This window comes from Maribacter aquivivus (genome assembly GCF_900142175.1).
Classification (GTDB): Bacteria; Bacteroidota; Bacteroidia; order Flavobacteriales; family Flavobacteriaceae; genus Maribacter; species Maribacter aquivivus.
In genome coordinates, this window is sequence record NZ_FQZX01000003.1 from 464,142 (window position 1) to 521,812 (window position 57,671).

The 57,671-nt window shown below is 34.5% G+C and carries 46 protein-coding genes (2 of these 46 cut by a window edge); 14 read left to right on the top strand and 32 right to left on the bottom strand.

The genetic code is table 11. The features are described 5' to 3' along the window. The 3 genes from ilvC to BUC31_RS17680 all read left to right on the top strand — a co-directional run. Positions 1-915 carry the 3' portion of a ketol-acid reductoisomerase gene (gene ilvC / locus BUC31_RS17670; protein ID WP_073246729.1) on the top strand. 561 nt of this gene lie to the left of the window's left edge, so the window shows 915 of its 1,476 coding nt (coding positions 562-1,476); its start codon lies beyond the left edge, outside the window; it ends in the stop codon at positions 913-915. Between the two features lie 156 nt (positions 916-1,071). Continuing rightward, positions 1,072-2,337: a threonine ammonia-lyase gene (gene ilvA / locus BUC31_RS17675; RefSeq protein WP_073246730.1), complete on the top strand. Its 1,266-nt coding sequence runs from the start codon at positions 1,072-1,074 to the stop codon at positions 2,335-2,337. A 91-nt stretch (positions 2,338-2,428) separates the two neighbouring features. Further along, positions 2,429-4,015 carry an NADP-dependent glyceraldehyde-3-phosphate dehydrogenase gene (locus BUC31_RS17680; RefSeq protein ID WP_073246732.1) on the top strand — a complete coding sequence of 529 codons (1,587 nt, stop codon included), beginning with the start codon at positions 2,429-2,431 and terminating at the stop codon, positions 4,013-4,015. 35 nt (positions 4,016-4,050) lie between these two features. Here the strand turns inward: BUC31_RS17680 and BUC31_RS17685 are convergent, their stop codons facing one another. Beyond that, complete coding sequence (locus tag BUC31_RS17685) at positions 4,051-4,689, bottom strand: hypothetical protein (RefSeq protein WP_073246734.1); 639 nt, start codon at positions 4,687-4,689, stop codon at positions 4,051-4,053. Between the two features lie 110 nt (positions 4,690-4,799). Beyond that, a complete protein-coding gene (locus tag BUC31_RS17690) occupies positions 4,800-6,953 on the bottom strand; it encodes a TonB-dependent receptor (RefSeq protein ID WP_073246735.1) in 2,154 nt (717 codons plus the stop codon). Between the two features lie 253 nt (positions 6,954-7,206). Between BUC31_RS17690 and BUC31_RS17695 the strand changes: the two genes are divergently transcribed. After that, on the top strand, positions 7,207-8,406 hold the full coding sequence (locus tag BUC31_RS17695) for an MFS transporter (protein ID WP_073246737.1): 1,200 nt from the start codon (positions 7,207-7,209) through the stop codon (positions 8,404-8,406). A gap of 206 nt (positions 8,407-8,612) precedes the next feature. Beyond that, entirely contained in the window at positions 8,613-9,881 is a 1,269-nt protein-coding gene (locus BUC31_RS17700) for a serine hydrolase domain-containing protein (protein ID WP_244534074.1), read from the top strand. Between the two features lie 75 nt (positions 9,882-9,956). On the opposite strand, the gene leuB is transcribed toward BUC31_RS17700, so the two are convergent. The 5 genes from leuB to leuC all read right to left on the bottom strand — a co-directional run bounded on the left by leuB (position 9,957) and on the right by leuC (position 15,190). After that, positions 9,957-11,012: a 3-isopropylmalate dehydrogenase gene (gene leuB, locus BUC31_RS17705; RefSeq protein ID WP_073246739.1), complete on the bottom strand. Its 1,056-nt coding sequence runs from the start codon at positions 11,010-11,012 to the stop codon at positions 9,957-9,959. A 69-nt stretch (positions 11,013-11,081) separates the two neighbouring features. Continuing rightward, entirely contained in the window at positions 11,082-11,429 is a 348-nt protein-coding gene (locus BUC31_RS17710) for a four helix bundle protein (RefSeq protein WP_073246741.1), read from the bottom strand. A gap of 58 nt (positions 11,430-11,487) precedes the next feature. Continuing rightward, complete coding sequence (locus BUC31_RS17715; protein WP_073246743.1) at positions 11,488-13,005, bottom strand: alpha-isopropylmalate synthase regulatory domain-containing protein; 1,518 nt, start codon at positions 13,003-13,005, stop codon at positions 11,488-11,490. 76 nt (positions 13,006-13,081) lie between these two features. Next, the gene (leuD, locus tag BUC31_RS17720) at positions 13,082-13,678 is read right to left on the bottom strand and encodes a 3-isopropylmalate dehydratase small subunit (protein ID WP_073246746.1); all 597 of its coding nucleotides are present in this window, start codon (positions 13,676-13,678) and stop codon (positions 13,082-13,084) included. Between the two features lie 99 nt (positions 13,679-13,777). Beyond that, the gene (gene leuC / locus BUC31_RS17725) at positions 13,778-15,190 is read right to left on the bottom strand and encodes a 3-isopropylmalate dehydratase large subunit (RefSeq protein ID WP_073246748.1); all 1,413 of its coding nucleotides are present in this window, start codon (positions 15,188-15,190) and stop codon (positions 13,778-13,780) included. Positions 15,191-15,391: 201 nt separating this feature from the next. Between leuC and BUC31_RS17730 the strand changes: the two genes are divergently transcribed. Beyond that, positions 15,392-16,579, top strand: coding sequence for a hypothetical protein (locus BUC31_RS17730; RefSeq protein ID WP_073246750.1), 1,188 nt, complete (start codon positions 15,392-15,394; stop codon positions 16,577-16,579). Position 16,580: 1 nt separating this feature from the next. Next, positions 16,581-17,777: a hypothetical protein gene (locus tag BUC31_RS17735; protein WP_073246752.1), complete on the top strand. Its 1,197-nt coding sequence runs from the start codon at positions 16,581-16,583 to the stop codon at positions 17,775-17,777. Here the strand turns inward: BUC31_RS17735 and recG are convergent. Beyond that, positions 17,770-19,875 (bottom strand): ATP-dependent DNA helicase RecG, encoded by a 2,106-nt coding sequence (gene recG / locus BUC31_RS17740; protein ID WP_073246754.1) that lies wholly within the window; start codon positions 19,873-19,875, stop codon positions 17,770-17,772. The genes BUC31_RS17735 and recG overlap by 8 nt on opposite strands. Before the next feature lie 78 nt (positions 19,876-19,953). On the opposite strand from recG, the gene BUC31_RS17745 reads away from it, so the two are divergent. Both BUC31_RS17745 and BUC31_RS17750 read left to right on the top strand, forming a co-directional pair. Further along, a complete protein-coding gene (locus BUC31_RS17745) occupies positions 19,954-22,023 on the top strand; it encodes a M1 family metallopeptidase (RefSeq protein WP_073246756.1) in 2,070 nt (689 codons plus the stop codon). A gap of 2 nt (positions 22,024-22,025) precedes the next feature. Then, positions 22,026-22,940 (top strand): patatin-like phospholipase family protein, encoded by a 915-nt coding sequence (locus BUC31_RS17750; RefSeq protein ID WP_073246758.1) that lies wholly within the window; start codon positions 22,026-22,028, stop codon positions 22,938-22,940. Positions 22,941-23,035: 95 nt separating this feature from the next. Here the strand turns inward: BUC31_RS17750 and BUC31_RS17755 are convergent, their stop codons facing one another. From BUC31_RS17755 to BUC31_RS17770, 4 genes are all read right to left on the bottom strand, one after another. Beyond that, entirely contained in the window at positions 23,036-23,554 is a 519-nt protein-coding gene (locus BUC31_RS17755; RefSeq protein WP_073246760.1) for a DUF7935 family protein, read from the bottom strand. Positions 23,555-23,637: 83 nt separating this feature from the next. After that, the gene (locus BUC31_RS17760; protein WP_139252008.1) at positions 23,638-24,408 is read right to left on the bottom strand and encodes a hypothetical protein; all 771 of its coding nucleotides are present in this window, start codon (positions 24,406-24,408) and stop codon (positions 23,638-23,640) included. Between the two features lie 25 nt (positions 24,409-24,433). Then, positions 24,434-25,993, bottom strand: coding sequence for an FMN-binding glutamate synthase family protein (locus BUC31_RS17765; RefSeq protein ID WP_073246764.1), 1,560 nt, complete (start codon positions 25,991-25,993; stop codon positions 24,434-24,436). A 5-nt stretch (positions 25,994-25,998) separates the two neighbouring features. Continuing rightward, complete coding sequence (locus tag BUC31_RS17770) at positions 25,999-27,309, bottom strand: amidohydrolase (RefSeq protein WP_073246766.1); 1,311 nt, start codon at positions 27,307-27,309, stop codon at positions 25,999-26,001. A 208-nt stretch (positions 27,310-27,517) separates the two neighbouring features. Here BUC31_RS17770 and BUC31_RS17775 point away from each other — a divergent pair, with 208 nt between their 5' ends. The 3 genes from BUC31_RS17775 to BUC31_RS17785 are packed head-to-tail and all read left to right on the top strand — an operon-like array spanning position 27,518 to position 31,413. Further along, entirely contained in the window at positions 27,518-29,845 is a 2,328-nt protein-coding gene (locus tag BUC31_RS17775) for an ATP-dependent helicase (RefSeq protein WP_073246768.1), read from the top strand. A 44-nt stretch (positions 29,846-29,889) separates the two neighbouring features. Continuing rightward, the gene (locus tag BUC31_RS17780; protein WP_073246770.1) at positions 29,890-30,780 is read left to right on the top strand and encodes a glycoside hydrolase family 16 protein; all 891 of its coding nucleotides are present in this window, start codon (positions 29,890-29,892) and stop codon (positions 30,778-30,780) included. Between the two features lie 9 nt (positions 30,781-30,789). After that, positions 30,790-31,413 (top strand): L-threonylcarbamoyladenylate synthase, encoded by a 624-nt coding sequence (locus BUC31_RS17785; RefSeq protein ID WP_073246772.1) that lies wholly within the window; start codon positions 30,790-30,792, stop codon positions 31,411-31,413. Positions 31,414-31,489: 76 nt separating this feature from the next. Here the strand turns inward: BUC31_RS17785 and BUC31_RS17790 are convergent, their stop codons facing one another. The 3 genes from BUC31_RS17790 to BUC31_RS17800 form a co-directional block, all read right to left on the bottom strand. Further along, on the bottom strand, positions 31,490-32,344 hold the full coding sequence (locus BUC31_RS17790; protein ID WP_073246774.1) for an OmpA family protein: 855 nt from the start codon (positions 32,342-32,344) through the stop codon (positions 31,490-31,492). Positions 32,345-32,444: 100 nt separating this feature from the next. Beyond that, positions 32,445-33,446 carry a glycosyltransferase family 2 protein gene (locus tag BUC31_RS17795; RefSeq protein ID WP_073246777.1) on the bottom strand — a complete coding sequence of 334 codons (1,002 nt, stop codon included), beginning with the start codon at positions 33,444-33,446 and terminating at the stop codon, positions 32,445-32,447. Between the two features lie 12 nt (positions 33,447-33,458). Beyond that, positions 33,459-33,905 (bottom strand): type I restriction enzyme HsdR N-terminal domain-containing protein, encoded by a 447-nt coding sequence (locus BUC31_RS17800; protein ID WP_073246779.1) that lies wholly within the window; start codon positions 33,903-33,905, stop codon positions 33,459-33,461. Between the two features lie 26 nt (positions 33,906-33,931). Between BUC31_RS17800 and holA the strand changes: the two genes are divergently transcribed. Further along, positions 33,932-34,933: a DNA polymerase III subunit delta gene (holA, locus tag BUC31_RS17805; RefSeq protein ID WP_073246781.1), complete on the top strand. Its 1,002-nt coding sequence runs from the start codon at positions 33,932-33,934 to the stop codon at positions 34,931-34,933. Positions 34,934-34,936: 3 nt separating this feature from the next. On the opposite strand, the gene BUC31_RS17810 is transcribed toward holA, so the two are convergent. The 8 genes from BUC31_RS17810 to BUC31_RS17845 all read right to left on the bottom strand — a co-directional run bounded on the left by BUC31_RS17810 (position 34,937) and on the right by BUC31_RS17845 (position 48,181). Continuing rightward, entirely contained in the window at positions 34,937-35,314 is a 378-nt protein-coding gene (locus tag BUC31_RS17810; protein ID WP_073246783.1) for a DoxX family protein, read from the bottom strand. Positions 35,315-35,552: 238 nt separating this feature from the next. Then, positions 35,553-37,964: an alpha-ketoacid dehydrogenase subunit alpha/beta gene (locus BUC31_RS17815; protein WP_073246785.1), complete on the bottom strand. Its 2,412-nt coding sequence runs from the start codon at positions 37,962-37,964 to the stop codon at positions 35,553-35,555. 157 nt (positions 37,965-38,121) lie between these two features. Continuing rightward, a complete protein-coding gene (locus BUC31_RS17820; RefSeq protein ID WP_317614965.1) occupies positions 38,122-40,971 on the bottom strand; it encodes a metalloprotease in 2,850 nt (949 codons plus the stop codon). Between the two features lie 8 nt (positions 40,972-40,979). Then, positions 40,980-41,666: an LOG family protein gene (locus tag BUC31_RS17825; protein ID WP_068482968.1), complete on the bottom strand. Its 687-nt coding sequence runs from the start codon at positions 41,664-41,666 to the stop codon at positions 40,980-40,982. A 42-nt stretch (positions 41,667-41,708) separates the two neighbouring features. After that, a complete protein-coding gene (gene uvrA / locus BUC31_RS17830) occupies positions 41,709-44,540 on the bottom strand; it encodes an excinuclease ABC subunit UvrA (RefSeq protein WP_073246787.1) in 2,832 nt (943 codons plus the stop codon). A 168-nt stretch (positions 44,541-44,708) separates the two neighbouring features. Beyond that, on the bottom strand, positions 44,709-45,545 hold the full coding sequence (locus tag BUC31_RS17835) for a universal stress protein (protein ID WP_073246790.1): 837 nt from the start codon (positions 45,543-45,545) through the stop codon (positions 44,709-44,711). Positions 45,546-45,613: 68 nt separating this feature from the next. Beyond that, positions 45,614-46,666 carry a response regulator gene (locus tag BUC31_RS17840; protein ID WP_073246792.1) on the bottom strand — a complete coding sequence of 351 codons (1,053 nt, stop codon included), beginning with the start codon at positions 46,664-46,666 and terminating at the stop codon, positions 45,614-45,616. 3 nt (positions 46,667-46,669) lie between these two features. Then, positions 46,670-48,181 carry a sensor histidine kinase gene (locus BUC31_RS17845; RefSeq protein ID WP_073246794.1) on the bottom strand — a complete coding sequence of 504 codons (1,512 nt, stop codon included), beginning with the start codon at positions 48,179-48,181 and terminating at the stop codon, positions 46,670-46,672. A gap of 92 nt (positions 48,182-48,273) precedes the next feature. On the opposite strand from BUC31_RS17845, the gene BUC31_RS17850 reads away from it, so the two are divergent. Beyond that, a complete protein-coding gene (locus tag BUC31_RS17850; protein WP_073246900.1) occupies positions 48,274-48,675 on the top strand; it encodes a hypothetical protein in 402 nt (133 codons plus the stop codon). Here BUC31_RS17850 and BUC31_RS17855 read toward each other — a convergent pair. The 9 genes from BUC31_RS17855 to BUC31_RS17895 all read right to left on the bottom strand — a co-directional run. Continuing rightward, on the bottom strand, positions 48,672-50,153 hold the full coding sequence (locus tag BUC31_RS17855; RefSeq protein WP_073246795.1) for a mannitol dehydrogenase family protein: 1,482 nt from the start codon (positions 50,151-50,153) through the stop codon (positions 48,672-48,674). The two genes, BUC31_RS17850 and BUC31_RS17855, sit on opposite strands and share 4 nt — an antisense overlap. Continuing rightward, complete coding sequence (locus tag BUC31_RS17860) at positions 50,146-51,873, bottom strand: purine-cytosine permease family protein (RefSeq protein WP_073246797.1); 1,728 nt, start codon at positions 51,871-51,873, stop codon at positions 50,146-50,148. The genes BUC31_RS17855 and BUC31_RS17860 overlap by 8 nt, the downstream gene beginning before the upstream one ends. A gap of 292 nt (positions 51,874-52,165) precedes the next feature. Beyond that, positions 52,166-52,990: a DUF6503 family protein gene (locus BUC31_RS17865; RefSeq protein WP_073246799.1), complete on the bottom strand. Its 825-nt coding sequence runs from the start codon at positions 52,988-52,990 to the stop codon at positions 52,166-52,168. 26 nt (positions 52,991-53,016) lie between these two features. Continuing rightward, positions 53,017-53,751: a glucose 1-dehydrogenase gene (locus BUC31_RS17870; RefSeq protein ID WP_073246801.1), complete on the bottom strand. Its 735-nt coding sequence runs from the start codon at positions 53,749-53,751 to the stop codon at positions 53,017-53,019. Between the two features lie 34 nt (positions 53,752-53,785). Further along, positions 53,786-54,571: a haloacid dehalogenase type II gene (locus tag BUC31_RS17875; RefSeq protein WP_073246902.1), complete on the bottom strand. Its 786-nt coding sequence runs from the start codon at positions 54,569-54,571 to the stop codon at positions 53,786-53,788. Positions 54,572-54,624: 53 nt separating this feature from the next. Beyond that, a complete protein-coding gene (locus BUC31_RS17880; protein WP_073246803.1) occupies positions 54,625-55,227 on the bottom strand; it encodes a TetR/AcrR family transcriptional regulator in 603 nt (200 codons plus the stop codon). Between the two features lie 160 nt (positions 55,228-55,387). Continuing rightward, positions 55,388-56,302 carry a helix-turn-helix domain-containing protein gene (locus tag BUC31_RS17885; protein ID WP_073246804.1) on the bottom strand — a complete coding sequence of 305 codons (915 nt, stop codon included), beginning with the start codon at positions 56,300-56,302 and terminating at the stop codon, positions 55,388-55,390. Positions 56,303-56,312: 10 nt separating this feature from the next. Further along, positions 56,313-57,419: an MBL fold metallo-hydrolase gene (locus BUC31_RS17890; protein ID WP_073246903.1), complete on the bottom strand. Its 1,107-nt coding sequence runs from the start codon at positions 57,417-57,419 to the stop codon at positions 56,313-56,315. A 28-nt stretch (positions 57,420-57,447) separates the two neighbouring features. Next, positions 57,448-57,671, bottom strand: partial view of an oxidoreductase gene (locus BUC31_RS17895; RefSeq protein WP_073246806.1) — the 3' portion only. The gene runs 595 nt beyond the window's last position; the window shows 224 of its 819 coding nt (coding positions 596-819); its start codon lies beyond the right edge, outside the window — the gene reads right to left on this strand; its stop codon occupies positions 57,448-57,450.

Sequence of the window (57,671 nt, forward strand, 5' to 3'; positions counted from 1 at the left end):
TTAGAGCAGGCTAAAGCATATGCTGTTGGTACTGGTGGCGATAGAGCAGGTGTGTTGATGTCTTCTTTTGTTGCTGAAGTAAAATCAGATTTAATGGGCGAGCAAACTATTCTTTGTGGTTTGTTACAAACAGGATCTATTCTTTGTTTTGACAAAATGATTGAGAAAGGAATTGACGCTGGTTATGCTTCTAAACTAATTCAATACGGATGGGAAACTATTACTGAAGGAATGAAGTACGGTGGTATTACACATATGATGGACCGTCTTACGAATCCTGCAAAAGTGAAGGCTTTTGAGCTATCCGAAGAATTAAAGGATATTATGCGTCCGTTGTTTCAAAAACACATGGATGATATTATGACTGGTCATTTCTCAAAAACTATGATGGAAGATTGGGCAAATGATGATAAGAACTTATTAACGTGGAGAGCTGCAACAGGTGAAACTGCTTTTGAGAAAACTTTTGCAGGTAGTCAAGAAATTACGGAACAAGAATTTTATGACAACGGTGTGTTAATGGTAGCTATGGTTAGAGCTGGTGTTGAATTAGCTTTTGAGGCAATGACTGAGTCTGGTATTATAGCCGAGTCTGCTTACTATGAGTCATTACACGAAACTCCATTAATAGCAAATACAATTGCACGTAAGAAATTGTTTGAAATGAACCGTGTTATTTCTGATACAGCTGAATATGGTTGTTACCTTTTTGATCATGCATGTAAGCCTTTATTGACTGACTTCATGAAAGGTATTGATACTGATGTTATTGGAACAAACTTCTCTGGAGATATTGATAATGACGTTGATAATGCACAATTAATTGCTATTAATAAAGCGTTACGTACGCATCCGGTAGAAATTGTTGGTACACGTTTACGTGAGTCTATGACTGCTATGAAGCCTATCGTATAGATTTATAATTTTTATAGTTATACCGATTGTCCGGTTAGGTGCATTCTAGAAGTTGCTAATCATTATTGATTGGTAATACTTTACAGAACTGTTCTTAAGCGGACAATTTAGGTTTTATAGCAACTAAAAAATTCCCAAGAGCATTAAATAAATAATATGAGAGGTACAAAACCAGCATATTTTCCAGAATTAGATGATGTTATAGAAGCGGCTCAGGTTATTTCTGAAATATCAGATGTAACTCCGTTAACGGAAAGCATTCGATTGTCAAAGCAATTTAATTGTGAGGTTCGATTAAAGCGAGAAGATTTACAACGTGTTAGATCTTATAAAATTAGAGGTGCTTTTAATAAAATAAGCTCTTTAACCGAAGAAGAACGTGCGAAAGGTGTTATTTGTGCTAGCGCAGGTAATCATGCTCAAGGAGTGGCTTTTGCTTGCTTTCATTTAAAAATTAAAGGAACTATTTATATGCCTTCGGTTACGCCTAAGCAAAAAGTAGAACAGACTAAGTTGTTTGGTGGCGAATGGGTTGAAATAGTTTTAGAGGGCGATACTTTTGATGATGCCTCACAAGCTGCTAGTGCTTTTGGTGCTAAAACTGGTAGTATTTTCGTTCATCCTTTTGATGATCCTAAAATAATTGAAGGTCAGGCTACTGTTGGTCTAGAATTAATATCACAATCTAAAACACCAATAGATTATCTTTTTGTTTGTATTGGTGGCGGTGGTCTAGCATCTGGACTTATTAGTGTTTTTAGTCAACTTTCACCGAATACTAAGATAATAGGAGTGGAACCCAAAGGTGCTCCATCTATGAAAACTTCCATTGACGCAGGTAAAGTAGTGGCACTTGATCATATAGATAAATTTATTGATGGTGCAGCGGTCAAAAAAGTAGGTAGTTTGACCTACGACATCTGTAATTATTATTTAGATAATATGATTACGGTTGATGAGGGCAAAGCGTGCCAAACTATTTTAGATCTCTACAATAGAGATGCTATTGTGGTAGAACCTGCTGGTGCTTTATCTATTGCGGCTTTAGATGATTATAAAGAAGAAATTGCCGGCAAAAATGTAGTATGTATTATTGGTGGTAGTAATAATGACATTACTAGAACTGCCGAAATTAAAGAGCGTGCACTGCTTTATGGTAAACTTAAGCATTACTTTATTATTCGTTTTCCGCAGCGACCTGGTGCTCTAAAAGAGTTTGTAGTAGATATTTTAGGTCCAACGGACGATATTACCCATTTTGAGTATTCAAAGAAATCTAGTAGGGAAAATGCGCCGGCTGTGGTAGGTATAGAATTAAAGAATCCAGAGGACTTGAAACCCTTGATAGAGCGTATGAAATCTAACAATTTCTATGGAGAATATATAAATGATAAACCAGACTTGTTTGAGTATTTGGTTTAAACTACTTTTAATACATCAGATTCAATTTCTAGTCTTTTTTAAGATTAAGTCCTTATAAAATTATCAATCATAGTACAAATAAAAATAAGAAATGAGCGATATTAAAATTCCTGAAGAATTTAAAATAACATCAACAATAGACCAAAAACATTATTTGGTCAACGGAGAATTAAAAGAATGGAAAGGAGATACTACAGAGGTGTATTCTACAATTTCATCAACAAAAGAATACAAGCCTACATTGTTAGGTAGTATACCAGATTTACAAGAAGCAGCCGCTTTAGATGCATTAAATGGTGCTTTAAAGGCATATGATAAAGGAAAAGGGGTTTGGCCAACCATGCACGTTAAGGACCGTATTGAGTGTATGGAGGTTTTCGTTAAAAAGATGAAAACTAAGCGTGACGAGGTTGTAAAATTATTGATGTGGGAAATAGGTAAATCATTACCAGATTCACAAAAAGAATTTGACCGTACGGTTGAGTATATTGAAGATACTATTGAAGATTATAAACAATTGGATCGTGATGCAGCTAAATTTACAAAGAACGATGGTGTTTATGCGCATATTAAAAGAGGACCATTAGGTGTTGTTTTATGTTTAGGCCCTTATAACTATCCGTTGAATGAAACTTTTGCATTGTTGATTCCTGCAATTATCATGGGTAACACAACCATATTTAAACCTGCAAAACATGGTGTTTTATTAATTACTCCGCTTTTAGAAGCTTTTCAGTCAAGTTTTCCTAAAGGGGTAGTAAATGTACTTTTTGGTCGTGGTAGAACTGTTGCCGCACCAATTATGCAAACAGGTAAAGTAGATGTACTTGCTTTAATTGGTAACAGCAAATCTGCAAATGCCTTACAAGAGCAACACCCTAAAAGTAATAGATTACGTTTGGTATTAGGTTTAGAAGCCAAAAACCCTGCAATTATTTTACCAGATGCTGATTTAGATTTAACTATAAATGAATGTTTGGCTGGTACCTTGTCTTTTAATGGCCAACGTTGTACAGCATTGAAAGTGGTTTATGTTCATGAAGAAATTAGGTCCAAATTCAATGAAAGCTTCGCTAAGAAAGTCGATGAATTAAAATTTGGGAATCCGTGGGAAGATGGGGTGAAATTAACTCCATTACCTGAACCTGCTAAGCCAGATTATATTCAAGAATTAATTGATGATGCGGTTTCAAAAGGAGCTAAAATATTGAATAAAAAAGGAGGAAAGCGTTACGATAACTATATATGGCCAGCTGTTCTTTACCCTGTTACTAAAGACATGCGTGTGTACCAAGAAGAACAATTTGGACCCATTATACCCATCGTACCTTTCACGGATATCGAAGAGCCATTAGATGATATGGCAGAAAGCAATTATGGTCAACAAGTAAGTTTGTTCGGTAAAGATGTATATGCACTTTCTCCGTTAATAGATACTTTGGTGAATTTGGTATGTCGTGTGAATTTAAATAGTTCATGCCAAAGGGGTCCAGATGTCTATCCGTTTACTGGTAGAAAAGATTCTGCACAAGCAACTTTAAGTGTTCATGATGCGTTACGTTCATTCTCTATTAGAACTTTTGTAGCGTTCAAAGACAATGAATTGAATACTGAAATCATTGAGAATTTATTAGAAGCCAAACTTTCTAATTTTGTGAGTACAGATTATATATTATAAAGGTCCATAGTTAAGACTATAAAAAACCTCTCCTATTAATTAGGGGAGGTTTCTTTTTTACAATTGATACTGATTTCATTAGCTCTTTCTAAACCTGAGTATGGATAGTAAGGTATTGTTTGTTCTTCTGCTTTAAACAATACAATTGCATGCTCAATATCTTCGCAATACGGTGCTGTAGATTTTCCAAAGAATTTTGCTGTTCCCATATCCCATTCGGTTTTACTAAGTAGTACTCTTGGGTTGTTAGGTGCTATAGCTTGTGCTTTTTGATAGATGGCTATATTCTCACCAGACAATGTCATACCGTATTTTGCACCGTCAAAAGCCATGTATGCAGTGTTTAGTAGGGCATAGGCAATCATTATTTCTGGGTTGTTTTCAGATACTGAGGAAGAGGTGTCTAAAAAGCCTTTTGCTCTAGTTAGCTTTGATGTCAATAAAGCTTCGTCTTTTAAACCAAAACTACTTACAATTTCTATTAGTCCGGCATAATAAGACGGTAACCAATTATCGGTTTCTGCAGATGCTATTCTTTCAAACAGTTGTACGGCTTCTATATTCTTTTGTTGCTCCCATAATGCAAATGCTTCATTCATCCCTTTTTCATAAGATGTTTGGGCACTTAAGCTATATGTGAAAATTAGTGTGGCAATTAATAGTACTGATTTCATGATGTATAGTTTTTTAATGTTATTTATTGTTGTTCAAATATCTTTCTATTGTTATTTTTTCAATAAAATAGATGACTGAGTTGTTGGTTCTTTGTAGTGAATTGTAATTTCTAAAGGTTATCAAGTTGATTGTCATCTTTGTTGTCGCTTATCGTCCAAAAGAAACCAATGAAAAAGAAGCGGTCTGCTGCAGGCGTAATTGTTCTTCTATCGAACACTCCATCTGTATTGGTTTGGTTTGCGTATTGATATCCGTTCACATTTTTGGTTCCTAATACGTTACTTACAGATAGATATAATATTTTCTGCGGACTTATTAAATAAGCATAGTTGGCATTTAATGAATTGAAACTTTTTGCTTGTTCCGTTAAGAATCCTCCTTTGTTTGGGTCGGTATAGTTGCGCCCAGATGCATAATTATAACTTAAACCTACTTGACTTTTCCAATCTTCAATCCATCGCTTTACAACTAAAGATGCATTGTGTTTTGATGCAAAATCCGGAGTCGCAGATGTTGGATAATTTTGATAGTCCCTTTCAGTATCCAAGTAAGAGTAAGACATCCAATACTCCGTATTTTTTATTGATTTATTATCTCTCCAGAATATATCCAATCCTTTAGCAAATCCACTTCCATTACTAGAGTAGGTAGATGTTGGCAGCGCAAACGGAGTATCATACTTTACTAAGTCTCCATAATTTTTGTAATATGCTTCGGCCCTGAATATCTGTTTGTTTTTTACATATTGATAGTTCATAATATAATGGGTTGTGTTTTCGGCTGTAAAATCAGAATTATACTTTAAGTAATCGTTCTTCGGATTTTGAAAAAACTCCCCGTATGCCAATGAGAATTGGGAGTTTGCACCAGCCTTGTAGGCTAATGAAAGTCTTGGTGATAGATTAAATTCCTGTAGTAGCTCAGAATATTCACCTCTTATACCAATCTTGGTAGCTAGTTTTTTAGAGAAGAAAATATCAGTCTCAACAAAACTGCTGAAGAGATTATTGTCAAACTCATAGTCGTTTTCAAAGCTAGTATCTTGATAGTTTTCTGTAAAGTTTGTTACGAAATATTCTGCTCCAAAGTTGAGTTTGTAGCGACTAGAAAAGAATTTTTTAAATGCAATTTTTAGATGTGCCGAGTTTTCAATATCTGTAATGTCAGCATCGCTATACTTTATTTCAGAACGGTCATTGGCAAAACTAACACCTGTAGCTATGCTCCAGTCTTTTTCTAAGAAATCTTGGTAAGATGAGTTGATGTAAAGATTTCTATTCTTTAACCCGAAACGTATACCATCTGCCACATTGATATCTTCTTGTGTTAAATCGAAATTTACGGAACTATATGCACCATAGACTTTTAGTAAACCGTCGTTATTGAATTTATACCTATAGACGGCTTCACCACCTACAGATTCTATAGGCTTATGCCATTCATTATTATCAGGATACAGTTTTTGATATGGTGCTAAATTAATGTAAGATGTATTTAAACTAAGCGAGCTTTTTTTCCATTTTTGAGTATTACCTAACCCAAGCCCAACGGTCATTATAGAAATTTCAGTTTTCTCTTCTTGTGGTTCACTTATACTATTTAAAAGTAGAACACTTGATAATGCTTGCCCGTATTCAGCTGAGTAACCTCCGGTTGAAAAAGTTATCCCTTTAAATAAGAAAGGAGACAATCTACCTCTTGACGGAATATTGTTGGCAGAAGGGGAGTAGGGTGTAAATACACGCATGCCATCTACGAAAATTTGTGTTTCTTCTGCATCACCACCTCTAACGAATAATCTGCCATCTTCAGCAACGTTAGAAGTGCCTGGTAAGGTTTGCAGTGCGCCTACAAAATCACCAAGAGCACCTGCTGTTGTTACAATGTCCAAAGGTTTAAGAGCGGTAACTTTTGCATTGTCACCTGCATTGAAAGTTCCTGCGTTTACGGTTACGGCATCCAAGGTATTTACATCATCTTTTAATTTGATGGTGACATTCTTGAAATTGGTAATATCGGATGATTTTGAATACGTTTCAAAGGAAATAGAAGACACTATTAATGTCTGTTGACCTTGTTCTTTGGTTTCAAATGAGAATAGTCCATCCTCACTGGTTGCCGTACCGTCATAAGTGCCTTCTAAATATACACTTGCACCCATAATTGGTAAACCTTTAGAGTCGGTTACTTTACCAGATACTGTTGATTGCGAGAATAAATTAATAGAGAAAAATGTAATTAATAAGAATAATAGCGTCTTCATTGTTGATTTTATTTTTGATTGATATCACAAATATGAATCGTAAATGAAAGTTTAAATAAATTGGTTTTCCCAATTGTTGAATTGTTATCCTGAATTGCGAAAATTAGCGATTAGGAGATATTTTAGAAGGTTAATTATTAACATAAATATGGTAATTAATGCGTGTTTTAACCGGTATTATGGTTTTAACTTTGCCTTTTTAAAATTGATTGAGAACCTATAGTGTATATGTTGAACTTAAAATTTATAAGTTATGGATACTATAAAATCAAATAAGAAAGCACTATTTGCCTTGGCAATTGGTGGTTTTGGAATAGGACTTACCGAGTTTGTTATCATGGGAATTTTGACCGAAGTTTCTGGGTCATTGGGTATAACCATTCCTCAGGCAGGTCACTTTATTGCAGCATATGCGTTGGGTGTAGTAGTGGGGGCTCCATTACTAACAGGATTAGGCTCTAAGCTTACACCTAAAAAAATGTTATTCCTTTTAATGATATGGTTTACGGTATTTAATACTTTATCTGGACTAGCAACGGGCTATACGAGCTTGTTGTTCATGAGATTTTTATCTGGGATACCTCACGGTGCCTTTTTTGGTATTGGTGCTGTTGTTGCTACAAAATTGGCTAAAAAAGGAAAAGGGGCTCAAGCGATTTCAATAATGTTTTCAGGTCTAACGGTAGCCAATGTTATTGGAGTACCTATTGGCACCTATTTAGGTCAACAGTTTAGCTGGAGTGTTTCTTTTTACTTGGTAGGTTTTGTGGGTTTATTAGCTTTAGGAAGCATTTACCTTTGGATGCCAAAAATTGAAGTTGATGAGACCGAAGAGAAAGTAAGTGTTTCTCAAGGATTGAAAAATACAGAGCTTTGGGCTTTAATTGCTTTGACCACAATCGGTACTGGTGGATTTTTTGCGTGGTACAGTTATGTAGCTCCGTTAATTACAGATGTTGCCGGGTTGCCAAACCATTTTGTTGGCTATGCTATGATGTTGGCTGGTTTAGGTATGGTAGTAGGTAACTTTTTAGGTGCGAAGATGGCAGAATTGTTTTCTCCTTTGAAAGCGGTAATCATTAGTTTATCTGTTATGTGCGGTATTCTATTACTTAATATGGTGATAGCATCCAATCCGTATTTATTAATGTTATTGACCTTTGTGATAGGAGCTATATCCTTTACCGTTGCAACCCCCATTCAAATGGCCATAATCAATACATCTAAAGGTTCCGAAATGTTGGGTTCTTCTATGAATCAAAGTGCCTTTAATATGGGTAATGCTTCTGGCGCTTATTTGGCCGGATTGCCAATTGCATTTGGCTACGGTATTATTTACTCTAGTTTAATAGGAGCAATGCTTGCTTTTTCTGGTGTTGCCATAGCAGTATCTATTTTAATTGTTAGAAAGAGAAAAGAAATAAAATATAGAAAAATGGCGATGAGCTGTTAGTCTGTAATTTTTCAATAAATCAGAAAGGAACTTATATTATAAGTTCCTTTTTTTTATGCTCAATAAAAAATGTTTACTGATAGTTTTTATTTTTTCTTATTTCTTTAGAATCAAGTGGTTTCGATGTTAAAATTTATAATTTATGCAGTTCATCGGTAATTTTATCCATTTTGTCACGTTGTAATAGAACCAAAACTTACAATGCTGTGTTACGTACCAAACTATTTCTTGGAGCCATAATAATGGTTCTACTACTATTTGTTCTTACGGCTTCTTCATTTAAGCCAGAACATTCTAAAGCAATCATTGCAAATCCTAATCCTGTTAAAACTCTTGCAGAGAAAAGGCAGATTAAACTCTATAACATTCGTCAAAAAGCATTGAACGATGCCTTGACCGATTATTTTAATAAAGCTATAGCCTCTGGTGATATTGTTGGAGCTGGAGTAAGTATTGTTAGTGGAGATTCTGTTATTCTTTCTGATGGATATGGTAAAAGAAGTTTCAATGGTAAAGAAACTGTTGACGCTGAAACCTTATTTAGATTAGGTTCTATCTCAAAAGGATTCACGGGAATATTAGCTGCCAACTTAGAGAGCGAAGGTAAATTACACTTTAATGATAAAGTGGCTGATTATTTACCAAACTTTCATTTTGGAAATCAACAGAATACACAAAAAATAGAAGTTGCCCATTTACTTTCTCATACTACAGGTACTCCGTATCACAGTTATACGGATTTAGTAGAGGCTGGTTACACCATGTCATCTATTAGTGGAAAATTCGATAAAATAAATCCAATTGCAGAACCTGGTTCTCAATATAGTTATCAAAACGCTATGTTTTCTGTAGCACAAGAAGTGATGCTAAAAGCCACAGGAAAGGATATTCAGACCTTATTGACAGATAAATTCTTTGCTCCGTTAGGTATGAATTCCGTTTCAATGGATCATAAAACATTGATGAACAATGAGAATATAGCTTTGCCTCATATTAGAAGAGGGCATAGTTTTAGAACTGTTTTGCCTAGAGATAATTATTATAATGCAATTGCGGCTGGTGGTATTAATGCTAATTCTATAGATATGGCAAAGTGGATGCGTTTCTTATTAGGGCATAATCCTGATGTGATGTCTAAAGATGCCATGGCGCAAGTATTCAAACCTTTTGTAGAATTAAAGGGACATCTCAAATATTATCAAAAATGGCCGGGACATGTGAAATCTGGTTACGGATTCGGTTGGAGGATACACACCATAAAAGAGAATGAAAAGGCAGCGGAAGAAACAATCTGGCATCATGGTGGTAGTGTAAACAACTACAGAAATGAGATAGCACTTTTTCCAGATTCTGATTTAGGTATTTGCGTATTGATCAACGGACCGTCAAAATTGGTTAAAACCGTAATTCCAGATTTACGTGCAATCGTTAAAAGTATTTATGAACAAGAAATTGCAATAGCTACAAGCATTTAAGTGAACTGTAACTATCAGATATAAAAAATCCCTTTAATCATCGATTAAAGGGATTTTCTTTTTTAAGTATATTTCTTAAATGTTGCTGGCTAACCAATCACCAACTTCACTTGTTTTATAACTTTTACCTCCATCGGCAAGATCTTCGGTAACGTAACCTTCAGCTAAAGATTTGTTTACAACACGTCTAATTTCTTCAGCTTCTTCTGTCATATTCATGTCTTCAAAAAGCATAGCTGCAGAAAGTACGGTAGCTAATGGGTTTGCGATGTCTTTACCTGCTGCTTGTGGGTAAGAACCGTGTATTGGCTCATATAAAGAAACTTTACTACCTACTGAAGAAGAAGGCATTAGTCCCATAGAACCTGCAATTACAGAAGCCTCGTCGGTTAAAATATCTCCGAACAAGTTAGCTGTAATAATTACATCATATCCTTTAGGCCATTGAATTAGACGCATTGCAACGGCATCTATAAACTCATATGAAACCTCTACTTCTGGATAATCTTTTTCCATTGCTTGTACGGTCTCTCTCCAAAGTCTAGATGATTCTAAAACGTTGGCTTTATCAACACAACATAATTTTTTAGAACGCTTCATAGCGAAATCAAAACCTTTTTTAGCTAATCTTTCGATTTCAAAACGTTGGTAGGTCATAGTGTCAAAAGCAGTGTTGCCATCATCTTTTCTTCCACGCTCACCAAAATAGATACCACCAGTTAATTCTCTTAAGATAATTAAATCGGTACCTTCAATACGTTCTCTTTTTAAAGGAGATTTATCGATAAGTGAAGGGAATGTAAATGTTGGTCTTACGTTGGCAAACAAACCTAATTTTTGTCTCATTTTCAATAATCCCTGCTCTGGACGAACTTTTGCAGATGGATCATTATCAAAACGCGGATGACCTATAGCACCGAAAAGAACTGCATCGGCATTTGCACAAATTTCATGTGTTTCATCTGGGTAAGGCTCACCAACAGCATCAATTGCAGCGGCACCAGTTAAAGCTGGTTTCCAAGTAATATGATGTTCGTACTTTTTAGCAATTGCATCACATACTTTTACTGCTTGATCAATTACTTCTGGACCGATACCATCACCGGCTAATAAGGCAATATTTAATTTCATGGGTTAATCGCTTTACGCTCTGCGCTATTCGCAACACGCAATACGTTAATTGTATTACGTTTAAGCTGTTTATATTTTATTTATTAAATTATTTAAACTTCTTCTTACTTTGTTGACTTTATCATGAATTATTAAAAACTCTTCTTTTTGAATATACTTTAGATCTTTTGCTAAAATCGTAAAATATTCTAATTCACTTGCTGATCCTTGAGAAATGATTAAAAAACGTTTAAATTCTGCGTCAGATTCCCTTCCGCATCCTTCAGCTATATTCGCTGATATAGATGATGAAGCTCTTCTCATTTGACTCGTTAAACCAAAATTTTCATTATTTGGAAAGCTTCTAGTCAATTTATAAATCTCTAATGTAACTTCATGTCCTAATTCCCAAACATTATATTTTTTATAATCTCTCATTTATTGCGTTTTGAGCAAAGCGTCGAGCGCAATGCACTTAGCGTTAAGCGTTCCGCGTCTAAATAATATTCAACATTTTCTCAGTCGCTTTAATGGCACTTACCGTTTGGTCAGAATCTAGACCTCTTGATGTAAATTCTTTTCCTTCCAGTTCCCAAGTAATGACTGTTTCGCATAATGCATCAGATGTACTACCTGGTGGTATTCTTACTGCGTAATCGGTCAATTTTGGTAATGGAATATTCTTTGCCATGTACACTTTTTTAAGAGCGTTCATAAAAGCATCATACTGCCCGTCTCCTTGCGAATGTGCCTCAATAACTTTTCCATCTATTTCTACAGATAGGGTAGTGGAAGGCATTAATCCCATTGCATGAGTAAGTACGTACGATTTTATAAATACTTTTTGCTTATAATCTGCAGTATCTAAAACATCAGAAATAATAAAAGGAAGGTCATCTTTTGTAACGCGTTCTTTTTTATCTCCTAGTTCAATAATACGTGCAGTAACTTTTTTTAGCTCTTCATTGTTTAATGTTAAGCCCAGCTCTTGCAAGTTTTTTTGAATATTTGCTTTACCTGACATTTTACCCAATGCATACTTACGTTTTCTTCCAAAACGTTCAGGCATTAGGTCACTGAAGTATAAGTTGTTTTTACTGTCTCCATCGGCATGTATACCGGCAGTTTGTGTAAATACATTATCACCAACAATTGGTTTGTTTGCTGGTATGGTAAAACCTGTAAAGGCAGATACCAACTTACTTACTTTATATAAAGAGGTTTCGTTTACATTAATCTCTACTTCTGGTAGAAAATCGTTGATAACAGCTACGGCACTTGCCATTGGTGCGTTACCAGCTCTTTCGCCCATTCCGTTTACGGTAAGGTGTAAACCATGGCAGCCAGCTTTTACAGCTTCCATAATATTGGCTACGCCTAGGTCGTAATCATTATGTCCGTGAAAATCGAAATGTAAATTTGGATATTTTTGTACTATTTCAGACAAATACGCATATGTTTCGGTGTGCGTTAAAATGCCTAATGTATCTGGTAATAATATTCTTTTTACATTCTGAGTGGATAGAAAATCTAGAAAGTCAAAAACATATTCTTTTGAATTTCGCATTCCATTACTCCAATCCTCTAAATAAATATTATTGATAATACCTTTTTCAGTGGCTTGTTTAAAAATCTCGGAAATTTCAGAAAAATGTTGCTCGGGAGTTTTCTTTAACTGATACTTTAAATGGTTCATTGAACCTTTGGTCAGCAAATTTTGAGAAATGGCTCCAGATTTTTGCATCCAATCTAATGAAATACCACCATCTACAAAAGTTAGTACTTCTACACGTTCTAAATAACCCTTTTCACCAGCCCATTCGGTAATCTTCTGAACAGCTTCTAGCTCTCCATCAGAAACGCGAGCAGATGCAATTTCAATTCGGTCTACTTTCAGTTCTTCTAAAAGTAATTTTGCCAAGGTCAGTTTTTCCGATGCAGAAAAGGATACGCCCGAAGTTTGTTCACCATCCCTTAGGGTGGTATCCATTATTTCTAACTTTCTTTTTTTCATGTGTTCTAAATGCCATTTTTCAAATCGAAAAATGGCATTGGGTTAGTTAACGTAAATGCTTTGTACTGTCCTGATATTATAAAGGAGTATTCTCTGCGAACGTCTCAATATCTTTTTTGATGTTCAATAAATAATCGATATCATCAAATCCGTTAAGCATGTTGTTCTTCTTATAGTCATTAATATCAAAAGACTCACTTTCGCCTGTTGATAGTAAAGTAATTTTTTGTTCAGGTAGACTAATTTCTAATTCTGTAGAAGGGTCAGCTTCGGTAGCATCAAAAATTTTCTGTAAAAACTCTGCACTTACTTGTACTGGTAATACACCAATGTTAAGACAGTTACCTCTAAAGATGTCTGCAAAGAAACTTGAAACTACACATCTAAATCCGTAATCATAAACTGCCCAGGCAGCATGTTCACGAGATGATCCCGAACCAAAATTCTTACCACCTACTAAAATTTTTCCGCTGAATTTATCTTGGTTCAAAACAAAATCTTCTTTTAAAGTATTGTCTTGGTTGTAACGCCAATCCCTGAAAAGATTGTCACCAAAACCAACACGCTCAGTTGCCTTTAAAAATCGTGCAGGTATAATTTGATCTGTATCTACGTTTTCTATAGGTAAAGGAACCGCAGTTGAAGTTAATATGTCGAATTTATCGTATGCCATTTTTTATAGCTTTTTGCTTATGGATGTTAACCATTAGCTTGTATTATTATAATTGTTGTTTTGCTAAAAGTCAAAGGCTAATAGCGAAAGGTAAACTTGTTACACAAGTTCTACCATTAATTCTCTTGGATCGGTTACTTTACCAGTTACAGCAGCTGCAGCAGCAACTAACGGACTAGCTAATAACGTTCTTGAACCAGGACCTTGTCTTCCTTCAAAATTTCTGTTTGATGTACTTACGGCTAATTTACCGGCAGGAACTTTATCATCATTCATTGCTAAACAAGCAGAACAACCAGGCTCACGAAGTTCAAAACCAGATTCGGTTAAAATATCAAGTATACCTTCTTCTTTTATTGCCGCTTCAACTTTATGTGATCCAGGAACCAACCATGCAGTAACATTAGCAGCTTTCTTTCTGCCTTTTACGATAGAGGCAAAGGCTCTAAAATCTTCTATACGACCATTCGTGCAGCTACCAAGAAAAACAAAATCAATTGGCTTGCCCATCATACTATCACCTTCATTGAAATCCATATACTTCAATGATTTTTGATAGGTAGTAGCCCCACCTTGAACGTCATTTGCCATTGGAATATCATTTGAAATTCCCATACCCATACCTGGGTTAGTACCATATGTAATCATTGGTTCAATAAGTGAACCATCAAAAGTTAATTCTTTATCGAAAATGGCATCTTCATCAGTGTATAAAGTTTCCCAATATGCCATTGCTTTGTCCCAATCTGCACCTTTAGGCGTGAACTCACGATCTTTTACATATTCAAATGTTTTCTCGTCAGGAGCTATCATACCACCACGGGCACCCATTTCTATACTTAGATTACAAACGGTCATACGACCTTCCATACTCATGTCTCTGAAAATCTCACCGGCATATTCTACAAAATATCCAGTTGCACCAGAAGTAGTTAATTGAGAAATGATAAATAAAGCAACATCTTTAGGTGTAACCCCTCTGCTCATTTTACCATTGATATTAATACGCATTCTCTTAGGCTTAGGCTGCATAATACATTGTGTAGCCAAAACCATTTCAACTTCAGAAGTACCAATACCAAAAGCAATTGCTCCAAAAGCACCGTGTGTAGAAGTATGTGAATCTCCACATACAATAGTAGCACCTGGTTGGGTAATACCATATTCAGGACCTACAACGTGTACAATACCGTTTTTTGCATGACCTAATCCCCAATAAGAAATACCATATTCATTAGCATTCTCTTCTAACATTCTCAATTGGTTTGCAGAAAGTGGGTCAGCAACTGGTAGATGTTGGTTTATAGTTGGTGTATTATGGTCAGCTGTTGCAAATGTTTTCTCTGGGTGCATTACAGGAATATTTCTATTCTTAATACCTAGAAAAGCAACAGGACTTGTTACTTCGTGTACCATGTGTCTGTCAATAAACAGTACATCTGGACCATCTTGTATTTTATGTACTACGTGGGAATCCCACACTTTGTCAAATAATGTTTTAGTTGCGCTCATATTCTTTCTAATGTAAGTACAACAAATCTATTAAAAACAAGGGTCTCGTGGAAATTAACACACTTACAAATTACGATGTTCAACGGTAAAGTTGTGATATTTTGACGGACTCATAATACCGTTTAGAATGTTAAGTTATCTTTTTATCTAAAGTTTTTTTGATGTGTTTCATAAATCTTTTTTTAGTGCTAAATTTCTGACATGAAAAAACTGACCGTACTAGCATTAGCTATTTTGTTTATTTCTTGTGATAAGGATAGCGCTGAAGATTTTGAAAATAATTCTTCTAGTTCTGATTCAGGTTATAGAATTATTGGAAGATATTATGATTTAAATATAAACGGAGGAACAGAAAGCCAAGAATTATATGAATATGAGAATTATGATAATGACTATGACCCAGATAGCTACTCTAATTTAATTTCTGAAACTGGCATAGATATTTTAGACTATAGAGATTATTTTGCTAATGAGTATGGTATAACCTTAAGAGAGAATAATTTTAATGTTGATAACTCTTTTTACTATAAAGATTTTAAAACCAATCAAATTTTAAAAATTAATATGCCTCATTTACTAACTAATGAATGGTCTTATTGGCATTATGAACGTTCATTTTATTTTCTATATAGAGATGATTCTACCTATGATAGCAACGATGATTCTCTAGAATATAAATTGAAAATTATAAACTTTGAAACTAATCAGGAATCTGAACTCAATGTTGGTAGATTTTTATCAGCTGAGTATGGAAAATTTCAGGTTGAATTAATTGGGAACATTGTTTACTTTTTAAGACTTCCAGATTTTTTTATCAATGAAGGTGAAGTTTCATTAGTGTCAATTAATCTTGATAGTTTAGAAATTATTGAAAACAGTTCCTACTTTAAATCTGACAGGTACAATTTAATAACAGATAGCTCTAAAGATTGTTATCTTTTTGGGCAGGATTTTAATTATAAATATAATTTGAATTCTAACTCTTTTGAAGAATTAAGTATACCTGGAGAATCAAATTATTTAGATCCTGGATTTACCAATCAAAGGTATGATCAGATAGTTGTTAACAATAAAGTAATCTCATATTTTGCTCCTCCTGCTCCAAGTGCAGAGCTGGCGCTCCCAGTCGTTTTAGATTTAGAAACTGGTCAAGTTACCATTATTCAGTTTAGTGAGGAACCAACTCAATTTGAAGATGATGAAATTGGACCTTGGAGACCATTTATAAAGTGCTTTAGTGTTGATGCTAAAACTGAAACAATTATTGTAGGAGTAGAGAATCAATTGGGTGCAGAATTCCAATCTCAAGGTGTGTTTACAGTTGATTTTGCAGGTAACATTTTAAATAAACAAAAGATTCCTATTTTGCCCATTCAAATAATTAAATAGTATGAAAATAAAACTGACCTTAATAATATCAGCCATTTTGTATATTTCTTGTAGTGATGATTCTGTTGACCCCATAACACCAAATGTTGTTGTTGAGGAAGAAATTATTGAAGATGAAGAAGTGGTTGAGGAAGTTTCATTTCCTACCTTAGTTGCAATCAGCAAGAACGTTGGATATTATTATGGGATGAAGATAAATTCTCTTTCTGATAATGTTGAAATAACAAATTTGTCCGAAACATTGGATTTAGGAAATTTTGGATCTTCAAATGTCAGTTTTTATGATGGTATTTTTACACATGGTTCATTAGATTATAATATGGATACAGGATATCAAGCTAAAATTTCACAAATTAATTTTATTGAATCTAATACTTTTGTGTTAGATGGTTTTTGCGACCCTTTAAATCTTCCTGCTTCTAGTCAGGCTGGTATAAGCGGCTCAGAAAATTATTTTGTACATACCTACTTAAATTCTTTATATAGTGTTGATGTACCTCTTTATTTGAATTCTTGGAATAATACGGATGAAAGTTGTAATGAATTTTTATTAGGGAACGGGCCACTTTATAATTCTAAATTATTTGGCAATTACTTTCTTGGTTTCAAGTTTAGAGAGGTGCAAGACGAGAATTTTACTTTAAACAAAGAATTATGGTTAGTTGATTTAGATAGAAATCAAGAACCATTAATGTTCGAAATGGACTCAAGTTTCAATTTTGCAACCATAAACTCAGACACGCTTTACTTAACATATATCAATGGTGATTATAAAGTATATGATATTAAGACCAACACATTGATTAATGAGGGAAATAACAATGTGTTTTCAGAGTATAATGGAAATTATATATTTAAAACTTCTTTTTCCGACAATCAAATGGTTTTTTATAAACCTAGTTTAGAGTTCACTACTTTGTCTGCATTTACACCTATATTATTCAATTTTAGCGAAAATATAATTGTTGATTTGAATGTTAAATTTGAAGAAATTTATACTCATTTAGTTGAGAAATACAATGAATCATATTCGGTAATTAATTGTTCTTTAGATTTTGAGAATGAAGTAGTAATAATAGGGTGCAATAATTCTAGACCTGATGATATAGGTTTATTGCTCTATTGTGATTTTTATGGTAATATTTTAAGAGAAGTAGAATTGCCTTATTCACCGGATTTTGTCAATATAATTAACTAATATATGTCCAGATATTCTTATGCTTCACCAACTGGGCATACATGTGTCTAATAATTAGATTCTCTGGTTTACTTAATGATGGGTCTTCTTTAAGCAATTGTAATGCGTAATAGCGAGCCGATTTTAAGATGTCGTTATCCTTAACAATATCGGCTATTTTTAGATTTAATAGTCCGCTTTGTTGTGTGCCCATAATATCTCCTGGTCCGCGAAGTTTTAAATCTACTTCTGCAATTTCAAATCCGTCATTGGTAGCTACCATAGTTTCTAATCTAGTTTTAGCTTCTGCAGATAACTTATGGCTCGTCATTAGAATACAAAAACTCTGGTCAGCACCACGACCAACACGGCCACGCAATTGATGTAATTGCGAAAGACCAAATCTTTCTGCACTTTCAATGATCATTACAGATGCATTAGGCACATTTACCCCAACTTCAATAACGGTGGTAGCAACCATTATTTGTGTTTCGCCACGAACGAATCTGTTCATTTCATACTCTTTGTCTGCCGGTTTCATTTGTCCGTGAACAATAGAAATCTGATATTTTGGCTGTGGAAAGTCACGAGCAATACTCTCATATCCATCCATTAGATCTTTATAATCCATTGCCTCAGATTCTTGAATTAATGGGTACACCACATATATCTGTCTGCCTTTTTCAATCTCATCTCTTATAAAACGAAAAACCTTTAATCTATTGGCATCATAACGGTGTACGGTTTTTATGGGTTTACGCCCAGGTGGCAATTCATCTATAACAGAGATGTCTAAATCACCATACAAACTCATTGCCAATGTTCTAGGTATTGGTGTTGCCGTCATTACCAATATGTGTGGCGGAAACTCATTTTTATGCCAAAGTTTAGAGCGCTGGGCTACACCAAATCTATGCTGCTCATCAATAATGGCGATACCTAAATTCTTGTATTTTACTTTATCCTCTAAAAGGGCGTGAGTGCCTATTAGAATATTCAACTCTCCGTTTTCTAATTGTTCATGAATTGGTTTACGAGCCGATTTTTTGACGGAGCCTGTTAATAATGCACAAGTGATTTCAGTTCCTTCTAGTAGTTCAGAAATACCTTGATAATGCTGATTGGCAAGAATTTCTGTGGGCGCCATAAGGCAAGCTTGAAATCCATTATCAATTGCCAAAAGCATTGTCATTACAGCTACTATTGTTTTCCCTGAACCTACATCGCCCTGTAATAACCTGTTCATTTGGGCATTGCTACCAAGGTCTGCGCGAATTTCTTTAATTACTCGTTTCTGAGCACCAGTAAGTTCAAAAGGTAATTTATTGGAGTAAAAATCTTTAAAATAGTCGCCTACTTCATTGAAAGGGAAGCCCTTAATCTTTTTCTTTCGAGATACATTTTTACCTATCAGCTGCAGTTGAATATAGAATAGCTCTTCAAACTTTAAGCGAAATTGCGCCTTCGCTAACAACTCTTGACTTTTAGGAAAATGTATATTGAATAATGCTGCCGGTTTTGGTAGTAATTTTAATTCGTGCAATAATTTATCCGATAGGCTTTCAGAAAATTTGCCGTTCATCTCTATAAAAAGTTGTTGCAACATCTTACTGATTACCTTATTTGTTACGCCTTTATTGCTTAATTTTTCGGTAGATGGATATACGGGTTGCATATACACTTTAGTACCTTGTTCATGTGCAGACAATGGTTCCATTTCTGGGTGTGGCATTGAAAATGTGCCATTGTACCAATTGCATTTTCCGAATATTACATAAGGTATGTTCAGTTTAAGGTTTTCTCGCAACCATTTTTGCCCCCTAAACCAAACCAATTCTATTTCGCCGGTATCATCTTTAAAACGGGCTACTAAACGCGAGCCCTTCTTTTGTTCAACTGTTTTTAAGTGTACTACCTTACCAATTATTTGAACATCGGCACTGCTTCGTTGTAGCTGACTTATTTTATAATATTGGGTTTTATCGATATATCGATTTGGGAAAAGATTGAGCAAATCTTGACAGGTTTCAATCCCTAATTCAGACTTTAAGGTTTCAGCCCGATTTGGACCAACACCTTTAAGGTATACAACAGGAGTTTGCAAGTAATTTGCGTTCATGGCACTAAAATAGGCTATAGGTAGATTTGCGACAAACTAAAGTATTAAATTTGATTTTCTACTAGCTTATTAATTTGCATGAAAAAAATAGTTTTAGCCTTTATTCTTTGTTTTTGTTTCAGTTCTTATGGTCAACATCAAGATAAAGTAGATTTTATAAAAGCGAAGGTTTACTTAGGTCCATTACCTAAAGAGAAAAAGATTCAAGGCGGAGTGATCTATCGTTTTAATGTGTTACAAAATGTTGATTCCGTATTTTTTGATGCAAAGAATATGGATTTTTCAAAAGTAGAACTTGATGGGAAAAAGATAGATTTTACTGCCACAGAAAAGACAATTTCTATTTCACATAAATTCAAAAAAGGAGATTCTCATAAGCTGATTATTGAATATATAGCCAAGCCAAAACAAACTGTTTATTTTATTGGTTGGGATGATGAGCTAGAAGGTAATGAGCAAATTTGGACTCAAGGGCAAGGGAAATATACTAGCCATTGGCTTCCTAGTTTTGATGACATGGAAGAAAAGGTAGAATTTGATTTTACAATTGAAGCCGATAAAAAATATCAAGTAATTGCGAATGGTAACCTACTTCTAAAAACTGATAATGATGAGGAAGATGCTATTTGGTTATTTGATATGAAAAAACCAATGAGTAGTTATTTGTTGGCGTTCGCCATAGGCAATTACAATAAGCAAGTTTTGAAATCTGAAAGCGGAGTGACGATTGAAAACTACTATTACCCAGGTGATAGTCTAAAAGTGGAACCTACTTATAGATATACAAAAAGGATATTTGATTTTTTAGAAAATGAAATTGGCGTGGGGTATCCTTGGCAGAATTATAAGCAAGTGCCAGTGCATGATTTTTTATATGCCGGTATGGAAAATACAAGCGCTACTTTTTTCTCTGATGCTTATGTTATTGATTCTACATCTTTTATTGATAGAAATTATGTGAACATTAATGCTCATGAATTAGCGCATCAATGGTTTGGTAATTTGGTTACCGAAATGAATAGCGAGCACCATTGGTTACATGAGGGTTTTGCTACTTACTATGCATATTTAGCTGAGAAAGAAATTTTTGGTGATGATCATTTTTTCTGGAAGTTATTTGAAACGGCTAAAACTCTTAATAATATTTCAGAAAAAGGAGAGGGGGAGAGCTTATTAAACCCAAAAGCTAGCAGCCTTACTTTCTATGAAAAAGGAGCATGGGCTTTAGCTGTCTTAAAAGATAAAATAGGAGAAGAGGATTTTAAAACCGCAATTCAGAATTACTTAAAAAAATACCAGTTCCAAAACGTGACTGTTCCAGAATTTATTACTGAAATGGAGGGATCTGGTAATCATGATTTAAGTGATTTTAAAACTATTTGGTTAGAAGGAGACGTATTTCCAATGGATGATGCCAAGGATTATTTAATGAAAAATAGTGCATCAATAAGAATGTATTATGTTTTAAAACATGATGTTGAGAAAAATTTTAATTCTCCTGAAATTTTAAAGGATTCAGAATTATCCACGGAATTGAAGCTAGAATTGCTTCAACAAAAAGGTGATTTTCCTAAATTGGAACTTTGGTCTTTAATTGCTAGTGATGATATAAAAATAAGACAATTTGCTGCCCGGAAAATGGGTGAAATTCCTGAGGGTTTAAAAGAGCTTGCAGAGCCGTTGTTATTAGATGATAGTTATATTACCAATGAATTAATGCTTTATAATCTATGGTCTAGTTTTGATTATGATAGAAGTGTTTTCTTAGATAAGACGAGAGATATTATTGGATTGCCTAATAAGAATGTGCGACTGTTATGGTTAACATTGGCATTGTTTACGCCAGATTATAACCCTACAGAAAGTGTTTATTATCATCGAGAGCTTGTTGGTTACACAAGCGCTATTTATAATCCAGAAGTTCGGCAAACAGCGTTTCAGTATTTATCTGAAATTAAAGCTTTGAATGATGATGCCTACATAAATTTGATAAAAGCAACGAATCATCATTCTTGGCAGTTCAGAAACTATGCGAGACAGTTATTTGATACCTTATGGATTGATGAAGAACAGAAAAAAGAAATTGAAAAGGTAGCAATTCAACTAAATTCATCAGATTTGCGTTATCTTAAAACGAAATTAAAGTAATAATGAAAGCATTGGTTATTTCTGGTGGTGGTAGTAAAGGAGCCTTTGCAGGTGGCGTTGCCCAATACCTTATTCAAGAACAAGGAAAAAAGTATGATATTTTTGTAGGCACTTCTACGGGGAGCTTACTTATTTCTCATTTAGCTTTGGGTAAGCTGGATAAGATTAAAGAAATTTATTCTAATGTTAATCAAAAAAGCATATTTAATAATTGTCCTTTTTTGGTAAAGAATATTCGAGGAAACGAAGAGATTTCTATAAATCACTGGAATGTTCTTAGAAACTTCATGAGCGGTAAAAAAACCTTTGGTGAAAGTGAAAATTTGCGAAAGCTTATTGAGAACAGTCTAACTATTGAGGAGTTTGAAACTTTAAAAAACGGAGATTCTGATGTTGTCATAACCGTTTCTAATTTATCATTGAATCAAGTGGAGTACAAATCTATTAAAGATTGTACATATGAAGATTATTGCGATTGGATCTGGATTTCAGCTAATTACACACCGTTTATGAGTTTGGTTCGTAAAAATTATTGCGAGTATGCCGATGGTGGTTTAGGTAGTATTGTACCTATCGAAGAGGCGATTAAAAGAGGTGCAACTGAGGTAGATGTTGTTGTTTTACATACCGAAGTCAATTATATGAATAGGGTGGCATCTCGTAATCCGTTCGAGTTGATTACGAATATGTTGAGTTTTATTTTAGATAGAATTGAAAACCAAAATATTAGAATAGGTAAATTAGTTGCCAATCAAAAGAATGCGATTATCAACTTATTTTATACACCTACTATATTAACGACTAATTCTTTAATATTCGATAAGGCAAAAATGACCTTGTGGTGGAAGAGGGGGTACTTGTACGCTAAAAATAAGAATGAAGAAACAAACCCAATTGAACCTAATGAGCATGAATAATGTTCTTTGATAAATAGGCTTTAATTTATAGCTACAAACAAAAAATGCTTTCCAAGATTGGAAAGCATTTTTTTATTTCAGTATAATTTTAACTTCTACCATAAATCGCCAATTTCCCTTTTTACAAAAGTTAGGGCAGTAGCCGATGGAGAAGTTTTATCCATAGTTTCATTTAAAATATCTTCTCTCAATTTATCAGCAGTTTCTGTGTTACTCATAGCTGCTTTTCTAATCATTTGAATCGTTGCACTTTTTGCTGCTTTAATAATATTCCAGCATTCATCGGTCATATAAATTTGCTGTGAAAGATTATGATCAAACTCGGTTTCTATACTTTTAACCAATAAATTCTCATATGCATTTTTATCATCACTTTGTGGTGCTACACGCACAACCAAGCTAGGTATTGCAATACGTTCTAAAAATAACGCCATTCTTTCGTAAGCTTGTAAGCGAACTGGTAGCGTATCTTTTTGAGAATCTTTATGTAAGAGAAAACGTCTTCTGCCTTCTTCATTATTAGTGTGCATTCTAAAGAAATAGAAAGCTATTGCACCAGTAACAACTGAAGGTATTAAATAAGCGAAAAGTTGAAAAATTTGGTCGGAGTTCATTTTTTAATTAGTTATTAATTACGAAATAAGAACGTCCAAATTTCTCAATTAGTATAGTGTTTCATCGATGAAATGCAAGTAATTTAATTTTTAGCGTCTCCCTTCGCCATATCATAAAATGCTTTATAATCTGGTTGAAACTTTATTTGTAACGATTCTCGTAAGCCGCCATCTTGTGCAACTGCAACAATTCGCTCACCATTTACCCCAAAATCTTTTATTAAAATACTGGCAATAGCCGTGGCTTGTTGTAGTGCAATGTTCATTTCACCAGTGATATTTAAACTAGCAATGGTAATTACACTTTCAGGATTTGCATTCGCAACCTTCGCCACATTTTCTATCCACCCAATAGATTCGGTAGACGGATTAACGCCAACACCGTCAGTAAAGAAATAATCTAGTTTTTCAGAAATAATTACTGATCCATCGGCAACTCCAATTTTTGCATTTTCTCCTAAAACTTGCTTAGCGTTAGTCAATATAACAACAGCAGTAGAATCATTGCTTGCAACAGCATCTGTAACACCTTTTAGTTGCTTTTCTTTTCGTTCTAAAGCAGCCATGGTTTTATTAATGTTCTCTGAATTTTGACTAGATAACGCCGCAAAACTATTTAAGTTCTTCATTAATGTTGCGTTGGCATCTTGCAACTCGGTCACTTGAGATTGATACTCATTTGAACGTTGGTCTGCTAACTTCTCATTTCTTTGAGATGTACTCACCATTCGTGATATAGAATCTAGTTTATATTTTAATTCTTGATTCTGTTCGATCAATTCACTTTTTTTCTGAGCTTGAATAGTATTTAAGCCTAAAAGGAATATAATTGAATAAATAAAAAAACGTTTCATATGAATATGCATTAAATAGGTTAATCTAAATTTTGCCGCCAAGATACGAACAGTCTTTTAATTGTTGAACTCCTGCAAAAGGTACTTTTGCTTTATTATAGCCGTAAGTAGAGGCTAAACTTTTATTTAGGTCGTTGTCATCTACGTTAACTTGTACATCATCCATTGTAAATTGACTAGGGTGTTCATAGCCTGCAGCATGCGTAATTTCCAAAAATTCTTTTCTGAACGTATTAAAATATTGCGCTAGTCTGTCTGATTTTAAGGGTACATTAATACCTTTTTGTAACCATTTGCTTTGAGTAGCTATACCTGTTGGGCAGGTATTGGTATGGCAAACTTGTGCTTGAATACAACCAATACTCATCATTGCTTCGCGAGCAACATTAATACAATCTACACCCATTGCAAATGCCATGGCGGCTTTTGCTGGGAAACCTAATTTACCTGATCCAATAAATACAATGCGGTCAGTAAGATTCCTATTTAAGAAAACTCTATACAAACTAGAGAATCCGTAAACCCATGGTAATGATACGTGATCGGCAAATGATGGGGGAGCAGCACCTGTACCACCTTCACCACCATCTACAGTAATGAAATCTGGACCTTTACCTGTGGCTACCATTAAATCTGCCAATTCTTCCCACTGATCTAATTTTCCTATAGCACCTTTAATACCAACTGGTAAACCTGTTTCGTTAGCGATATTTTCTATAAGAGCCATTAACTCCGTTACATTAGAAAATGCTTTGTGTGTCGCTGGGGATAATACATCTTTACCAACTTCAACACCTCTAATTTCCGCAAGCTCTGGAGTAATTTTTGCTCCTGGTAAAACTCCACCTTTTCCTGGTTTGGCGCCTTGAGATAATTTTATTTCAATTGCTTTGATACACGGATTGTCCTCAACCAATTTTTTCATTTTCTCCATGGAGAAGTTACCATCTTCCGTTCTTACACCAAAATAACCGGTACCAAAGTGAAAAACGATATCGCCGCCATGTTTATGGTAAGGTGAGAGTCCGCCTTCACCTGTATTATGATAAGCTCCTGCTTTTTTCACTCCTTTGTTCATGGCTTCTACAGCTGCGGCTGATAATGAACCAAAACTCATGGCAGATACATTTACAACACTGCCTGGTCTAAATGGTTTTCTACGGTTGTTGTACTGCCCCATTACTTTTGCACAAGGTATGAAGTTAGGCTCCGCAGCATTTGGGTGTCCAGCAGGTACTTCGTAACCCATCATTCTGTTTTTGACGAATATATGCTGGTGTGCATATAAATCTCGGTCAGAACCAAACCCTTCGTAATTGTTCTCTTTCTTCGCAGACGCATAGATCCAACCTCTTTCAATTCTGTTAAAAGGAAGCTCTTCTCTGTTATTAGCAACAAAATATTGACGCATTTCTGGACCAATACTTTCTAACCAATAACGCAAGTGCCCTACAACAGGAAAGTTATGTTTTATCGTGTGCCTTTTCTGAATAAAAATATCCCAGATGGCAACTATGAAAAGAAACAAAAAAATATTCCAAGTCCACCATGGTGGACTTGGAATATTATTTAAGAAATCATTCATCAAAATTATCCTTTTGGTTTAATATCTAAAAGTGGTGTTTGGTCACTATTTAGGTAATCTAAACTCATTTCTGTTAATGTGCGAACTCCTAAAAGTAATCCGCTATCATCAATCAAAAAATCTGGTGTATGGTGCGGAAATGATTCTGTTGTTCCAGGGGTCATTCCTCCTAAGAAAAAGAAGAATCCTGGTGCTTCTCTTTGAAAATATGAAAAATCTTCGGCACCGGTTACTGCTTTTTGAAATTGAACATTTTCATCACCAGCCACTCTTTTAATAGTAGGAAGCATTTGTTCAACTAATTCAGGATTGTTATACGTAATATCTGTAGCATCAGTAATTACACATGTAGCTTCACCACCGTAGGCTTTGGCAATATCACTAACCATCTCTACCATACGTGCGTTAAGCTTGTCTTTCATTTCATAGTCTAAGGTTCTAATAGTACCGATCATCTCAGCAGATTCCGGTATTATATTGAAACGCACACCACTTTTAATTTTACCAACAGTAATTACTGCGGCTTCATTTGTTAGGTCAGTTTCTCTACTGATAATTGTTTGTAGACCGTCAATAATTTTAGCACTAATTAAAATTGGATCAACACCTGACCATGGTTGAGAACCGTGCGATTGTTTTCCTTTTACATTTATAACAAATTGTTGAGCAGCGGCCATTGTACCACCAGATTTGTAACGAATGACCCCAACTGGAGTTTGAGAATTAATGTGTAATCCGAAAATTGCATCTACTTTCGGACTGCTCATAACGCCCTCTTTTACCATTAAAAGAGCTCCACCTTCTTCTCCTGGTGGCGGTCCTTCTTCTGCTGGTTGAAATATAAACTTTACAGTTCCTTTTATCTTATCCTTGTTTTTAGACATTACCTCTGCAACGCCCATTAAAATTGCAGTATGCGTATCATGCCCACAAGCATGCATAACACCTACTTTTTCACCCATAAATTCAGAAGTTACGTTAGACTTATATGGTAAATCGTTACGTTCTGTAACAGGTAAGGCATCTATATCTGCTCTTAATGCTACTACTTTACCAGGTAAATCTCCCTTTAGAAGACCAACTACACCGGTATGCGCAACACCAGTTTGAACTTCAATTCCCAAAGATTTTAAATGCTTGGCAATTTTTTCTGCTGTTTTGAATTCACGATTCCCTAATTCCGGATTCTGATGAATTTCTCTTCTCCAATCAACTACCTTGCTTTCTATAGCTTTGTAGTCTTTTTCAAGATTTGGTCCCTGTGCCTGAACGGAAAATCCGAAAAGAACGAGGGCTAATAAACCTAGTTTTCTCATAATCAGTATTTAATATTAAATTGTTCTCTATGTTTCAGTGGACCATTTAAGACTCAAACGCATCAACTGGTAATCTCTTTTTGTGGAATTAAAGTTTAAATATATTCAAAATGAAAAGAAATACCATCTATTGTTTACAAATCTAAAACACTTCACTTTTACTATCCCTCAATTATGGCTAAATTTACATCACTAAAAGAAAGAAAATTTGAGCTCATTTATTGATGAATTGAACGATGCCCAAAAGGCTCCTGTTTTACATAAAGACGGACCTTTAATGGTTATTGCTGGTGCCGGGTCAGGTAAAACCCGTGTACTTACATATAGAATTGCACACCTTATGGCACAGGGGGTAGATTCTTTTAATATTTTATCACTGACCTTTACGAACAAGGCAGCTCGTGAAATGAAGGAGCGTATAGCGCATATAGTTGGTGCCAGTGAAGCAAAAAATCTGTGGATGGGTACCTTTCACTCGGTATTTGCAAAGCTTTTACGTATAGATGGTAGTAAGTTGGGTTACCCTGCCAACTTTACTATTTATGATACCCAGGATTCTCAGCGATTATTAGCTTCGATTATTAAAGAAATGGGGCTTGATAAGGATATTTATAAATACAAGCAGATTCAAAATAGAATTTCTTCTTTTAAGAATAGCTTAATTACTGTAAAAGCTTACCGTAATGATCCAGATTTGGTTGAGCAAGATGCCATGGCTAAAAAGCCAAGAACAGGTGACATCTATGAGAATTATGTAGATCGTTGTTTTAAGGCCGGTGCTATGGATTTTGATGATTTACTGTTACGTACCAACGAGCTTTTAACGCGCTACCCGGATGTGTTGGCGAAGTACCAAGATCGATTTAGATATATATTGGTTGATGAGTACCAAGATACAAACCATTCGCAGTACTTGATTGTAAAGGCGTTGGCCGATCGCTTTCAGAATATATGTGTGGTAGGAGATGATGCGCAAAGTATTTATTCTTTTAGGGGAGCGAACATTAGTAATATTTTGAATTTTCAAAAAGATTATGACAATGTAGGGATGTACCGTTTAGAGCAGAATTACCGTTCTACAAGAAACATCGTAAATGCCGCGAATTCCGTAATCGGGAAAAACCAAAATCAGATTGAAAAAGTAGTTTGGACGGATAATGACGATGGTGCTGCTATAAAAATTCATAGAAGTACTACAGATGCTGAAGAAGGTAGGTTTGTAGCAAATTCTATTTGGGAACATAGAATGCAACAACAAATGACCAATGGTCAATTTTGTATATTATATAGGACAAACTCCCAATCTAGGGCTATGGAAGATGCCTTACGTAAAAGAGATATTCCTTATCGTATTTATGGCGGACTCTCATTTTACCAACGTAAAGAAATTAAAGATGTGTTGTCTTACTTGCGTTTGGTCATTAACCCTAAAGATGAAGAAGCTTTAAAAAGGGTGATAAACTTCCCTGCACGGGGAATTGGTGGTACTACTCTTGATAGATTAGTTGTTGCTGCCAATCATTATAACCGTTCCATTTTCGAAGTAATGGAAAATATTGACAGAATCGATCTAAAAATCAATTCTGGTACAAAGCGAAAACTTCAAGATTTTGTTACCATGATCAAAAGTTTTCAGGTCATGAATGAAACTACAGATGCTTTTGCGTTGTCTGAGTATGTTGCCAAGAAAACGGGTGTTCTTTTAGAGTTTAAAAAGGATGGAACTCCTGAAGGTATTGGTAAAATGGAGAACATAGAAGAGCTATTAAATGGTATAAAAGATTTCGTAGAAGGTCAAAGAGAGATTGATGGAGCAACAGGGAACATTGGTGAATTTTTAGAAGATGTAGCCCTTGCTACAGATTTAGATAATGATACGGGTGATGACGATAGGGTTGCATTGATGACCATTCACTTGGCAAAGGGGCTAGAGTTTCCGTACGTATATATTGTTGGTATGGAAGAAGACCTTTTTCCATCTGGTATGAGTATGAGTACTAGAAGTGAATTGGAAGAGGAGCGAAGATTATTTTATGTTGCTTTGACAAGAGCGGAGAAACAGGCATATTTAACCTATACCCAGAATAGATACCGATGGGGTAAATTGATAGATGCAGAACCAAGTCGATTCTTAGAAGAGATAGATGAGAAATATGTTGAAAATCTAACTCCGGTAGATGGCGGCTACCGTTATAAGCCACTTATAAACGCAGATATTTTTGGAGAAGTTGATAAGAGTAGATTGCGTCAAGATAAGCCGGTAAGGGGTACACCACCAATTGTTGGTCAACCTAACACAGGGCAACTTAAAAAATTACGTAAGCTAAAACCGCAATTATCAGAGCCTGTTGGTAATACCAATACAATTGACCCGAGCCTTACTGTAGGTTCTTTAATTAACCATACCCGTTTTGGTCGTGGTAAGGTAGTAAAGATTGAAGGTTCAGGTAATGATAGAAAAGCAGAAATAATGTTTGATAAAGGTGATATTAAAAAACTATTGCTACGCTTCGCTAAGTTAGAGGTATTGGGGTAATGTAAAGTTTTTTCGAAAATTCGGCTTAAATTGATAAGGAAAACATGAGAAAGAACAGCTTGTATTCAGTTTTACTGATAATTTTCCTTTTTGGTTGTTCAAGTTCTAATATAAAAGAACCAGATTCAACCCAATTGGTAGAGCCGCAATCTGAAGAAATTGAACAGATAGTTAAAGATCCTAATGCTAGTGATTATTGGGATAATGCTGTTTTAGTTTGGAGTGATGAATTTGATGGAACGACACTTTCGAACGAAAATTGGTCTTTTGAAACAGGTGATAACGGTTGGGGAAATAATGAGCTCCAAAATTATAGACCTGAAGGAAATACTGAAGTTAGTAATGGAACTTTAAAAATTACGGCTAAAATAAATACAGATAATACCATTGAAGGAGAATATACATCTGCTCGTTTAAACAGCAAGAAGTCCTTTAAGTTTGGTAGAATGGAAATTAGAGCAAAATTACCTGAACATAAAGGAAGTGGTACCTGGCCAGCACTTTGGATGCTAGGTAGTAATATAAAGACAGCTGGTTGGCCATTGTGTGGTGAAATTGACATCATGGAATATGTGAGCTTTAAACCAAATAAAACTCATTTTACTATTCATAGTAAAGCAAATAACCATACAAATGGTACTGAGGTTACTTCTGGTGCGGTAGTTTTGGAAACAATTGAGGAAGAATTCCATAATTTTGGAATTTTATGGTCGGCAGAGTACATAAAGTTTTATGTTGACGATATAGAGAATATTCAGTTTATCTTTAAAAGACCAATTAATAGTACGATAGATAATTGGCCGTTTTCTGATAATTTTTATTTTCTAATGAATATTGCAGTTGGTGGAAATTGGGGAGGTCTTGAAGGTGTTGATCCATTGATTTTTCCAGCGACCATGGAAGTAGATTATATTAGAGTATACCAAGTAAATTAAATAAGACAATTGGCAGAATTTATCAAAATATACGAAGAGAACCCTAGTCCTAAAGAGATTAAAAGGGTAGTGGAAGTATTGCGTAAAGGTGGCTTGGTAATTTATCCGACCGATACGGTTTACGGTTTAGGTTGTGACATTACAAATACCAAGGCATTGGAGAAAATTGCGCGTATAAAAGGGATAAAATTGGCGAAAGCAAATTGGTCTTTTATATGTACAGATTTAAGTAACCTTTCAGATTATGTTAGGCAAATTGATACTGCTACATTTAAAATATTGAAAAGGGCTTTACCAGGACCTTATACGTTTATTTTGCCCGGTAATAATAATTTACCAAAAGAATTTAAAAAGAAGAAGACCGTTGGTATTCGTGTTCCAGATAATAGTATTGTTAAGGCTTTAGTTGAAGAATTAGGTAACCCTATAGTTTCAACTTCTATTCATGATGATGATGATGTATTAGAGTATACTACTGACCCAGAATTAATTTATGAGAAATGGGATAACTTAGTAGATGTTGTTATAGATGGTGGTTACGGTGGTAATGTAGGTTCTACTATTATAGATGTTTCCACGGGTGGTTCACCAGAAGTAATTCGTGGGGGTAAAGGAAGTTTAGATATTATTTAAAAATCTCTTGTCTATATTATAAGCATAAAAAAAGCGGCTCAATTGAGCCGCTTTAATTTTATATACTAATCAGATATTATTTGTTGATTGCAGGATCTTTCATTCCTTCTTCAATCATGCTATAGAACTGATCAATTTTTGGAAGAACAACAATACGAGTTCTTCTGTTTTTAGATTTTTCAGTTGTAGAAATTGGCACATATTCTGATCTACCAGCAGCAGTCATACGCTTAGGATCTACGTTAAAATCATTTTGAAGTATACGTACAACGGCAGTAGCACGTTTAACACTTAAATCCCAGTTGTCTAATAAAGAACCGTTACCTCTGTAAGGTACGTTGTCTGTGTGACCTTCTACTAAGAATTCAAAATCAGGCTTGTTGTTTACAACTTTAGCAACTTTACCTAATACTTCTTTAGCTCTGCTTGTAACGTTGTAGCTACCGCTGCTAAATAATAATTTGTCTGAAATAGAAACGAAAACAACACCTTTTTCAACGCTGATTTCAATATCCTCATCATCCAAGTTTCCTAAAACACCTTTTAAGCTCTGTACCAAAGAAAGGTTTACAGAATCTCTACGTGTAATAGCATCATTTAACTTACGAATAGTTAAATCTTTTTCTTGTAAGCTCTCTAATGACTTCTCTAAGTTCTCAGCACCTTTGGTAGTCAAAGTTGTTAAGTTACCCATGTTGTTGATCAACTCTTGGTTGTTTGCCTTTAAAAACGAATTCTGATCTTCTAAAGTTTGAAGTCTAGATGAAGCAGTTGCTTTTTCTTCTAAACAATCATTTAATTTTACTGTCGCTGAATTTAATAAATCTTGTGCACTTTTGTGCTTAGCTTCAAGATCTGCGTACTTTTTTGAAGATACACAAGATGAAAGTAAAAGCGTTACTGCAAGACATCCTAATAATACTTTTTTCATAATTCTATTCTATTATACTAATTTAGTGGTTTACTCAATTTTTCGCATCTATGCGACTTCAAAATTATATAATTACAAAGTTACTTATATGACATGATAGTTAATCTTTTACTAAAATGTTAAAATTGCTTATCCTATGTACGAAGTAAGACCATACTATGGACTTCGTAGCGTAATAATTTCTGAGAAATTGGGTTTTTTCTCTCTTTTTATACATTTTCCTAAACTGTCTATAAAAGCTTAAGTGTGCCCTAAAAATAGCGAAAAAGTGTTTAAATCTTAACTGAAAAAGAAATCGTATTGCCGCAATACCATCTAAGAGTAATCTTAAGAAAATAATAATAAAGGCTTTTCTTCTAGGAAGGTTTTTGGTGATAGAAAATAATGTGTTTCTGAAATTGAGATATGTTTTTTTCGGGTTCATATTACTTAACGTAGAACCACCCAAGTGGTATACGCTTGATGATCCTACATAAAATATTTTATAGCCATGGTTTTTTGCACGCCAGCATAAATCTACTTCTTCTTGATGGGCAAAGTAATCTTCATCGAATCCTTTTAACTCATGAAATACTTCTTTTTTGATAAACATACAGGCTCCTGTTGCCCAGAAAATTTCGCGAACATCATCGTATTGACCTTCATCTTTTTCTAAGGTCTGAAAAACTCTGCCTCTGCAAAATGGGTAACCAAGTTGGTCAATGAAACCACCAGCGGCACCGGCATATTCAAAATGATCTTTTTTCAGTAGATCCAAAATTTTGGGTTGAATAATAGCTGCTTCAGGTATAGTGGCAAAGGCATCTATAATTGGGGTCAACCAATTAGGAGTTACTTCTACGTCTGAATTAAGTAAACAATAAATATCAGCATCGACATCTACCATGGCGTCGTTATAGCCTTTGGCAAATCCGCCGTTTTCTGTATTCTGTATAATTTTTACTGTTGGGTAGTTGGCTTTAACTAATGCCACCGAGCCGTCTGTTGAAGCATTATCTGCTACGTATATATCTGCATCAGGAGAATAATTGATAACAGAAGGCAAGTACCTTTCTAAAAGCACTTCACCATTCCAGTTTAATATGACTACAGCTATCTTCAAAACGATCGCAAATTAACGGCTAAAATCAGGAATCTCTTGCATAAATTCATATTTTTCCGCAACAAAGTCTGTTTGACAGTAATAATGAGAGAGTCCGTTGGTGACCATCAAGTAGGTAGCATTCAATTTAAAATTGTATTGAGCTATTTGATCGAAGGTCATTTGAGAAATTGAAACCTCTGGTGCTTTGCACTCTACTAGGATATGAAGTTCACCATTTGGTTTGAATACGACCACATCATACCTTTTCTTTAAACCATTAAGTGTTATTTGCTTTTCAACGTTAATATGACTTAATGGATACTTCTTTTCTTGTATAAGAAACTGAACTACATGTTGCCTTACCCACTCTTCGGGAGTAAGCACCAAAAACTTTTTACGTACATCGTCAAAGATCAAGGTTCTATTTTCGCTATTTTTGACCCTGAAAGTGTAGCTAGGAAAATTTAGTGGCTGCATTATACAAAGTTGATGATTTTTTCTGAATGGATGAAGCCGTACAAATAGTCAATGCAATTAAGAAAGGGCAGATTAGCCCTATTTATTTCCTGTATGGGGAAGAAGCTTATTTCATTGATAAAATTTCTGATTATATAAGTGCTAATGTGTTGACCGAAGAAGAGAAGGGTTTCAACCAAATGGTGCTTTATGGTCGTGATGTATCTATTGAAGATATTGTAGGTAATGCCAAACGCTACCCGATGATGGCCGAACGTCAAGTGGTTATTGTAAAAGAGGCACAACATCTTTCACGTACTATAGAGAATCTTTGTTCGTATGCAGAAAATCCGCAGCAATCTACTGTACTTGTAATTTGTTATAAATACAAGAAGCTAGATAAGCGTAAAAAGCTACACAAGATTATTAAAAAAAATGGAGTAGTTTTTGAAAGTAAAAAATTATATGAGAATCAAGTTAGCGATTGGTTAAGAAAGCATTTGGTGAGCCGTGGATACACCATATCTCACAAGGCTGCTTTATTGCTGGTAGAATATTTGGGTACTGATTTAGGTAAGATTAGCAAAGAGCTAGATAAGCTTAAGCTAGTTCTGCCGAAACAGACCGAAATTAACCCGCAGCATATAGAAGAGCATATTGGTATCAGTAAAGATTATAATAATTTTGAATTGAAAAGGGCTATTGGTGATAGAGATATCTTGAAAGCAACTAAAATTATCAACTACTTTGCTCAGAACCCGAAAGACAATCCGTTTATTCTAACGATTACCTTATTACATTCATTTTTTACGCAGTTGTTGCAGTATCACGGACTTTCTGATCATTCACCAAAAAATGTGGCTAGTGCGTTACGTATTAACCCTTATTTTGTAAGTGAAATACAAACTGCGGCACGCAATTACCCAATGAAGAAAGTAAGCGGAATCATTTCTAGTCTTCGTGAAATGGATTTAAAAGGAAAAGGAGTAGGGACAACACCAATGAAAGAAGCCGATTTACTTAAAGAACTTCTTTATAAAATAGTGTAGCTATTACTTTTTATTGACTCCGAATTTACCAGGACCTAATAATGAAACGGTAACAAAGGCTACTAAGTAAAATAAAGCTTTTTCTTTAGTGCCAAAATCATCTGCGCCATGAGTGATAAATGCTGCGACTGCCATAGTGATGGCTACTGGTATTGCTGCCAAACGCGATTTAAAACCTATAATAATTAAAATAGGACAAATAAATTCGCCGATCACAGCTAAAAATAATGAGGGTGTTTCACCAATACCAAAAGGATCAGCAAATTTAAAATCTCCAGAAATAAGCTTTTGAAATTTTGGAAGACCATGGGTTAACATCATGGCTGAAATTGCTATTCTAAAAAAAGCTAGACCAATATCTTTTAATAAAGTGTTTTTCATGAAGGCTCATTATTTCCCTTAAAAGTATCGATTTTTTTTGTTTTTTCTAAGATATGTTGGTATTCGTATAGTGTTAAATCATTTGTTTTTTTAAATGAAACTTTGGGTATACTTAGTTTTCAACGGGTTAAGAGATTGTGAGCTTTCATTAAATTATTCAAAAATTTTTAAACGAGAAATTATGGCATAAAAAAATCCCAATATATATGGGATTTTTCTTACTTAAAAATTGTCGTAATTAGCGTAATTTCGGATAGTCATCAGGATTGACTTCATGCATTATCGCATAAACTTTTTCAAAAATATCCTCTCTATTTGGTTTAGAAAAATAATCACCATCAGTACCGTATGCAGGTCTATGCGCTTTTGCGCTTAATGTTTGTGGTTTACTATCTAAATACTCAAATGCACCTTGTTTTTCTACTATTTCATTTAATAGATATGCAGAACATCCGCCAGGTACATCTTCATCTATTACTAGTAAACGGTTTGTCTTTTTAACACTCTCTAGTACTTCCATTTCAATATCAAATGGTAATAACGTTTGTGCATCTATGACTTCGGCATCAATACCAACTTCAATTAATTCTTTGGCTGCTTTTTCAACGATACGTAATGTGGATCCATAAGAGACCAATGTGATATCGCTACCTTCTTTAATGGTTTCAACTCTACCGATCGGAGTACAAAACTCACCAAGATTTTTAGGTTTCTTTTCCTTTAATCTATAACCGTTTAAACTTTCTATGACCAATGCAGGCTCATCACTCTTTAAAAGTGTGTTGTAAAAACCGGCAGCTTGTGTCATGTTTCTTGGAGCTAAAATATACATTCCTCTTAGTAAATGTATTAATCCGCCCATTTCTGATCCTGAATGCCAAATGCCTTCTAGTCTGTGACCTCTTGTTCTTATGATTAACGGCGCTTTTTGTTTTCCAGCTGTTCTATATAATAAAGTGGCCAAATCATCTGTAAGAGTAGATAGCGCGTAAAATATATAATCCAAATATTGAATTTCAGCAATAGGTCTAAGTCCTCTTAACGCCATTCCTATTCCTTGACCAATAATCGTTGTTTCTCGAATACCAGTATCTGCAACACGTATTTTGCCGTATTTTTCTTGCATGCCTTCAAGACCTTGGTTTACATCACCAATGGCACCAGTATCTTCTCCGAAAATTAAAGTATTAGGGTATTTTTCAAAGAGCTTGTCAAAATTGTCTCTTAAAATAACTCTACCATCTACCAGCTCTTCATCGTCATTATATGCAGGTGAAATGGCGGTAACGTTCGTAGCTTTATTATCATTCTCACTATAAAGGTATGAGCTGAATTTATGCTGGGATTCTTTTAGAAAGGTGGAAGTCCATTGAATTAAATCTTCCTTTTCTTGTGTATTTTCTCCTAGTAAATAACGTAAAGATTTTCTTGCTGAAATTGCCAAATCTTTACGAAGTGGCTCTTCAACTGAAATTAAATCATTCTTTAATTTATTTAGGAAATTCTTGTTGGCACTTTTAGAGGCAGCTTTTTCTATTATGTTAATTAATACAGACTTCTCAGTTAAGTTGTCTTTCAAATACTCGTCCCAAGCCTGTTTTTTAGCTTCTCTAACGGTACGCTTAATTCTTTTTTCAATAGATTCTAGTTCTTCAGAGGTTGCAATGCCAGATTCTAATATCCATTCTTTAAAACGTTTATTGCAATCATGGTCGCGCTCCCATTCTAAACGCTGGTTGTCTTTATAACGCTCGTGAGACCCAGAAGTAGAATGACCTTGAGGCTGTGTTAATTCATTTACATGAATTAACACCGGTACATGCTCTTGTCTTGCTATATCTGCCGCATTTTCATAGGCATGCATTAGCGCAGTATAGTCCCAACCTTTTACTCTTAAAATTTCATACCCTTTTTCGGTTTCAGTTCTTTGAAAACCAGATAGAATTTCTGAAATATTCTCTTTTGTAGTGTGAAATTTTGCGGGCACAGAAATACCATATTCATCATCCCAAACACTAATGACCATAGGTACTTGTAATACACCTGCGGCATTTATTGTTTCAAAAAACATACCTTCACTAGTACTGGCGTTGCCAATGGTACCCCATGCAATTTCATTTCCGTTTACAGAAAACTTTGCACTATCTAGTCCTTTTTGGTTTCTGTATACTTTAGATGCTTGTGCTAATCCTAAAAGCCTAGGCATTTGCCCAGCTGTACACGAAATGTCTCCACTACTATTTTTTTGTTTTGTTAAATCTTTCCAACTACCATCTGCATTTAAGCTATGCGTTAAAAAGTGACCACCCATTTGCCTACCGGCACTCATAGGTTCTTTTTCAATATCTGTGGTAGCGTAAAGGGCGTGAAAGAATTCTTTTGGTTGTAATAGACCAAGAGCCATCATAAATGTTTGGTCTCTGTAATAGCCACTTCTAAAATCACCATTTTTAAAAGAACGGGCCATTGCTAATTGAGGTAATTCTTTTCCGTCTCCAAAGATGCCGAATTTAGCCTTACCCGTAAGGACTTCTTTTCTACCCAATAAACTGCACGTTCTGCTTAAAAAAGCAATTTCGTAGTCATTGATAATTTGTTCTTTGAAATCTTCAAAAGAAATATCATTACTGGTTTTAGAAGAAACATCCATGTATTATATGTGTTTATACAAAATTACCGAATCAAGTACTTTTTAGCAACGCTGTGACCAGTTAATTTATTCCATATTTTTCAACAAATTTGGTATTTTTTTGAAAATATCTTAATTTAAGTTAAAAAAAATAGTATCCGTATTGAGAATTGATAGTTTAAAACCATTTTCTTGTGAATAGCCCTGTCAGGGTTTTTGGGCTAACTGTAATTATAAAACGTATTTTTTCGCCGTAGTTGGGTTGTGAAACTTCCCAACCGTTATTTGAGTGAACCGGTAGATAAAGTTCAAAGTAATCGGTTACTAGATTTAAACGTACACCAGAATCATAAACAAACTTACCATCAAGCCCTTTATTTTTTACCAAACCGGCATCTCCGTATAATTCAATCCATTTCCACACATTAAAACTACCGTTGACGGTCGCCATCCAATCATTGGAGAATCTGTAACGCTGGTCTAAGAAAGATTTAAATCCGCCTTCGGCTATAATAATTTGCTGACTGTAAATACCTGAATCTTCTGAGCGTCCTAAATATCCGTAATCAAAAAGATAATCTGTTGGGCGGTCAAGGGCAAAGCTGAAGAAATTTGTCTCTGTATTGTTGCTAAGAAATTTACCCGCAAAAAATCGAAGATTTAATTGCCTGTTGTTTTCAAATAGTTTTCGATATTCATATTCAAACGAGAGCTTACTAAAACTACCTGCTAATTGAAAATCTGCAAACCATGAATTATAATCTAATATGCCATTATTTCTACTGGTATAACGTGCGTTAAATACACTATAATCAGGATTTTCTGGATCATTTGATAAGCTTACCAATGCTGGATCAAAATCTCTGAAAATGTTTACATATCTAAAAGATAAAAACTCCCTTTTATTCGATAACAAATCTGATGGTCTAAAACCAAAGCTCAAAGATGGCGTTATAGATGAATATCTAGAGTTTTCATTGAAGTGAGATGTACCGGCACCTATATTGTATTGGGCAACGTACAAACCACTTTTACTTAAGTATTTTCTATAACTGAATTTTCCAGAGCCTACAAAAGCTTTTTCTTTAAAGGAGTAGGAGGGTGAGAAATCATACACAAAAGGTCTTTCAAGTAAGGTCTTATTATATAAACGCATACCTGGGGTCCAACCATCATAAACATTAAAACTCAATACAGGAACATAGAACACCTGATTGTAATATGGATTTTCAGCATCTTTAAAGAAGGTGAACTTTAATTTTTTGTTACTTGATAAAAATCCTTTTAATGATTTCCAATTATCGCGTTGGTTGAATTCTGGTATTTTTTGGTCATAATTTAATACCAGTCTATCTTCTTCATTATTCGGTATAGCGAAGGTTTCTTCTAGCTCAATATCTTTGAACCAATATTCAGAAACCACCGAATCTTTTTTAAGACCAAACACGGAAATAGGAACGTTGGTGCCTTCTTTGTTTTTTATGGTTACATGTAATGAATCTGTTTCTTTCTTTACTTTTTTTATCTTAAAATCAATTTTACGGTCTGTAGAAACATAGTCTTTAAAAAACCAATTGATATCTTGTTCCGTAGAGCGTTTTAAAATAGATTCAAAATCATGAACCTTTACCGTGTTTAATTGATAGTATTCAAAAAATGTCTTAATACTTTGGTCTACGTGTTCTTTGCCAATGTAATCTGCTAAATATGCCAAGCCTAAACCAGCCTTATATTTATTCGCTATTTTCTGATTGAATTTAATAAGCGAATCGTTTGATGTTTGAAGTGCTTGGTCTAAGTTTTTACGGGCAGTTAAATTGTATAGAAATGAATATTGGTCATTAAAATCCATCTTTGCCAACTCAAAACTTCTAAAACCCCAAATTTTAGATAGTTTCCCCATTAATTTTTGATCTGGGTAATACTTTTCTATATACGCTATCATCAAATAATTTGCTATAGCACTGTTTAACCACTGTTCTTTTCTTGGGTTTAAGAACATGGTTTCTCGTAAAATACTATTGATCGCCGTTTTTAAGAATTTCATTTCGAACTGAAATTGTTCTTGGTAAGGGCGTATAAAAGAGGGGAGTTGATTTATGCCATAAAGTGGGTCTTTATTATAATCAAGCTCACTAACTAATATTTTTTCATGAGGATAATCGCCAAGATTTGAGTGAATGAAATTGGCAACTTTATTTATGGATAGACCTTGACCAATTGGGCTATATCTTGGAGCACTAAAATCTGTCAAGAAGGTCATGTATGGTGTGCGGTGTGTATAGAATTTTTTCTGTGTATTCAGAATTATTTCTCCGCCACGTTGTAAGTTTCCTTTTAATTTGGCAAATTGTCCGTTAGGGAATGTTGATTCAGTTTTTATATCAAAGTTAGAGGCAAGGTATAAACTATCTGGATATTTGAAATTAATGGTAGTATTGGTTTCGTTCATATAAAGATCCTCAAGATTTTTATTTGAATACAAATGCCATTTACCGTCGTATACAGCTGGTGTTAAATACCAGTCTTTTAAGTAATAATCTCCTCTACTACCGTAGCCGTAAGGAGTGTATTTATTTGGTGGTAATTTCACCTTATAGGTGATGAAAATTTTTGTTGATGTATTTGGTAGTAATAAATCATCTAAGGTGACCTTTAAAATATCCTTGCCTTTTGTACGGCTCCATTCTAGTCCGTTATAAGAATCATCCACAACACTAATTATAGTAGTCTTACCACGTTCATCTGCTTTTGCTAAATGAAGCGATTTTTTAAATTCTTGAGCAAATCTCTTTGCTAGTCCGGTGTTTTTATCTGAATAGGCATTTGCCCAATCATTAAAATAAATGACACCTAAGTTGTAGTTAGACTTATTGTAATAGGTGAATTCTTGACGAATATCCAATTCATTGGTATACTCGTTTAGGCTAACGGTAAGGTCTGTTTCATACTGTGCATAGCAATTAGTTACATTGGTAACTAATGTTACTATGCACAGGTAGAAAAGTAATTTTAAATTATTTGTCAAGGTCTGAATTAAAAATTAGGACTCATGCTGTGCCCTTTGTAAAATGAATCTATAATTTCAACAACCTCTTCTTCTGTATCTACAATTTTAATAAGATTTAGATCTTCTGGACTAATAGTTCCCATTTTAAGCATAGTTCCTTTAACCCAATCCATAAGTCCAGTCCAAAATTCACTGCCCACTAAAATAATTGGAAATTTCCCTATTTTATGTGTCTGTATTAAGGTGATGGCTTCAAATAGCTCATCTAATGTTCCAAATCCGCCAGGCATTACTACAAAACCTTGAGAGTATTTTACGAACATTACCTTTCTTACGAAGAAGTAATCGAAATCTAAACTCTTGTCATTATCGATATATGGATTGTCATGTTGCTCAAAAGGTAAGTCAATATTTAAACCTACAGATGTACCACCAGCAAGGTTTGCACCTCTGTTACCGGCTTCCATTATACCTGGGCCGCCACCAGTAATAACTCCGTAACCTGCTTCTGCAATAGATTTTGCAATTGATACGGCTAATTTGTAATATGGGTCTTCTTCTTTTGTTCTTGCAGAACCAAAAATAGATACACATGGTCCTATTTTACTCATGCGTTCAAAACCATTTACAAACTCGCCCATTATTTTAAAAATGGCCCAAGAGTCATTGGTTTTTATTTCGTTCCAGCCTTTATGATGTTTTTCTGATCTCATTCTTTATTTTATATTCTATTTAGATAGATTTTTATCTAATTATTATTTTAATTCTCTCTTTAAAAACTTTGCGGTGTAGCTTTTCTTGTCTTTTGCAACTTGTTCTGGAGTTCCTTTGGCTACTAATTGCCCACCTGAGCGTCCGCCTTCGTAACCGATATCTATGATATAATCTACCATTTTAATTACGTCCATATTATGTTCAATAACTAACACAGTATTTCCTTTGTCAGCTAATGTATTCAAAACATCCATTAAAACCCTAATATCTTCAAAATGAAGTCCGGTTGTTGGCTCATCTAAAATATAGAACGTATTACCCGTATCTCTCTTAGAAAGCTCTGTTGCCAACTTTATACGTTGTGCCTCACCACCTGATAACGTTGTTGATTGCTGCCCAAGTGAAATATAACCTAAGCCAACATCTTGTATGGTCTTTAACTTACGATGTATTTTTGGAATAAGTTCAAAGAATGACACTGCTTCGTTAATAGTCATTTCTAAAACATCTGAAATGGACTTGCCTTTATAGCGTATTTCTAGCGTTTCTCTATTAAATCTTTTACCGTTACACGTTTCACATTCTACATAAACATCTGGTAAGAAATTCATTTCAATAACTCTTAATCCACCACCTTGACACGTTTCGCAACGACCACCTTTTACATTAAAACTGAATCTGCCAGGTTTGTACCCTCTAATAGATGCTTCAGTAGTTTTTGCGAACAGCGAACGTATTTCGCTAAATACACCAGTATATGTTGCTGGGTTTGACCTTGGTGTTCTACCTATAGGTGATTGGTTGATGTCAATAACTTTATCTATATGTTCTAGCCCCGTAATTTTCTTATACGGCATTGGCTTTTTAACGCCATTGAAATAATGGGCGTTCATAATAGGGTAAAGTGTCTCGTTTATTAATGTAGATTTTCCACTACCTGATACTCCCGTAACGCCAATCATTTTTCCTAAAGGAAATTTGACCGTTAAGTTTTTTAAGTTATTACCGGTACAACCAGATAATACAATTTCATGTCCATTACCCGGTCTTCTCTTTTTAGGTACTTCAATCTTCTTTACACCGGTCATATAATCGGCTGTAAGCGTATGAACATTTCTCAATTCTTCAGGCGTACCTTGAGATATGATTTCTCCGCCGTTTTTACCTGCTTTAGGACCAATATCAATTACATGATCAGCTCTTTCTATCATATCGCGATCATGTTCTACCACAATAACAGAGTTACCAATATCTCTAAGAGATTCTAATGATTTGATCAATCGTTCATTATCTCGTTGATGTAGACCTATACTTGGCTCATCTAGAATATAAAGTACACCTACCAATTGCGATCCAATTTGGGTTGCTAGTCTTATACGTTGTGCTTCACCACCAGATAATGATTTAGAGCTCCTGTTCAATGATAAATAATCTAGACCTACATCTAGTAAAAATTGTATTCTAGTGCTTATCTCTTTTATAATCTCTTCGGCTATCTTCAACTGATTGCCAGTAAGCTTTTTGTCTAAGCCATTAAAGAATGCTGCTAGCTCTACAATGTCTAAATTAGCTAACTCGGCAATATTCTTATCTTCTATTTTGAAGTAAAGTGATTCTTTTCTAAGGCGGAAACCTGTACATGACGGACAAGTGATTCTGTCCATATATTCTTTTGCCCATCGTTTAATTGATGTTGATGCAGCTTCCTCGAACTGATTTTTTATGAAATTAGAAATTCCTTCATAATCAATTTTATAAGTGCGTTTTACACCTAATGTTTTAGAGTCTACTTCGAAACTTTCTTTACCACCATTTAAAAGAATTTCAATGGCTTCAGTAGGAATAGTATCTATAGGGTCCGTTATTTCAAAATTATAACGTTCTGCGATAGTCTCGATCTGTTTAAATGCCCAAGATTTTTTATAGTCTCCCAATGGGGCTATTCCGCCACCTTTGATAGATAGTTTTTTATTAGGGAATATCTTTTTCTCATTTACTTCATAGACATGACCTAGGCCACTGCAATAGGGGCACATTCCTTTTGGTGAATTAAATGAAAATGTATTAGGTTCAGGGGTAGGATAGGAGATGCCTGTTGACGGGCACATTAAATCTCTACTAAAATACCTTGGTAGATCGGTGCCTTCTTCTAAAACCATTAATACATTGTCGCCACTATACATAGCAGTATTTATAGTTTCAGATAAACGTTTATGAAAATCTTCGCTTTCAACTACTTTTAAACGGTCAATGACAATCTCTATATCGTGCACCTTGTAACGATCCACTTTCATGCCTTTGACAATATCTTTTACTTCACCATCAACACGAACTTTTACAAAACCTTGCTTGGCAATTTGTTCAAATAGCTCACGATAGTGACCTTTTCTTGATTTAATAATAGGTGCAAGAATGTTTATTTTCTTTCCGTTATACGATTCAATTATCAAGTTTTTAATTTGCTCGTCGCTATAACTAACCATTTTTTCGCCCGTATTATAACTATGTGCATCTGCTGCACGGGCGAAGAGTAGTCTTAAGAAATCATATATTTCGGTAATAGTACCTACCGTAGATCTTGGAGATTTTGATGTAGTTTTCTGTTCAATGGCGATAACAGGAGATAGACCATCTATTTTATCAACATCTGGGCGTTCTAATCCGCCTAAAAATTGTCTAGCATACGCAGAAAAAGTTTCAATATAACGTCTCTGTCCTTCAGCATAAATTGTGTCAAAGGCTAATGAAGATTTTCCACTACCAGATAAGCCGGTTATAACAACCAGTTTATCTCGGGGAATGGTAACATCTATATTCTTAAGGTTATGAACGCGTGCGCCCTTAACTTCTATATTTTCTTCAAAATTAATCATGTATTCATAGCAAAGTTGCAAAAGTACGATTTTGAGTGCTAATTACATACGATCTTATATTCTTTGGAATGGCTGAATATCTTAAATTATTGATGCAATCGCTAAATATGCCGTGAAGATTGATTAATGGTAAGCTGAAGAAAACTACATCATTTTAATATGTAGCTATTATTCGTGCATTACTAGTAACGGAACCGAAGTATGGTAACTAAGTTTTTCGACCGGGTTGTTAAAGAATACCTGTTGAAACAAGTTTAAATTTTTGGCTACCATAGTCAACATTTCAATTTTATTTTCTGCGATATATTTTAAAATTGAATCTCTTACGTTTTTGCCTAATATATGATTAAAGCTATGTCTCTCGGTAAATAATTCTTTTAAATAATCATCGAGATAAGCTTGATTAATCACCTGAGAATTTGAAAAGTTGGGTTTTGATTGTGTCATATGTATGACATCTAATTTCGCTTTTGATATTTCAAGAATTTCTGTGATTGAATTTAAAATAGAGTAGGTGTAGAATAGATTAAAATCTGTAGGAAAAGCAATTTTGCTTGGTGTTTTAATAATTGTATTTTCAGATACAGCTAATACATTACATGCTATTTTTGTTATTACATTACCGGTATTGCTACTTATGATAGATGACTTTATGCCCAATGTGCCTTTTGTGCCCATTACTATTAAATCTATCTTTTTTTCTTCTACGGTTTTTCTAACTAAATCAATGAAATTCCCATATTCTTCTAAGGCAATAAATTGATGTAAAGCGTTGCTAGGTAAATTTGAAATTTGTTTAAAAAGAAGTTGTAGGTTTTCTTTTGTTGAGATTTTTTTAGGGCTAGTCATTACCATTAATGAATTGCCTTGAATGTCAGAATTACGTAATTCATCGATATGTAGCATATAAAATATGCACTGTTCATTCTTGAACAGATTAATGGCATATTCAAACGCGTTCCAAGAGCTGCTGGAAAAATTTGTGGGAATTAAAATATGTTTCATTCAATCGACTTACTAAACAAAAGTAAATCCTTATTGAAACCTGATAAATGATATTTATCAGATTTGGTTTAATTTACATATTGTAATGCCTTCAATTCCATAATTTGAATGTTGCGACCTTCAATTGCTATAAGCCCCTCTTTTTTAAAACCGGATAATGTACGTATTAAGCTTTCTGTTGCAATACCTGCTACACTGGCAAGGTCATTACGTGAGATTCTAATGGGTTCATTTGGTTTTGTATTCATGACATCCGCAAATTGTAATAAGGTTTGTGCTGTCTTTCTGCGTACAGAACTATATGCCATTTGTAATAGTTGAGCTTTAATATTAGAAATGTTTGCCGATAAAAGTTGCATGAGTTCCATAGAAATGGTCTTGTTTTCGTTGAGTATTTCCTGTAAGTTTTCTTTAGAAATACCTGCTAATTCAACATCACTCATGGCGGTAGCTGATTCTTGATAAGGTACATTGTTCAGAAAAGAAGTGAAGCCCAAAAAGTCATCTGCTTTGGCTAATGATGTAATTAATTCTTTTCCGTCTGGATCCATGTTGTAACATTTTACCAGTCCTTTTAAAACAAGATAAATTTTATTAGAACGGGTGTCTTCATCATAAATATGCTCCCCTTCTTTAAAATTTGTCAGTTCTCCATTATCATCAAAAAAGTTTTTAAGTTCGTGAATGGTTCGCATTTCATTTTCAGAAACTCCGTATTCTTTTGAAGTTTTATCTTGCAAACGTACCAAAAGTTCAGCTTTGGCCAATCTGCTTTCTACGGCACTCATTAAGTCTTCTTCTTCAAAGGGTTTGGTTAAGTAGTCATCTGCCCCAAGGTCCATTCCTTTTCGTATTTCTTTATGCTCGGTTTTTGCAGATAGAAAAATGAATGGTATGTGTTTTGTTTTTTCATTATTAGAAAGATTTTCAAGTACACCATAGCCGTCAACCTCTGGCATCATAATATCACAAATGATAATGTCTGGTAAATTCTCAATTGCGCTAGTAATACCTATTTTACCATTGGATGCCGTGATTACATTGTAACCCGCTAATTCTAAAAGTTCTTCGGTATTTTCTCGTAAGGCTTTGTCATCCTCAATCAATAAAATTCTTTTCATCTTCTAGTTGGTTTTTAATTTTGGAATACATAAAGTAAATGTTGACCCTATACTTTCTGTACTTGAAAATTCAAGACTACCGCCCAGATTCTCAATATGCTGTTTTGCAATATTTAATCCTATTCCCGTACCCTGTGTCAATAAAGCGTTCTCTGCTCTAAAATAACGATTAAATATGTGTTTTTGCTCTTCTATTGGTATACCAATGCCTTCATCAATTACGCTAATAGCGTAACCGATATCTTTTATGTCCACTTTAATGTCAATTGTAGAATCTTCTGGAGAGTACTTAATAGCATTATGTACTAAATTAGATAGCGCCAATTCTAGGGTCTTTTCATCAAACTGAATATTTAACTCGTCAATATTCTCTGGGTAACGTATTTGCTGCCCAGATTTTAATAACATATTAGAGTTATATACCACCTCATTTACAATTTTGCTAAGTGGAAATTCTTCAATCTTATAATTGACCTTACCAGATTCTAGGCGTTCAACAGATAGAAAATCATTAAGTATGGTATCTAAATATTTTACTTTGTTCTTAATTGTGGTTACGTGCTTATCTCTTTTAGGCTGTTGTTCCGTTTCTGTATATTTTCCAAGTAAGGTTATTGAAGTCAATATACTGCTCAATGGAGTTTTGAATTCATGTGATACTAGGGATAGGAAACGGGTTTTAAGTTCATTGAGTTCTTTTTCAACAGCAAGAGCTTCTGTAAGTTGGTGTGTGCGCTCTTCTACTAGATTCTCTAAGTTTTCTGTGTAGTTCTTTCTTTCTGTAATGTCTAGAATAAAAGCAACGAATACTTTTTTATCTCCTAAATTTGATAGTTGTAGATGTACTTCTACAGGGTATGTAGTGCCATCTTTTCTGCCGTGCTTGGTTTCAAAATTTACTTTAGATGTTGTATCTTTTAATAATGGTGATATTAGATTTTCAAATTGCGAAATATCCATTTCCGGTTTAATATCAACAGGTGTCATTTCATACATTTCTTTAATTGAATACCCTATATTTCTTTGGGCTTCTTTGTTGACATTTAGAAATTTATAGGTTTCAGCATCGAATACGAAAATTTCATTTAACGATTCGTCAAAAATACGAGCCCAATGACTTAGCTCTTCTTCTCTACTTTTTCGTTCTGTAATATCGATTACTAATGCCATTACATAAGTGGCACCATAAAATTCAAACGGATTTAAACCGGCCTCTACAGGAAACTCCTTTCCGTCTTTACATATGCCATATAGGTTTCTGCCATGCCCCATTTGGCGTTTATCACTTTTTGCAATAAAATTATCTACATGGGCATCATGACCTGCATGGTATCTTCTAGGAATTAAAATATCTAAGGGCTTACCAATTAGTTCGCCTTTTTCGTACCCAAACATTTGTAGAGAGGATGTATTTGTGGCTACAATTATTTGATTGGCATTTACAACAATAATACCTTCTGATACCCCTTCTGATAGTAAATTGAATATGTCACTGTTTTCTTGAAAATCACGCATATATCAAATATATCGAATAAGACTGATTATTATCATATAAAAATAAGATGTTGCTTTATATTTTTACTGGGAATCAACTAAGACAAGATAAAATGGAAAATACGCCGAAAACAATGAACGGACTCTATGAAAATTTAGGAAAACTGTTCTATGCCGTTGCCATAAGTGATGGCACTGTGCATAACAATGAATGGGAAAAAGTTAAGGAGTATGTAAAAGAAGATTGGTTGTATATAGATGATTTTACCGACCGTTATGGTACCGATGCAGCCAACCAAATTGAAATTGTGTTTGATGTTTTAATGGAGTCTGAAAAAGATAGCCAAGAGTGTTTTAATGAGTTCAAGGAATTTTATAAAATTCACCCTCATGCATTTTCAGATAAAATAAAAACCTTGACCAAAAAGACGGCCAAGGCTATTGCAAGTTCATTCTCAGGAAATAATAAGTCTGAGTTAATATTGTTAGCTAAAATAGAATTACTACTAAATTAAAGCTGTTTCATTATTTTCTTAATGTCTTGATTTGCATATACTTTCTGAACTAAGTTACTATACAAACTGGTAAATTTTTCTTCATTGATTAGGTTGCCGAATAATGATTCTTGTCTAATAAAGGCTAGCGGGTCAGTTTTTGTTTTACTGGCTGCTTCATTTAATTGTTCTTGCATGGCGTCAATAATTTCAATAGGGTTGCCATTTTTATCTATTCCCTTGTCACTATAATAACACCATGCTGCAATTACTAAAGTTGCATATTTGATGCTTCCGCCGTTCGCTAAATTATCTTGAATAGTTGCAATTAAGAATTTCGGCAATTTTGCAGAACTCTCTGAGCAAATTCTACTTACGCTATCTTTTATATTTGGGTTTGCAAAACGTTCTTGTAAACTGTCCTTATATGCAGTTAAATCAATGCCTTCTAGTTGGTCTAAAACCGGAGTAGCTTCTTCGTCCATAAAAGCTCTTAAATAGAATACGAACAAATCATCTTCCATACAAGCATTAATAGTTGGGTGACCATGAATAGCACCTAAAATACCCAATACAGAATGACCTGCATTTAAAAGACGTAATTTCATCTTTTCATATGGCTTTACATCTGGTACAAACTGCACGCCAACTTTTTCAAATTCTGGTCTGCCGTTAGAGAAATTATCTTCAATTACCCATTGTATAAAAGGCTCACAAGTTACTGGCCATTCGTCTTTTAGACCATATGTGCTCTCTAAATAATCAATATCTGCTTTGGTAGTTACAGGAGTTATACGATCTACCATACTGTTAGGGAAACTTACTTCTTTTTCGATATATGCAGCCAGTTCTTTATCTTGTTTGGTTGCGAAAGCAAGTAGCATTTCTCTTATAACATCGCCATTATGCTGTATGTTGTCACAAGACATTACTGTAAAAGCAGGTAAGCCAAGCTCACGTCTTTTTTTAATGGCAGCAGTTAAAAATCCGTAAATGGTTCTAGGGCTTTTTGGATGTTGTAATTCGTACTGTACATCTGCATTCTCAAAATCAAATTCTCCTGTTGACGAATTAAAATTATAACCACCTTCTGTAATGGTTAAGGATACTATTTTTGTGTCAGGATGCGCCATTTGGTCAATTACTAAATCGGGAGTGTCATGACCAAGTTTAAAGTCGATAATGGAACCAATTACTTGTGATTCTATCTTGCCATCAGGATGCTTTACAATGAGTGTGTATAGTCCGTCTTGTTTTTGTAACACATCATGGATCTTTTGATCACCTTTTCGAAGACCAATTCCACATATACCCCATGCGGCAGCATCTCCCTTTTCTTGTAATAGGTGCGTATAGTAAGATTGGTGTGCTCTATGAAAACCACCAACACCCACATGTACTATTCCAGATTTTAATGATTCTCTATCAAATGTAGGTATAGAAACCTGCTTGTTTATAGCTGCTAAGTTCTCTTTGTTTAATATGATTTCTTTATTCATTTTTAGCTTTGTTTATTGATTTTACACGTAGTAATGCCCAGTATGCAGTAACGAAATAAATAACCGTACAAATAAATGCATACGTGTAGAAAATTTCTCTGTTGTTGATATAGCTATTTTCATTTGCACTGTCAAATAGAACAATACCTGCCAATATCAATGTAATTATAAGTGCAACGAGAGATACCAACTTCAAAATCTTTGAGAATACGGTAATATCTTTTTTTGGTATTGTTTCTAACTTGCTTTTTTCTTCTTGAAAAGTTACAATTTTCTCATTGCGTATTCTTTCTTGTTCTTCTTCCTTAGGATATTTTTCTTTTGCTCCGTAGCGACCAGCTAACAAGGTATAAACTCCGATAGTGAAAATCCAAGTAGGAATAAACAAATAGAAGAAAGACATTACATTAAAAGCATTTAGTCCAAAACCGAAAACTAATCCTAATCCCCATGATACAATAGCAGGTGTGCTAAAAGTTAAATTGCGGTATTGAGACCAATAACGTGTGTATCCGATTCTTGGGAATATCTGATGCTCTGCAAATACAATTGCACCAACGGGTACTACCAATAAACCTGCATAGGTCAATAGCGGTAAAATCTGTGAGAATACAAAAGGAAAACAGGCTATGACAATCGTGATTAAACCAACTACAATAGTTGTTTTTTTACGTGAATGATTAAAGAAAATGGCTTGAGCTGCTAATCCTGCTCTATATAAATTGGTAATTGCCGTAGTCCAACCTGCTACGATTACAATTACGAATCCAGACCATCCTAAGGCATAAAAAGCAACATCTCCAGGATCTAATTCTACGATTGATTTTCCGATGATTACTGCAGCACCGGCTCCCATGATACCGGCAGCTATCCACGCAACATAATGCCCAAACATCATACCTGTACTGGTTGCGAGTCCGTAAGATTTCTTTTTAGCAAAACGTAATAGCGCCATATCTATTAATCCGAAATGGGTGATGGTATTTGCAGCCCAAGCGAACCCGATAACTTCAACAAGTCCGATACCTGGTTCTCCGGCACTATCAACCCCGGTCCAAATAGATCGATCACCAAGTGATATCAAATCATTCCATCCGCTAGGTAGAGTTGTCCCTAATACATCTAAAGATAAAGCTGGTAATAAAACCATTGCACCACTAGTGAACATTACAAAAAGCCATGGAGCACATATTCCTGAAAATTCTGATACTGCGTTAAATCCGTATAATGCTATAGACACCACTACTAAGCCTACGCAGAATACGATGACCACAAACCACATATTGGTGGGGTACCAGTTTAATTGTGCAGGTATATCGAACGCAAACCGCACTGCGGTCGCAGATACGGTAATCATAGCGGCAGATATGACCGAGAAAATAATGACGTTAGCCCAATTGTACAGCTTGGTCATAGAATCTCCCGCAATTTTATTGAGGTAGGTGTATAAGCTTAATCTTGTTTCTACTGCAATAGGAGAGGTAATAAACGTCCAGCTGAGAACTGCCAAAATATTACCGATCAACAGACCTAAAATAATATCCATGGTTTTTGCTCCTAATGCTACAAACGTAGCACCAATTACAAACTCTGTTGCTGCAACATGTTCGGCGGCGTACAATCCTGCAAAATGTGTCCAATCATGTAATTTATGTTTTGCAACGGGTAGCTGCTCTTCGTTAAAATTTTCAAATGTGCTTTGGTTGTTGGTTGCTGACATAAGTTGAGTTGGTAGTTAGTTTAAAATAATGAGTTGAGTTCTGTTTAAAGACCTTTAAAGTATTTGCTGTGTTTTAAACAGGCTTGCAATGTATTTATTTTTTGTTAAGAACAATTATTAAATTTTGTTAATCTTCAATATCCCTGAAATCGGAAAAATAGTTATGAATTTCATTGCAGCTATTTTCAGTCAAATTGATTCTTATATCTACGGTTTAAAAAAGGCAATCTACCGAAAGATAGATTGCCTGCTAGTGTAAGTTTAAAAAAGAATTAGTTCAGTGTTGTAATCATCAATTACTTATTTTTTCAAAATCACTTTTTTCTAAGCCGTTATTGAATTTAATGTTAGACCAATTTACCGTTATCCAAGGTGCATCGCTAACTGCGGCTTTCCAAGTAGATTTTTTATATTTTCGTTTAGTTGGAAAAAGCATTCCGTCAACGCCTTCATATTCTAAGGTCATTAAATTCGGAGTTTCCATTGCACCAAAATCAGCAACCGTAAATAAAAACTGATCTACTAGAGATGTGTTTTTATTAATGTATAGCTGATAAATATCTGTTGGCTTAGAGTCCCCAAAATTGAACGATACTTTTACTACTTCATAAAGATTGTTATTTAAGGTTTCTTCTCCTAAATATTCATACGAAACACCTTTGTCCATTAACTTTTGAAACATGGTAAACCAATAAAAGTTAGTAGGTCTGTTGAAAGCAACTCTTTTTAAGGCAACGCTATCATTTAGAATATCTCCATTATGCTTTAACCAGAATTCTTTACCATCATAACCTTGTTCAATTGTGCCTTGTAAGTCACTTAAGGTTCTTTGGTGCTTTTCGTATTTACCATATGAAAGTTCACCGTCGAAAATGTATTTCTCTGTTGAAATATCTGTTTTGCCATCTGGTGTTTGGTAGGTATATGTATACACGACATCTTTCTTTCCTCGAAGCGTTTTGTAATCGCCAACTTTTTCAAGCATTTTTGAAACCAATTCTTGTCCTTTATTCGTGAATTCAGGAGTTAGAATAGTTTCCTTTTTGGTAGTTTGTTCCCCTTTACAAGAAGTAATTAAGATACTTAGTACTATTAAGCTGGTCATTTTAAAATTCATGGATAGTTATTTAGTTATGTTTAAGATTAGATTAATGCGCCGTTTGCGCCAATGACTTGACCTGAAATCCATTTAGAATCATCACTTGCCAAGAATAAAACTACTCTTGCAATATCTATAGGCTGTGCCAATCTATCAAATGCATTCATTGAACTTAATTTATCAATGAACTCTTGAGATTTTCCATTTAAGAATAATTCAGTTTCTGTTGCACCTGGTGCCAAAGCATTGACAGAGATTCCCCTGCCTATTTCTTTTGAAAATACTCTTGTCATTTGTTCAACAGCAGCTTTTGAGGCGGAATATAATGCGTAAGTAGGGAACATTAGTTTCACCGTACTAGAAGATATATTAATAATGTTACCATTATCGGATAGTTTACTGTCAGCCTCTTGCAATGTGTTAAAAACGCCCTTCACATTAACATCGAACAGTTTGTTAAAATCTTCTTGAGTATTGTCTTTCAATTTTTTGTTGAACATGACACCAGCGTTGTTGATCAATACATCTACCTTTCCAAATTCTTCTATAGTTTGGTCAAATAGCTGAGTTACCTGATTTCGATCGCTTACATCAGCTTTAATAGCAATTGCATGACCATCATTATTTTTAATTTTAGCAACTGTGGCTTCAGCATCTTTTTCACTGTTAGAATGATTGACAACTATTTTAGCACCATTCTCTGCTAATAAGAACGCTATTTCTTGCCCAATACCTCTAGAGGCGCCAGTAATGATTATTACTTTATCTTCTAATTTCATAGTTTAAGTTTTTTAATGATTTATAGAGGAGTATTTATAAACTGATTAATTTATCTGCAACTAATTTTAAATTGGGTTCATTAATCTCTGGAGTAGGAGATAAGGGGTACAATTGTGCTCCAGGCCTACTTATAAATGCACCTCTCCAATTTGCCCATAATGCTCCAGATATATCCCAACCATGTGCTGCTACCAAAAGGCATTCTTGTGGTTGAATACTCATTTTTCTAGCTGCCCAATTATAAGCATCTACATGAGGTTTAAATTTACCCATATCTTCTATACTTAAGCGCTGATCAAAGTATTTTGTCAATCCTGAATTTTTAAATTGCGTCTCTACACCCTTATTAGATGAATTGGTAAATGAAACAAGTTTGTATCCGGCATCTTTTAAAGATTGTAAAGCTGCAGGAATTTCTGGGTGCGCAGGTAAAGATCTAATAGGGTCTACAATAGATTTCTTTGCCTCATCATGACTTAGTACTATATCATTATTGGCAGCTACCATTTGTAAAGCAGCGGCGCCAATAATAGCAAAATCCTTGTATTGGTTGGCTACCGTAGATACTAACGAATATTGCAGCATGGTGGTGAACCAAAGTGGTAGTAAATCATTTCTACCATTTAGAGCTTTTGCAACACTGTCTTTCATTGCCGTTAAATCTAGCAAGGTTTCATTGACATCGAAAAATAGCACTTTTGGTCTTTCGCCCCTAAATTCAGTTTTATCTTGCGATGCAAACCCTAAAGTTGGTATGGTTACGCCGGCTGCGCCAAGTATTGTTGATTTTTTAATAAAGTCTCTTCTGTTGTTGTTCATGTCTATATTTTGATTTAAAAACATTCTATGTAGTATGTTTTTGGATAAAAAAATTACTGTTTTAGTTGTTTTAGATATATAGATAACCCATTTAAATATTCATTGATTACTAAATCGTCATCGTATAGTTTTCGTATTCCGCGTATGCCTTCAAATGCACTAATGAGATAAATTGCCGCAGCAGCACTAGAAATATCTTGTTTAATAGAATTTTCAACTTTTCCTCTTTCTATTAAATCTTTGAGGGCGGTTTTCCATTCTTCAATGATATTTTTTAATGCTTTTTGATACACCTTTTCATTGTCACCAATTTCATTTATTAAATTATTTGTTGGGCAGCCGTGTTTCTTCTCGTAAATAGAGAAGGACTTTAGACTATTCAGAAAAGTATCTTCTAAAATAGTATAAGCGTTGCCATTTTGATATAGCGGATATACCATTCTTTTTTGCACTCGGCTTTGCACTTTTTTAGTGATGACCTCTAAGCCTAGTTCTTTTTTATTGGCGTAATGATGGTAGAAGGCCCCTTTGGTTAAAGTCGTAGCCTTCATTATTTTTTCAATGCTGGTTGTTTTAAATCCGTCTTCATAAAACAACTTAAATGCCTCATTGAGAATGAGTTGTTTTGATAGTTCAGATTTTAATGCCTGCTTCATACCGTAAAGATGCTCAATAAAATACGGTATAGAATGTTTTTAGAGGTATTTAACCTATTCTTAACTACAAAAAAAATCAGTTTGCTTCAACTTAAAACCATGTAGGTATTTAGTGAAATACAATAAGAATTAATGATGGGTGATGTGGCTAGAGTGATTTCTAATTGAGATTTAATCTATACTCATTAGGACTCATAGAGGTTTTCTTTTTAAAGATTTTACTGAAATATTGCGGATATTCAAAGCCAAGTGAATATGCTATTTCACTAGCACTTTTCGTTGAATTCAACAGTTTGTTCTTAGCTTTTTCTATGATGTATTGATGAATATGGTCTTGCGTTCCTTGTCCTGTTTCTTTTCTAAGTAAATCGCTCAAGTACTTAGCTGATATGTTCAATGCTTCTCCGCAATATTTTACCGTTGGTATACCAAGTTCAATTTGTTTGTTTTGGCTGTAGTACTCTTTTAATAGTTTTTTAAAATTGCCTGCTATATCTTTATTTAAATTGGTTCTTGTATAAAATTGTCGGTCATAAAACCTTACACAATAATTAAGTAACAATTCTAAATTAGAAATAATGATGGTTTGACTATGTGTGTCTATATTTCCGCTATATTCTTTCTCTATTTTTTGTACTATTTCGGTTACTGTTGTTCTTTCATCATTAGATACATGTAGCGCTTCGTTAGATGCGTATTCAAAAAAGGAAAACTGTTCTATTTTTTTACCTAATTCAGATTTTCTAATTAAATCAGGATGAAACATTACCGTCCAGCCTTGGTCTGTGGTGTTAATGTTCTGTTTTTCAAACTCCATTATTTGATCAGGAGCCATAAAAATCATTGAGCCTTCTTGGTAATCATATGAATTTCTACCGTAGTTTTTAATGGTAAAAGCACAATTATCTTTTAAACTGATATGATATAGACCTAAGGAATATTTAAAATTTTCTAGACCAATTTGGTTCCAATTATCGCCAATTTTCAATACGGAAATTAATGGGTGTTTTGGTTTCTCTAAACTAAAGTAAGAATGAACTTCTGCAACACTATTTATTTTAATAATTTCCTTCATAACCAATAACTTAAATGTTTTGCCACCAGTTGGGGTAGGTCGTAACTGAATCTTTCACTATTATCTCTTGCCCAATTTGTGGAGCTATTACCTGTAAGTTCAATTCAGTTGCTTTAGCTTCAACTCTTTTAATAGGATCTGTCCATTCATGCAATGCTAATTTAAAACCTGCCCAGTGAATGGGCATTATCTTTTTTGCTTTAACGTCAATACCAGCTTGTGCGGTTTCTTCTGGCATCATATGTATATCTGACCACATTTGGTTGTATTGACCGCATTCCATCAAGGCAAGATCAAAAGGACCGTATTTTTCTCCTATTTCTTTAAAGTGATCAGCATAGCCGCTGTCACCGCTAAAAAAGATATTCTCATTTTCTGAAGTAATTACCCAAGAACTCCACAAGGTACTTTGCGCATTATTCAAACCTCTACCTGAGAAATGTTGTGCTGGCGTACAAACAAATTTTAAATTACCGAATTGAGTCTCTTGCCACCAATCCATCTCTGTGATTTTACTCTCAGAAACTCCCCAAGCAGTCAAATGATTACCAACACCTAGCGGAGTGTAGAAATGATTTGTTTTATCCTTGATCTTTAAAACAGATTCGTAATCTAAATGGTCATAGTGGTCATGAGAGAAAATAACCGCATCAATCTGTGGTAGTTGTTCAATTGCTATGGGGAATTCTTTATTAAATCGTTTTTCACCTAAAAGTGGGTGAGGGGCAGCCACTGCACCAAACATTGGATCAATTAGAATATTTTTTCCATCAATCTGTAATAAAAAAGAGGAATGTCCAAACCAAATCATTCTTGCTTCTCCGCTATAATTGGCAATACTAATAGAATCTATTTTTTGCGGAATTAAATCTGCTTTAGGGCGACCATTGGGCACTTTGGTAGTGAAAAAGGTATACGCTAAACTAAGCTTATCAGAAAAAGCTAAATCTTCTGGTACCGGTTTTACATTACGAAATTTATCTTCTTTAAATTGCTGTGACTGCTCATAGCCTACTTTCTGACTTTTGGTACTATTGCCACCAAAACTTGGATATAAATTGGTAAATGCCAGAATGGCGATAACCAGTATGCCAATTATTGCTAAGGTTGTTATCATTATTTTTTTTAAGATGCTTTTGATCATTCTATTTATATTGACTCATAATCACTTTATCAAATATACGGTCACCAAACCACTTACGTAACGTTATGGCTAACTTTGCCGAATACCCTTTAACGTACCTAATTTTCGGATTTTTTACCGTTGCCGCCTTGGCTATCGTTTTGCCTAACACGTTTACATCTGTAAAGCGATCATTAGTAAAATCTTTTTTCATGGTGTCTGCAACTGAATTTGCAAATGTTGCAT

What these genes read in the sequence shown, in the direction of transcription:
- BUC31_RS17850 (WP_073246900.1), top strand. Translation starts at nt 48,274, where the DNA reads ATGGAAAATACGCCGAAAACAATGAACGGACTCTATGAAAATTTAGGA.
- leuB (WP_073246739.1), bottom strand. Translation starts at nt 11,012, where the DNA reads ATGAAATTAAATATTGCCTTATTAGCCGGTGATGGTATCGGTCCAGAA.
- BUC31_RS17685 (WP_073246734.1), bottom strand. Translation starts at nt 4,689, where the DNA reads ATGAAATCAGTACTATTAATTGCCACACTAATTTTCACATATAGCTTA.
- BUC31_RS17855 (WP_073246795.1), bottom strand. Translation starts at nt 50,153, where the DNA reads ATGAATAAAGAAATCATATTAAACAAAGAGAACTTAGCAGCTATAAAC.
- BUC31_RS17770 (WP_073246766.1), bottom strand. Translation starts at nt 27,309, where the DNA reads ATGAGAAAACTAGGTTTATTAGCCCTCGTTCTTTTCGGATTTTCCGTT.
- BUC31_RS17885 (WP_073246804.1), bottom strand. Translation starts at nt 56,302, where the DNA reads ATGAAGGAAATTATTAAAATAAATAGTGTTGCAGAAGTTCATTCTTAC.
- BUC31_RS17860 (WP_073246797.1), bottom strand. Translation starts at nt 51,873, where the DNA reads ATGTCAGCAACCAACAACCAAAGCACATTTGAAAATTTTAACGAAGAG.
- BUC31_RS17810 (WP_073246783.1), bottom strand. Translation starts at nt 35,314, where the DNA reads ATGAAAAACACTTTATTAAAAGATATTGGTCTAGCTTTTTTTAGAATA.
- ilvA (WP_073246730.1), top strand. Translation starts at nt 1,072, where the DNA reads ATGAGAGGTACAAAACCAGCATATTTTCCAGAATTAGATGATGTTATA.
- BUC31_RS17800 (WP_073246779.1), bottom strand. Translation starts at nt 33,905, where the DNA reads ATGCAGCCACTAAATTTTCCTAGCTACACTTTCAGGGTCAAAAATAGC.
- uvrA (WP_073246787.1), bottom strand. Translation starts at nt 44,540, where the DNA reads ATGATTAATTTTGAAGAAAATATAGAAGTTAAGGGCGCACGCGTTCAT.
- BUC31_RS17790 (WP_073246774.1), bottom strand. Translation starts at nt 32,344, where the DNA reads ATGAAAAAAGTATTATTAGGATGTCTTGCAGTAACGCTTTTACTTTCA.
- BUC31_RS17780 (WP_073246770.1), top strand. Translation starts at nt 29,890, where the DNA reads ATGAGAAAGAACAGCTTGTATTCAGTTTTACTGATAATTTTCCTTTTT.
- BUC31_RS17715 (WP_073246743.1), bottom strand. Translation starts at nt 13,005, where the DNA reads ATGAAAAAAAGAAAGTTAGAAATAATGGATACCACCCTAAGGGATGGT.
- BUC31_RS17880 (WP_073246803.1), bottom strand. Translation starts at nt 55,227, where the DNA reads ATGAAGCAGGCATTAAAATCTGAACTATCAAAACAACTCATTCTCAAT.
- BUC31_RS17765 (WP_073246764.1), bottom strand. Translation starts at nt 25,993, where the DNA reads ATGAATGATTTCTTAAATAATATTCCAAGTCCACCATGGTGGACTTGG.
- BUC31_RS17890 (WP_073246903.1), bottom strand. Translation starts at nt 57,419, where the DNA reads ATGATAACAACCTTAGCAATAATTGGCATACTGGTTATCGCCATTCTG.
- BUC31_RS17760 (WP_139252008.1), bottom strand. Translation starts at nt 24,408, where the DNA reads ATGAAACGTTTTTTTATTTATTCAATTATATTCCTTTTAGGCTTAAAT.
- BUC31_RS17710 (WP_073246741.1), bottom strand. Translation starts at nt 11,429, where the DNA reads ATGAGAGATTATAAAAAATATAATGTTTGGGAATTAGGACATGAAGTT.
- recG (WP_073246754.1), bottom strand. Translation starts at nt 19,875, where the DNA reads ATGAACGCAAATTACTTGCAAACTCCTGTTGTATACCTTAAAGGTGTT.
- BUC31_RS17735 (WP_073246752.1), top strand. Translation starts at nt 16,581, where the DNA reads ATGAAAATAAAACTGACCTTAATAATATCAGCCATTTTGTATATTTCT.
- BUC31_RS17750 (WP_073246758.1), top strand. Translation starts at nt 22,026, where the DNA reads ATGAAAGCATTGGTTATTTCTGGTGGTGGTAGTAAAGGAGCCTTTGCA.
- BUC31_RS17835 (WP_073246790.1), bottom strand. Translation starts at nt 45,545, where the DNA reads ATGAAACATATTTTAATTCCCACAAATTTTTCCAGCAGCTCTTGGAAC.
- BUC31_RS17745 (WP_073246756.1), top strand. Translation starts at nt 19,954, where the DNA reads ATGAAAAAAATAGTTTTAGCCTTTATTCTTTGTTTTTGTTTCAGTTCT.
- BUC31_RS17680 (WP_073246732.1), top strand. Translation starts at nt 2,429, where the DNA reads ATGAGCGATATTAAAATTCCTGAAGAATTTAAAATAACATCAACAATA.
- leuD (WP_073246746.1), bottom strand. Translation starts at nt 13,678, where the DNA reads ATGGCATACGATAAATTCGACATATTAACTTCAACTGCGGTTCCTTTA.
- BUC31_RS17755 (WP_073246760.1), bottom strand. Translation starts at nt 23,554, where the DNA reads ATGAACTCCGACCAAATTTTTCAACTTTTCGCTTATTTAATACCTTCA.
- BUC31_RS17870 (WP_073246801.1), bottom strand. Translation starts at nt 53,751, where the DNA reads ATGAAATTAGAAGATAAAGTAATAATCATTACTGGCGCCTCTAGAGGT.
- BUC31_RS17690 (WP_073246735.1), bottom strand. Translation starts at nt 6,953, where the DNA reads ATGAAGACGCTATTATTCTTATTAATTACATTTTTCTCTATTAATTTA.
- BUC31_RS17815 (WP_073246785.1), bottom strand. Translation starts at nt 37,964, where the DNA reads ATGGATGTTTCTTCTAAAACCAGTAATGATATTTCTTTTGAAGATTTC.
- BUC31_RS17695 (WP_073246737.1), top strand. Translation starts at nt 7,207, where the DNA reads ATGGATACTATAAAATCAAATAAGAAAGCACTATTTGCCTTGGCAATT.
- BUC31_RS17840 (WP_073246792.1), bottom strand. Translation starts at nt 46,666, where the DNA reads ATGAAAAGAATTTTATTGATTGAGGATGACAAAGCCTTACGAGAAAAT.
- leuC (WP_073246748.1), bottom strand. Translation starts at nt 15,190, where the DNA reads ATGAGCGCAACTAAAACATTATTTGACAAAGTGTGGGATTCCCACGTA.
- holA (WP_073246781.1), top strand. Translation starts at nt 33,932, where the DNA reads ATGGATGAAGCCGTACAAATAGTCAATGCAATTAAGAAAGGGCAGATT.
- BUC31_RS17845 (WP_073246794.1), bottom strand. Translation starts at nt 48,181, where the DNA reads ATGCGTGATTTTCAAGAAAACAGTGACATATTCAATTTACTATCAGAA.
- BUC31_RS17825 (WP_068482968.1), bottom strand. Translation starts at nt 41,666, where the DNA reads ATGAGATCAGAAAAACATCATAAAGGCTGGAACGAAATAAAAACCAAT.
- BUC31_RS17730 (WP_073246750.1), top strand. Translation starts at nt 15,392, where the DNA reads ATGAAAAAACTGACCGTACTAGCATTAGCTATTTTGTTTATTTCTTGT.
- BUC31_RS17875 (WP_073246902.1), bottom strand. Translation starts at nt 54,571, where the DNA reads ATGAACAACAACAGAAGAGACTTTATTAAAAAATCAACAATACTTGGC.
- BUC31_RS17865 (WP_073246799.1), bottom strand. Translation starts at nt 52,990, where the DNA reads ATGAATTTTAAAATGACCAGCTTAATAGTACTAAGTATCTTAATTACT.